Origin of the sequence: Halomonas sp. 11-S5 (assembly GCF_029889825.1) — a bacterium.
Taxonomy (GTDB): domain Bacteria; phylum Pseudomonadota; class Gammaproteobacteria; order Pseudomonadales; family Halomonadaceae; genus Halomonas.
Genome location: NZ_JARANW010000015.1, coordinates 1 through 53,226 on the forward strand (window position 1 = coordinate 1; position 53,226 = coordinate 53,226).

63 protein-coding genes, 1 tRNA gene and 1 pseudogene (1 of these 65 only partly in view) are annotated in these 53,226 nt (G+C 66.1%); 15 read left to right on the forward strand and 50 right to left on the reverse strand.

All coding sequences use genetic code 11. The features are described from left to right. Positions 1-194: 194 nt before the first annotated feature. From OP497_RS11155 to rplU, 22 genes and pseudogenes are all read right to left on the reverse strand, one after another. The gene (locus tag OP497_RS11155; protein WP_280548353.1) at positions 195-1,304 is read right to left on the reverse strand and encodes a PilX N-terminal domain-containing pilus assembly protein; all 1,110 of its coding nucleotides are present in this window, start codon (positions 1,302-1,304) and stop codon (positions 195-197) included. Between the two features lie 47 nt (positions 1,305-1,351). Beyond that, complete coding sequence (locus OP497_RS11160; protein ID WP_280548354.1) at positions 1,352-1,915, reverse strand: prepilin-type N-terminal cleavage/methylation domain-containing protein; 564 nt, start codon at positions 1,913-1,915, stop codon at positions 1,352-1,354. Between the two features lie 2 nt (positions 1,916-1,917). Beyond that, on the reverse strand, positions 1,918-2,358 hold the full coding sequence (gene pilV, locus OP497_RS11165; protein ID WP_280548355.1) for a type IV pilus modification protein PilV: 441 nt from the start codon (positions 2,356-2,358) through the stop codon (positions 1,918-1,920). Then, entirely contained in the window at positions 2,358-2,849 is a 492-nt protein-coding gene (locus tag OP497_RS11170) for a GspH/FimT family pseudopilin (protein WP_280548356.1), read from the reverse strand. The genes pilV and OP497_RS11170 overlap by 1 nt, the downstream gene beginning before the upstream one ends. Next, on the reverse strand, positions 2,836-3,261 hold the full coding sequence (locus OP497_RS11175) for a type IV pilin protein (RefSeq protein ID WP_280548358.1): 426 nt from the start codon (positions 3,259-3,261) through the stop codon (positions 2,836-2,838). Before OP497_RS11175 ends, OP497_RS11170 begins: the two co-directional genes overlap by 14 nt. A 339-nt stretch (positions 3,262-3,600) precedes the next feature. Continuing rightward, positions 3,601-3,750, reverse strand: a pseudogene (gene ispH / locus OP497_RS11180) (4-hydroxy-3-methylbut-2-enyl diphosphate reductase); the annotation flags it as partial. Positions 3,751-3,841: 91 nt separating this feature from the next. Then, positions 3,842-4,132, reverse strand: a complete 291-nt coding sequence (locus OP497_RS11185) for a BrnA antitoxin family protein (protein ID WP_280548360.1) — start codon at positions 4,130-4,132, stop codon at positions 3,842-3,844. A 27-nt stretch (positions 4,133-4,159) separates the two neighbouring features. Next, on the reverse strand, positions 4,160-5,113 hold the full coding sequence (gene ispH, locus OP497_RS11190) for a 4-hydroxy-3-methylbut-2-enyl diphosphate reductase (protein ID WP_280548361.1): 954 nt from the start codon (positions 5,111-5,113) through the stop codon (positions 4,160-4,162). 50 nt (positions 5,114-5,163) lie between these two features. Continuing rightward, a complete protein-coding gene (locus OP497_RS11195) occupies positions 5,164-5,676 on the reverse strand; it encodes a DUF4351 domain-containing protein (RefSeq protein ID WP_280548363.1) in 513 nt (170 codons plus the stop codon). A gap of 32 nt (positions 5,677-5,708) precedes the next feature. Then, positions 5,709-5,831 (reverse strand): hypothetical protein, encoded by a 123-nt coding sequence (locus OP497_RS11200; RefSeq protein WP_280548365.1) that lies wholly within the window; start codon positions 5,829-5,831, stop codon positions 5,709-5,711. Between the two features lie 9 nt (positions 5,832-5,840). Next, positions 5,841-6,302, reverse strand: a complete 462-nt coding sequence (fkpB, locus tag OP497_RS11205; protein WP_280548367.1) for an FKBP-type peptidyl-prolyl cis-trans isomerase — start codon at positions 6,300-6,302, stop codon at positions 5,841-5,843. A gap of 124 nt (positions 6,303-6,426) precedes the next feature. After that, the gene (gene lspA, locus OP497_RS11210) at positions 6,427-6,915 is read right to left on the reverse strand and encodes a signal peptidase II (RefSeq protein WP_280548370.1); all 489 of its coding nucleotides are present in this window, start codon (positions 6,913-6,915) and stop codon (positions 6,427-6,429) included. 58 nt (positions 6,916-6,973) lie between these two features. Then, a complete protein-coding gene (gene ileS / locus OP497_RS11215; protein WP_280548372.1) occupies positions 6,974-9,808 on the reverse strand; it encodes an isoleucine--tRNA ligase in 2,835 nt (944 codons plus the stop codon). A gap of 10 nt (positions 9,809-9,818) precedes the next feature. Beyond that, entirely contained in the window at positions 9,819-10,994 is a 1,176-nt protein-coding gene (gene ribF / locus OP497_RS11220) for a bifunctional riboflavin kinase/FAD synthetase (RefSeq protein WP_280548374.1), read from the reverse strand. Positions 10,995-11,306: 312 nt separating this feature from the next. Next, entirely contained in the window at positions 11,307-12,830 is a 1,524-nt protein-coding gene (gene murJ, locus OP497_RS11225) for a murein biosynthesis integral membrane protein MurJ (RefSeq protein WP_280548526.1), read from the reverse strand. A 312-nt stretch (positions 12,831-13,142) separates the two neighbouring features. Further along, positions 13,143-13,409 carry a 30S ribosomal protein S20 gene (gene rpsT / locus OP497_RS11230; RefSeq protein WP_280548376.1) on the reverse strand — a complete coding sequence of 89 codons (267 nt, stop codon included), beginning with the start codon at positions 13,407-13,409 and terminating at the stop codon, positions 13,143-13,145. A 205-nt stretch (positions 13,410-13,614) separates the two neighbouring features. Beyond that, positions 13,615-14,754, reverse strand: coding sequence for a glutamate 5-kinase (gene proB, locus OP497_RS11235; RefSeq protein ID WP_280548378.1), 1,140 nt, complete (start codon positions 14,752-14,754; stop codon positions 13,615-13,617). A 28-nt stretch (positions 14,755-14,782) separates the two neighbouring features. Further along, positions 14,783-15,124, reverse strand: a complete 342-nt coding sequence (locus tag OP497_RS11240; protein ID WP_280548380.1) for a DUF5615 family PIN-like protein — start codon at positions 15,122-15,124, stop codon at positions 14,783-14,785. Continuing rightward, a complete protein-coding gene (locus OP497_RS11245) occupies positions 15,121-15,345 on the reverse strand; it encodes a DUF433 domain-containing protein (RefSeq protein ID WP_280548382.1) in 225 nt (74 codons plus the stop codon). The genes OP497_RS11240 and OP497_RS11245 overlap by 4 nt, the downstream gene beginning before the upstream one ends. Before the next feature lie 45 nt (positions 15,346-15,390). After that, positions 15,391-16,578 carry an Obg family GTPase CgtA gene (gene cgtA, locus OP497_RS11250; RefSeq protein WP_280548384.1) on the reverse strand — a complete coding sequence of 396 codons (1,188 nt, stop codon included), beginning with the start codon at positions 16,576-16,578 and terminating at the stop codon, positions 15,391-15,393. A gap of 85 nt (positions 16,579-16,663) precedes the next feature. Continuing rightward, positions 16,664-16,921 carry a 50S ribosomal protein L27 gene (gene rpmA / locus OP497_RS11255; protein ID WP_280548386.1) on the reverse strand — a complete coding sequence of 86 codons (258 nt, stop codon included), beginning with the start codon at positions 16,919-16,921 and terminating at the stop codon, positions 16,664-16,666. Between the two features lie 58 nt (positions 16,922-16,979). After that, positions 16,980-17,291: a 50S ribosomal protein L21 gene (rplU, locus tag OP497_RS11260; RefSeq protein WP_280548388.1), complete on the reverse strand. Its 312-nt coding sequence runs from the start codon at positions 17,289-17,291 to the stop codon at positions 16,980-16,982. Positions 17,292-17,584: 293 nt separating this feature from the next. On the opposite strand from rplU, the gene ispB reads away from it, so the two are divergent. Continuing rightward, the gene (ispB, locus tag OP497_RS11265) at positions 17,585-18,592 is read left to right on the forward strand and encodes an octaprenyl diphosphate synthase (protein WP_280548390.1); all 1,008 of its coding nucleotides are present in this window, start codon (positions 17,585-17,587) and stop codon (positions 18,590-18,592) included. Between the two features lie 92 nt (positions 18,593-18,684). Continuing rightward, positions 18,685-18,761 (forward strand) — tRNA-Pro (locus OP497_RS11270). Positions 18,762-18,858: 97 nt separating this feature from the next. Here OP497_RS11270 and OP497_RS11275 read toward each other — a convergent pair. The 3 genes from OP497_RS11275 to OP497_RS11285 all read right to left on the reverse strand — a co-directional run bounded on the left by OP497_RS11275 (position 18,859) and on the right by OP497_RS11285 (position 20,748). After that, positions 18,859-19,788, reverse strand: a complete 930-nt coding sequence (locus tag OP497_RS11275; RefSeq protein ID WP_280548392.1) for a DUF808 domain-containing protein — start codon at positions 19,786-19,788, stop codon at positions 18,859-18,861. A gap of 56 nt (positions 19,789-19,844) precedes the next feature. After that, entirely contained in the window at positions 19,845-20,297 is a 453-nt protein-coding gene (locus OP497_RS11280; RefSeq protein ID WP_280548394.1) for a universal stress protein, read from the reverse strand. 208 nt (positions 20,298-20,505) lie between these two features. Beyond that, a complete protein-coding gene (locus OP497_RS11285; RefSeq protein WP_280548396.1) occupies positions 20,506-20,748 on the reverse strand; it encodes a hypothetical protein in 243 nt (80 codons plus the stop codon). Between the two features lie 116 nt (positions 20,749-20,864). Here OP497_RS11285 and OP497_RS11290 point away from each other — a divergent pair, with 116 nt between their 5' ends. Continuing rightward, positions 20,865-21,665 (forward strand): TlpA disulfide reductase family protein, encoded by an 801-nt coding sequence (locus tag OP497_RS11290; protein WP_280548397.1) that lies wholly within the window; start codon positions 20,865-20,867, stop codon positions 21,663-21,665. Positions 21,666-21,779: 114 nt separating this feature from the next. After that, the gene (rapA, locus tag OP497_RS11295; RefSeq protein WP_280548399.1) at positions 21,780-24,743 is read left to right on the forward strand and encodes an RNA polymerase-associated protein RapA; all 2,964 of its coding nucleotides are present in this window, start codon (positions 21,780-21,782) and stop codon (positions 24,741-24,743) included. Here the strand turns inward: rapA and OP497_RS11300 are convergent. Further along, the gene (locus OP497_RS11300) at positions 24,740-25,645 is read right to left on the reverse strand and encodes a TIGR01777 family oxidoreductase (RefSeq protein WP_280548401.1); all 906 of its coding nucleotides are present in this window, start codon (positions 25,643-25,645) and stop codon (positions 24,740-24,742) included. The genes rapA and OP497_RS11300 overlap by 4 nt on opposite strands. Positions 25,646-25,862: 217 nt before the next feature. Between OP497_RS11300 and OP497_RS11305 the strand changes: the two genes are divergently transcribed. The 8 genes from OP497_RS11305 to OP497_RS11340 all read left to right on the forward strand — a co-directional run bounded on the left by OP497_RS11305 (position 25,863) and on the right by OP497_RS11340 (position 33,285). After that, positions 25,863-26,243: a CbiX/SirB N-terminal domain-containing protein gene (locus OP497_RS11305; protein WP_280548403.1), complete on the forward strand. Its 381-nt coding sequence runs from the start codon at positions 25,863-25,865 to the stop codon at positions 26,241-26,243. Beyond that, positions 26,240-27,154, forward strand: a complete 915-nt coding sequence (locus OP497_RS11310; RefSeq protein ID WP_280548405.1) for a MerR family transcriptional regulator — start codon at positions 26,240-26,242, stop codon at positions 27,152-27,154. Before OP497_RS11305 ends, OP497_RS11310 begins: the two co-directional genes overlap by 4 nt. Positions 27,155-27,167: 13 nt before the next feature. After that, positions 27,168-28,586 (forward strand): deoxyribodipyrimidine photo-lyase, encoded by a 1,419-nt coding sequence (phrB, locus tag OP497_RS11315; protein WP_280548407.1) that lies wholly within the window; start codon positions 27,168-27,170, stop codon positions 28,584-28,586. A 27-nt stretch (positions 28,587-28,613) separates the two neighbouring features. Next, positions 28,614-29,048, forward strand: a complete 435-nt coding sequence (locus OP497_RS11320; protein ID WP_280548408.1) for a nuclear transport factor 2 family protein — start codon at positions 28,614-28,616, stop codon at positions 29,046-29,048. 25 nt (positions 29,049-29,073) lie between these two features. Beyond that, a complete protein-coding gene (locus OP497_RS11325) occupies positions 29,074-29,868 on the forward strand; it encodes an SDR family NAD(P)-dependent oxidoreductase (RefSeq protein WP_280548410.1) in 795 nt (264 codons plus the stop codon). Then, a complete protein-coding gene (locus tag OP497_RS11330) occupies positions 29,865-31,244 on the forward strand; it encodes an FAD-dependent oxidoreductase (RefSeq protein WP_280548412.1) in 1,380 nt (459 codons plus the stop codon). Before OP497_RS11325 ends, OP497_RS11330 begins: the two co-directional genes overlap by 4 nt. Then, positions 31,241-32,020: a DUF1365 domain-containing protein gene (locus tag OP497_RS11335; protein WP_280548414.1), complete on the forward strand. Its 780-nt coding sequence runs from the start codon at positions 31,241-31,243 to the stop codon at positions 32,018-32,020. Before OP497_RS11330 ends, OP497_RS11335 begins: the two co-directional genes overlap by 4 nt. Positions 32,021-32,097: 77 nt before the next feature. Beyond that, positions 32,098-33,285: a cyclopropane-fatty-acyl-phospholipid synthase family protein gene (locus OP497_RS11340; RefSeq protein ID WP_280548528.1), complete on the forward strand. Its 1,188-nt coding sequence runs from the start codon at positions 32,098-32,100 to the stop codon at positions 33,283-33,285. A 16-nt stretch (positions 33,286-33,301) separates the two neighbouring features. Here the strand turns inward: OP497_RS11340 and OP497_RS11345 are convergent, their stop codons facing one another. Then, entirely contained in the window at positions 33,302-35,170 is a 1,869-nt protein-coding gene (locus tag OP497_RS11345) for a GGDEF domain-containing phosphodiesterase (RefSeq protein WP_280548416.1), read from the reverse strand. Between the two features lie 243 nt (positions 35,171-35,413). On the opposite strand from OP497_RS11345, the gene fabA reads away from it, so the two are divergent. Further along, positions 35,414-35,929 (forward strand): 3-hydroxyacyl-[acyl-carrier-protein] dehydratase FabA, encoded by a 516-nt coding sequence (fabA, locus tag OP497_RS11350; protein WP_280548417.1) that lies wholly within the window; start codon positions 35,414-35,416, stop codon positions 35,927-35,929. Positions 35,930-35,942: 13 nt separating this feature from the next. After that, entirely contained in the window at positions 35,943-37,160 is a 1,218-nt protein-coding gene (gene fabB, locus OP497_RS11355) for a beta-ketoacyl-ACP synthase I (RefSeq protein WP_280548419.1), read from the forward strand. 72 nt (positions 37,161-37,232) lie between these two features. On the opposite strand, the gene OP497_RS11360 is transcribed toward fabB, so the two are convergent. The 4 genes from OP497_RS11360 to OP497_RS11375 are packed head-to-tail and all read right to left on the reverse strand — an operon-like array spanning position 37,233 to position 40,975. Continuing rightward, complete coding sequence (locus OP497_RS11360) at positions 37,233-37,994, reverse strand: lysophospholipid acyltransferase family protein (protein WP_280548421.1); 762 nt, start codon at positions 37,992-37,994, stop codon at positions 37,233-37,235. After that, positions 37,991-38,881, reverse strand: coding sequence for a sugar nucleotide-binding protein (locus OP497_RS11365; RefSeq protein ID WP_280548423.1), 891 nt, complete (start codon positions 38,879-38,881; stop codon positions 37,991-37,993). The genes OP497_RS11360 and OP497_RS11365 overlap by 4 nt, the downstream gene beginning before the upstream one ends. A 24-nt stretch (positions 38,882-38,905) precedes the next feature. Beyond that, positions 38,906-39,532: a single-stranded DNA-binding protein gene (ssb, locus tag OP497_RS11370; protein WP_280548425.1), complete on the reverse strand. Its 627-nt coding sequence runs from the start codon at positions 39,530-39,532 to the stop codon at positions 38,906-38,908. Positions 39,533-39,580: 48 nt separating this feature from the next. Beyond that, positions 39,581-40,975, reverse strand: coding sequence for an MFS transporter (locus OP497_RS11375; RefSeq protein WP_280548427.1), 1,395 nt, complete (start codon positions 40,973-40,975; stop codon positions 39,581-39,583). Positions 40,976-41,135: 160 nt separating this feature from the next. Between OP497_RS11375 and uvrA the strand changes: the two genes are divergently transcribed. Continuing rightward, on the forward strand, positions 41,136-43,997 hold the full coding sequence (uvrA, locus tag OP497_RS11380; RefSeq protein ID WP_280548429.1) for an excinuclease ABC subunit UvrA: 2,862 nt from the start codon (positions 41,136-41,138) through the stop codon (positions 43,995-43,997). Positions 43,998-44,244: 247 nt separating this feature from the next. On the opposite strand, the gene rplQ is transcribed toward uvrA, so the two are convergent. From rplQ to rpmC, 19 genes are all read right to left on the reverse strand, one after another. Next, a complete protein-coding gene (gene rplQ, locus OP497_RS11385; protein WP_030074204.1) occupies positions 44,245-44,631 on the reverse strand; it encodes a 50S ribosomal protein L17 in 387 nt (128 codons plus the stop codon). 39 nt (positions 44,632-44,670) lie between these two features. After that, complete coding sequence (rpoA, locus tag OP497_RS11390) at positions 44,671-45,669, reverse strand: DNA-directed RNA polymerase subunit alpha (RefSeq protein WP_280548430.1); 999 nt, start codon at positions 45,667-45,669, stop codon at positions 44,671-44,673. Between the two features lie 85 nt (positions 45,670-45,754). Next, the gene (gene rpsD, locus OP497_RS11395) at positions 45,755-46,375 is read right to left on the reverse strand and encodes a 30S ribosomal protein S4 (protein ID WP_280548431.1); all 621 of its coding nucleotides are present in this window, start codon (positions 46,373-46,375) and stop codon (positions 45,755-45,757) included. A gap of 12 nt (positions 46,376-46,387) precedes the next feature. Further along, positions 46,388-46,774 carry a 30S ribosomal protein S11 gene (rpsK, locus tag OP497_RS11400; RefSeq protein ID WP_040183105.1) on the reverse strand — a complete coding sequence of 129 codons (387 nt, stop codon included), beginning with the start codon at positions 46,772-46,774 and terminating at the stop codon, positions 46,388-46,390. A gap of 39 nt (positions 46,775-46,813) precedes the next feature. Next, positions 46,814-47,170, reverse strand: coding sequence for a 30S ribosomal protein S13 (gene rpsM / locus OP497_RS11405; protein ID WP_280548435.1), 357 nt, complete (start codon positions 47,168-47,170; stop codon positions 46,814-46,816). 123 nt (positions 47,171-47,293) lie between these two features. Next, complete coding sequence (gene rpmJ / locus OP497_RS11410) at positions 47,294-47,407, reverse strand: 50S ribosomal protein L36 (RefSeq protein WP_009099023.1); 114 nt, start codon at positions 47,405-47,407, stop codon at positions 47,294-47,296. 74 nt (positions 47,408-47,481) lie between these two features. Continuing rightward, on the reverse strand, positions 47,482-48,813 hold the full coding sequence (gene secY / locus OP497_RS11415; protein WP_280548438.1) for a preprotein translocase subunit SecY: 1,332 nt from the start codon (positions 48,811-48,813) through the stop codon (positions 47,482-47,484). Further along, positions 48,814-49,248 carry a 50S ribosomal protein L15 gene (gene rplO, locus OP497_RS11420; RefSeq protein WP_280548440.1) on the reverse strand — a complete coding sequence of 145 codons (435 nt, stop codon included), beginning with the start codon at positions 49,246-49,248 and terminating at the stop codon, positions 48,814-48,816. Positions 49,249-49,251: 3 nt separating this feature from the next. Next, positions 49,252-49,434: a 50S ribosomal protein L30 gene (rpmD, locus tag OP497_RS11425; protein ID WP_280548441.1), complete on the reverse strand. Its 183-nt coding sequence runs from the start codon at positions 49,432-49,434 to the stop codon at positions 49,252-49,254. A gap of 5 nt (positions 49,435-49,439) precedes the next feature. Continuing rightward, positions 49,440-49,940 carry a 30S ribosomal protein S5 gene (rpsE, locus tag OP497_RS11430; RefSeq protein WP_280548442.1) on the reverse strand — a complete coding sequence of 167 codons (501 nt, stop codon included), beginning with the start codon at positions 49,938-49,940 and terminating at the stop codon, positions 49,440-49,442. Between the two features lie 11 nt (positions 49,941-49,951). Continuing rightward, positions 49,952-50,302, reverse strand: coding sequence for a 50S ribosomal protein L18 (gene rplR, locus OP497_RS11435; RefSeq protein WP_280548443.1), 351 nt, complete (start codon positions 50,300-50,302; stop codon positions 49,952-49,954). Between the two features lie 9 nt (positions 50,303-50,311). Continuing rightward, the gene (gene rplF, locus OP497_RS11440; protein WP_280548444.1) at positions 50,312-50,842 is read right to left on the reverse strand and encodes a 50S ribosomal protein L6; all 531 of its coding nucleotides are present in this window, start codon (positions 50,840-50,842) and stop codon (positions 50,312-50,314) included. 9 nt (positions 50,843-50,851) lie between these two features. Next, positions 50,852-51,244, reverse strand: coding sequence for a 30S ribosomal protein S8 (gene rpsH, locus OP497_RS11445; protein ID WP_151442454.1), 393 nt, complete (start codon positions 51,242-51,244; stop codon positions 50,852-50,854). A 32-nt stretch (positions 51,245-51,276) separates the two neighbouring features. Continuing rightward, on the reverse strand, positions 51,277-51,582 hold the full coding sequence (gene rpsN / locus OP497_RS11450) for a 30S ribosomal protein S14 (protein ID WP_280548451.1): 306 nt from the start codon (positions 51,580-51,582) through the stop codon (positions 51,277-51,279). 10 nt (positions 51,583-51,592) lie between these two features. Beyond that, entirely contained in the window at positions 51,593-52,132 is a 540-nt protein-coding gene (rplE, locus tag OP497_RS11455) for a 50S ribosomal protein L5 (protein ID WP_280548452.1), read from the reverse strand. A gap of 18 nt (positions 52,133-52,150) precedes the next feature. Beyond that, complete coding sequence (rplX, locus tag OP497_RS11460) at positions 52,151-52,465, reverse strand: 50S ribosomal protein L24 (protein WP_280548453.1); 315 nt, start codon at positions 52,463-52,465, stop codon at positions 52,151-52,153. A gap of 14 nt (positions 52,466-52,479) precedes the next feature. Continuing rightward, the gene (gene rplN / locus OP497_RS11465; RefSeq protein ID WP_040183127.1) at positions 52,480-52,851 is read right to left on the reverse strand and encodes a 50S ribosomal protein L14; all 372 of its coding nucleotides are present in this window, start codon (positions 52,849-52,851) and stop codon (positions 52,480-52,482) included. A gap of 52 nt (positions 52,852-52,903) precedes the next feature. Continuing rightward, entirely contained in the window at positions 52,904-53,164 is a 261-nt protein-coding gene (rpsQ, locus tag OP497_RS11470) for a 30S ribosomal protein S17 (protein WP_280548455.1), read from the reverse strand. 1 nt (position 53,165) lies between these two features. Then, positions 53,166-53,226, reverse strand: partial view of a 50S ribosomal protein L29 gene (rpmC, locus tag OP497_RS11475; protein ID WP_040183129.1) — the 3' end only. Its footprint extends 131 nt past the window's final position; 61 of the gene's 192 nt are visible here — the last part of the coding sequence; its start codon lies off the right edge, out of view; its stop codon occupies positions 53,166-53,168.

The window sequence follows — 53,226 nt, forward strand, 5'->3', positions numbered from 1 at the left end:
CGGCGCCGTGCCCTGGCCCTCCTGGAAAATTCTCCGAGAGAACCTTCGTGAGGAAGTCAGGGAGCAAGCGTTATGCGCCGAATAGCACAGAATTCGTGGGGATCCTTCAGGGTCTGTCCCTTATTTTATTTCGTTCTTATTTCCGGTCTAACTCAGGCCGCAACAGGTGGGGTTGGTGGAGCGCTTACTTTAATTCAGAACCAGCCATCTATACCTGCCACCCCACTAAACAAATTATCCTCTACTGAAATTCCATAAAAATCGTCTAGCGTCAAGCCGAACTCTTCAAGTGCATTTGACACATTAGTACTATTAAACCACACAGTACCATCACCCCCTCCACCATTTAGTTTGACAAAGGTGGCTGGAGAAAGCTCCCAACTGTCCGCATCGATATCATTTACATTCAGAACAATCAAGGCACCATCCAAATGTGAATTACCACCTATTTGAACGGAACCATTAAGAACAATATGCAGGCCACTCAAAGAGTTATTTCCAGTAAAATCCATTTGCTCATCACCTGTATAAAAATGAACACCTGAATAGCCTGAACCACCAGCATATTCATCATACATCTTTTTAATCACGGAAACAAAACCAGTGGGCTCTTGATCCAACCCTAGGACAGTATCACTATTAAGATCAGCTTTATCTTCATAAGCACTTTCAATATTTAAAAGCCCATCACCCTGAAGAATTGACATGGCGGCCACATCTATTTGATTGCCATCAGAATCTTCAAATCCATCACCACCGGATATCTTGCTCTTAGCCGATTTTGGCCACTGCAAGGCATCGTTTGAAATATCTTCGTCAATCCCACCGGGCAAAGTGACAGCAGAAGGAGGGCCAAATCCATTCCATTCATCAACATCCAAATACACATAAACAGGACTACTAAGCGCATTATTATTATCAATCTTTGCCATGGAGATTATATAATAATCTGTGCTATGCTTGACAAACCTATAATAACATTGAACAGACTCGCAATCATACTCTACCCAACTGTCGCCAGCAAAGTTTGAGTCTGCAGCGAACTCATCCCAAGCAATCTCAAAGAAATTACTTGAAAAAGATGGCGCGCTAAAAGTAAAGCCTGAATTTGACCCACTTTGTAGCGTTTCAAACCCTGCAGAAGCTGCTTCTTCTGCACCCATCTGCACTTTTGACTGAGACCGATAATTCCCCGCCAGCCGCTCGTCCAACTGCGATGACTGCATACCGGAGAGGCCCAAAATCAAGGCCACTGTGAGCAGCGAAAGAACCACTATCAGCGCCGCACCCTTCTGGTTACTCATGTTCATACTCCAGGAAGCCGCACCGGCTTCGCCTATACTTTGATGTATCAGTTTACCGCAGCCGTGCGATTGACAGCATGAAAAACTAGCTCGTCAGGATCGGAATCAGACCCTGCCGCCGACAATAGCTGAAAGGTAATGGTGTAGATTCCATCAACTTCAAGAGTGTCATCTACGATAAAGCCGTCCTCAACGAAGGCGCTGGCAATGTCAGGCTGATCGCCGCTGGGATAAACCGGTGGATCCGAGCAATCCTGTCCAACCTCGAGCGCCCACCCCTCTCTTTCACTCAACGCCGAAGCACTCAGCTTGTACACCTTGGCAACATCATGGCCGGCTGAACAGGAGGAAGTGGCAATATCACCATGATTGGGAACCAGCAACCTCAACTCGCTTGGGTCGCTTGCATCAATATCATCAGCACGCCGGATATCTCGGAGCAAGGTTTCCACGGCAAAGCTCACGGCCGCCTGCTTCTCGCTCAGCGTTTCCACCTGGCGGTTTGTTTGAAACATGGTGAGGTAGAGCTGGCCGGCGCCAAGAATGATGATCAGCCCGATCACCAGCGCCACCATCAACTCGACCAGTGAGAAGCCGCTATTCCTTTTCATCTTCAGCTCCCCGGCAACCGAACGGTGTAACCAAACACGGGGGAATCTTCACCAACGAACCTGTTTTCAGACCACTTCACTGATATAGAAAATTCGCAATCTGGAGCAGGTACTCCTGACGGGGGATCCACCGACTCTTCTACTAGACCTGGCAAACGCTCTTTCCATGTATCGTACCAACTTGTATCCCCTAAATCTTTGGCATCAGCCCATGAGGGACACGCCAAGTCTCCATTTTCCGACATCTGTGCCCACAACCTCTCTTGGGCATCCTGTGCCGCCAAGGAGGCAACGGAACGCTGATAGGCGGCATGGGCGCCTTGCAGCGCCTTGAGTTGCATGGCGGCTACGCCCAACATGCCAACGGTCAATACCAGCAAGGCAATCATCGCCTCGATCAAGGTAAAGCCGGCCTGGAAATGCCTTCGTCCTGTCGTTTTCATCAAGGACACTCTTTTCGGCCTATGCGGCCGTATAAACTGACATCGATGATGCCGCAATGGTTTGCGGTTCCCTGAACCGTGACTTCACACCCATCACTGCAATCACCACTTGATGCCACCTTGCCCAGCGAATCAAAGGTCACAGTGAAGGATGTCACCGCCGAGCCGTCCGCACTCAGGCGTATACTTGAACGCGCTGATTCCGCTCTGCGAAGGACGACGTTATCGATATCACTGACCGCATACTCCCAGGGTGAGCTGCTGCTCTGCTGTAAGACAAGGCTCACCGGTTCGCGACGTTTGACTGCCTCGCTGCGGGCCAGCGCCAAGCCGGAAAGAAGCGCGTTATAATCCGATGCGTATCGGCTGCTGGCCATGAAACTCTGGAAACTTGGCGCCGCGATGGTGGCAAGGATGATGGCTACTGCCAGCGTGACAAGCAGCTCGATCAACGTAAAGCCACGGAACGCGGGCATCTTACCAGCAAGCATCGGGGGTTTTCACTCCTTGATGGTCCAGGGTTAAATCTCCGCTGCAACCATCAGAGCCACTCTTCAACTTTGCCGAGACAGTATAACTGGATCCGCTTGCAGCGATAAAAATCGTATAATAATCTTCTGGTGAAGGCAGTGTATTTCCGTCTTCCAAGGAACAATTGCTATCATTATAACTGTTATAGACGGTGTAGCACCGCTCGAGCACCCCCGCCGCATTCTGCAATCCGGCGTATGCATCCGTGCGTTTGGAGCGCTCCACATAACGCGTATAGCTCGGGTAGGCGATGGAGGCCAGGATCGCGACGATAGCTACCACAATCATCAGTTCGATGAGCGTGAAGCCGGCGCTTCGCCGGGCGCTGCCTGAGGGGCCCTGGGGCCTGAATCGTATGCTCGTGGGCGTCACGCGGTGCGTCTCCCTGCGGGTCGAGGCATTTGTTTCAGTATGTATCAAGATGTGGCGTTTCGATAGGGTGAGGGAGCAAAAATGCCATGCCTGCCGGGTGAGCGGCTGCTTACGCGTCGGTCGGGGGGCCTGTCGGCTGTGTAGGTCCGGAGCGGGCCAGCGCCATCGCTACGCGATGGATCGCGCTGCAGGCCGGGGCGCCGGGCCGAGCCTCCCACCAGATCAACTGTTGCCATCCTTACGCCCGGTGCGCTGGCGCTTACCGGGCCTACGGCCTCTCTGGAAATACGCCGCCGTCATGGCCATGGCGGCGGCGTTCTCGTCTCGGCGCTGGGCTAGCTATTCGCTGGCGATCACCCGCTCGCGCAGTTCGCGGGGCATGGAGAAGGTGATGGTCTCCTCGCGGCCGGCGAGTTCCTCGGGGGCCGTGGCCCCCAGGGCCTGCAGCCGCTCGATCACGCCCTTGACCAGCACCTCGGGGGCGCTGGCGCTTACCGGGCCTACGGCCTCACTGAAAATGCGCCACTATCATGCCAGTAGTGGGCGGCCTTCTCGTCTGGCCATGGCACCGGAGCACTAATCATCCGCCGCCATGCTCCCTGATGTACTGCTTCAGAGCCTGATCGATGCGGCGCTGCCAGCCTTCTCCTTCCGCCTTGAAGTGGTCGATCACCTCCTGGGAAAGTCGAATCGACGTCTTCACCTTCGTCGGCGAGCGCTGCTTGCCTCGCTGGCCAATGGTGCGCTGCAGGTTGGCAGGCAGGGCCTTCGACATCGGTCGCATCCGCTTCACGTCGTCATCGGTAAGCTCGCGAACCTCCCCGTCCTTATCCGTGAGTCGCGTTTTCATAGCGGTGATGCCCTCATGCATTGGGTCCCCAGGCGGCTGAAAGCAGGCTCAGTCGCTGGCGATCACCCGCTCGCGCAGCTCGCGCGGCATCGAGAAGGTGATGGTCTCCTCGCGGCCGGCGAGTTCCTCGGGGGCCGTGGCCCCCAGGGCCTGCAGCCGATCGATCACGCCCTTGACCAGCACCTCGGGGGCGCTGGCGCCGGCGGTGACGCCGATCACCCCGACCCCGTCGAGCCACGCCGGGTCGACCTGCTCGGCGCTGTCGATCAGGTAGGCCGGGGTGCCGACCCGCTCGGAGAGCTCGCGCAGGCGGTTGGAGTTGGAGCTATTGGGGCTGCCTACCACCAGCACCAGCTCACAGCCGTCGGCCAGCTCGCGCACGGCGTCCTGGCGGTTCTGGGTGGCATAGCAGATGTCGTCCTTGCGCGGCCCCTGGATCTCCGGGAACTTCGCGCGCAGGGCGTCGATCACCCGGGCGGTGTCATCCATGGAGAGGGTAGTCTGGGTCACGAAGGCCAGCTTGCTCGGGTCCTTGACCTCGAGGTTGGCCACGTCGGCCTCGTCCTCGACCAGATAGATGGCGCCACCGTGGGCGGTGTCGTAGCGCCCCATGGTGCCCTCCACTTCGGGGTGGCCCTCGTGGCCGATCAGGATGCACTCCTGGCCGTTGCGGGCGTAACGCAGCACCTCCAGGTGCACCTTGGTGACCAGCGGGCAGGTGGCGTCGAACACCTTGAGGCCGCGCTGATCGGCCTCCTCCTGCACGGCGCGGGAGACCCCGTGGGCCGAGAAGATCACGATGACGTCGTCGGGTACCTCGTGGAGCTCCTCGACGAACACCGCTCCCCGCTCGCGCAGGCTGTCGACCACGAAGCGGTTGTGGACCACCTCGTGGCGCACGTAGATCGGCGGGCCGAACGCGTCCAGGGCGCCGTTGACGATCTCGATGGCGCGGTCGACGCCGGCGCAGAAGCCGCGGGGGTTGGCCAGCTTGATTTGCATGGGTTCAGTCTGAAGTGTGTCAGGTTGCATGGGGGCCTTGCCTTGATGCGTCACGCAAAAATTTCGTCCAGGGTGCCGGCCGTCAGGACTCGCTCGGCCCACAGCTCCAGCTCCTCGGAACTTGCCTGGTTCACCCTCGACTCGACCTCGCGAGGAAGCTCGCCGAATTTCAAGGCCAGCAGCTTCAGCAACAGCTCGGCACGCCCACTCTGCATGCCCTGCTGCATGCCCTGCTGCATGCCCTGCTGCATGCCACGCTTCTCAGCGATACGTTCGAACGATGTGACATACGACATCTGAATTTCCTCCTCGAAGCGGGCCATCTGGGCCTCAAGCTCCTCTTCCAGAGCCGGCGGCAGTGCCAGCATCCAGTCGATCAGGCGTAACAGCTCCAGTACCTCGGAACGTTTGAAGCCGCGCCGATACAGCCTCTTCATCAGGCTAAACTTGGTCACTAGGCGAGCATTGTCATTGCCCTGGGTCCGGTGTGCCTCAAGCTGAGCATGCACTATGACAGCAAAAGGGTTGGTACTGTTCTCAAGTGCGTGGCGATCATCACGCATATGTTGAAGGTTCACCACCGGAAAACTGAACACTAGCCTTCGATATCCCGATACATCTCAGGCATCAGCAACTCGAGAAACTGCGGAAAATAGTGCTCCAGCGCCTCCTTCCAGGGGGAGTCGAAATCGCTACTACCGGCTGCTGTTTCGTTCATGCTGCCACCTCAGTGGGTGGTAGCGGGCTTTACGTCCAGCACTTCCACCTCGAAGGTCAGGGTACGCCCCGCCAGCGGATGGTTGAAGTCCACTTCCACCTGCTCGCCCTCGATGTGCCTGATCACCCCGGGCAGCTCGCCGCCGGCGGCATCGGCGAAGGACATCACCATGCCCACTTCCGGCTCGTCGCTCTCGAAGTCGTCGCGCTTGAGCAGCTGGATGTTCTGGGGATTGTGCTGGCCGAAGGCGTGCTCGGGGGTGATCTCGAAGCTGCCGGTGTCACCGCTCGCCAGCCCCTTGAGGGGATGCTCGAAGCCCGGCGGCAGGTTGCCATCCCCCACCTGGAAGGTGGCGGGTGCCTTGTCCCGGGTAGAATCCACCACGGTGCCGTCTTCCAGGCTGAGGGTGAAGTGCAGGGTCACTTCCATGCCCTCGTCGATGCGGTGTTGGGGGCTGTTCTGGTCGCTCATGACAGTCTCGGACTCGGTAAAGGTGGTAAGGTTCGGAGGCCTTATCGGGCGCCTGACGGCGCCATTCGTCGAGGCGTCGAACCGGCAATGAATTGCGCTCCCACAGGAGCGGCGAGCGGGTTCCTCAACCACGCCGGCGAGCCCGGCGCCGCTCGGCGAACAGCGACTCCCAGATCAGGCCGATGGCCCCCAGGGTGATGCCGATGTCCGCCACGTTGAAGGCCGGGTAGTACCAGCCGGCCACATGGAAGGAGAGGAAGTCCACCACGTAGCCGTGAACCAGCCGGTCGTAGAGGTTGCCGAGCGCCCCACCGATGATCAGCGCCAGCGACACGGCCAGCAGCGTCTCGTCGCATTTGAGGCGGCGCATCCACACCGTCAGGCCGATGCTCGCCCCCACCGCGATGGCGGCGAAGAGCCAGCGCTGCCAGCCGGGATGGCCGGCCAGGAAGCTGAAGGCCGCGCCGGTGTTGTGCAGCAGCGTGAGATCGAAGAACGGCAGCACCGCCACCGGCCGGGCGTAGTCGAGCAGCCCGCCGGCCAGATACTTGGTGGCCAGGTCCAGCACGACCACCGCCAGCGCCAGCCACAGCCAGCGCAGGGGTCTGCGCATGGGCGGCACCACGACGGCGCCGCCTGCATCCGCCTGCTTGCTGGATGACGCTTGGCGATCAGGCATAGTGACGCGTCTCTCCAGGGCCATCCGGCAGGTTGCCGATGCAGCGCCCGCACAGGTCGGGATGGTCGACATGCTGACCGACGTCCTCGCGGTGGTGCCAGCAGCGCTCGCACTTCTGGTTGGGGCTCTCGGCCACGGCCACCTTCAGCCCTTCGAGCTCGGTGGCCTCGGCCTCCTTGGCCTCGCCGAGCGGCGCCAGGCGCACCTCGCTGGTGAGCATCACGAAGCGCAGCTCGTCGCCCAGCTTGGCGAGCGTGGCCTGCAGGACGTCATCCACGTAGAGCGTGACCTCGGCGGCCAGGCTGCCCTTGATGGCCTTGGCGTTGCGGGCGTCCTCCAGGCACTTGTTGACCGCCTGCTTGACCTCGAGCACCTGCTCCCAGAAGTCGCGGCCCATGGCGGCGTCATCGGCGAGCGTCTCGAGCCCGGTAGTGTACTCGGCCAGCAGCACGCTATCGCCGCGCTTGCCCGGGATGTTCTCGAAGATCTCCTCGGCGGTGAACGAGAGGATCGGCGCCACCCAGCGGGCAAGCGCCTCGACCACCTGATAGAGCGCGGTCTGGGCGCTGCGGCGCGCCACGGAGTCGGCCTGGGTGGTGTACTGGCGATCCTTGATCACGTCCAGGTAGAAGCCGCCGAGCTCCCGGGCACAGAAGCCGTGCACCTGCTGGTAGACGTCGAGGAAGCGGTACTCTTCATAGGCCGTCTCGATGCGCGCCTGCAGCTGGGCGGCGCGGTCGACCACCCACTGGTCCAGGGCCAGCATGTCATCGAAGGCCACTTGGTCGCGGTTCGGGTCGAAGCCACTCAGGTTGGCGAGCAGGAAGCGCGAGGTGTTGCGGATGCGCCGGTAGACATCGGCGGTGCGCTTGAGGATCTCATCAGACACCGCCATCTCGCCGCCGTAGTCGGTGGAGGCCACCCACAGGCGCAGGATGTCGGCGCCGAGCTTGTCCATCACCTCCTGAGGTGCCACCACGTTGCCTACCGACTTGGACATCTTGTGGCCCTGGGCATCCACGGTGAAGCCATGAGTCAGCAGGCCGCGGTACGGCGGGTGGCCGTCGATGGCGCAGCCGGTGAGCAGCGAGGAGTGGAACCAGCCGCGGTGCTGGTCGGAGCCCTCCAGGTACAGATCGGCGACCGGCCCCTGCTCGTGGCCGTGGGGGTGCGAGCCGCGCAGCACGTGGCGATGGGTGGTGCCGGAGTCGAACCAGACGTCCAGGGTATCGGTGACCTTCTCGTAGTCGGCGGCCTCCTCGCCCAGCAGCTCGGCGGGGTCGAGGCGGAACCAGGCGTCGATGCCCTCGACCTCGACGCGCTTGGCGGCCTCTTCCATCAATTCGAGGGTACGCGGGTGAAGCTCGCCGGTGGCCTTGTGCAGGAAGAAGGGGATCGGCACGCCCCAGTTGCGCTGGCGGGAGATACACCAGTCCGGGCGGTTGGCGATCATGCTGTGCAGGCGCGCCTGGCCCCAGGCCGGGGTGAAGGTGGTCGCCTCGATGCCCTCGAGGGCCCGCTCACGCAGGGTCTTGCCATGACGGCCCTGCACGTCCATGCCCACGAACCACTGGGCGGTGGCGCGGTAGATCACCGGGCTCTTGTGGCGCCAGCAGTGCATGTAGCTGTGGGTGATGGTCTGGTGGGCCAACAGCGCGCCCACCTCGTCGAGCTTGGCGACGATCTGCAGGTTGGCCTTCCAGATCATCTGGCCGCCGAAGAACGGCAGATCATCGACATAGACGCCGTTGCCCTGCACCGGGCTCTCGATCTCGTCGAAGGTCATGCCGTGGGCGCGGCAGGTCACGAAGTCATCGACGCCATAGGCCGGGGCCGAGTGGACGATGCCGGTGCTGCCCACCTCGATCTCCACATAGTCGGCCAGGTACACCGGCGACAGGCGATCGTAGAAGGGGTGGCGAAAGCGCACGCCGTCCAGCCGCTCGCCGGTGGCGGTGGCGATGATCTCGCCCTCCAGCCCGAAACGCTCCAGGCACGATTCCACCAACTCCTCGGCCAGCACCAGCAGGCGCTCGCCGGTATCCACCAGGGCATAGGTGAACTCGGGATGCACGTTGAGCGCCTGATTGGCGGGAATGGTCCAGGGGGTGGTGGTCCAGATCACCGCGGCGGCTGGCTTGGCAAGCGCCTCCAGGCCGAAGGCCGCGGCCAGGCGGTCGGCATCCGCCACCGGGAAGGCCACGTCGATGGCATCGGACTTCTTGTCGGCGTACTCCACCTCGGCCTCGGCCAGCGCCGAGCCACAGTCGAAGCACCAGTTGACGGGTTTCAATCCCTTGAAGACATAGCCCGCCTCGACCATCTCGGCCAGCGCGCGGATCTCGCCGGCCTCGTTGGCGTAGTCCATGGAGCGATAGGGGTTGTCCCAGTCGCCGATCACCCCCAGGCGCACGAAGTCGGCGAGCTGGCCCTGGATCTGCTCGGCGGCGTACTCGCGGCACAGCGCGCGGGCACGCGCCGGTTCAAGGTGCTTGCCGTGGGTGGTCTCCACCTTGTGCTCGATAGGCAGGCCGTGGCAGTCCCAACCGGGCACGTAGGGGGCATCGAAGCCGGCCAGGTTCTTCGACTTGACGATGATATCCTTGAGGATCTTGTTGACGGCGTGACCGATGTGGATGCTGCCGTTGGCGTAGGGAGGGCCGTCGTGCAGCACGAAGAGCTCCCTGCCCCGGCGCTCCTCGCGCAGGCGGTGGTACAGATTCATCGCCTTCCATTGCGCCACCCGGGCGGGCTCCTTCTTGGGCAGCATGCCGCGCATGGGGAAATCGGTTTCTGGCAGGTTCAGCGTGTGCTTGTAGTCGCTCATATCCTGGGGATCAGCCGTCGTCGTGGTCGGCGGGTGCACCCGCCGAGGAATCGGAAGTCACGGCCTCGCGCGCCAGCGGCGCCGATGCCAGAGGAAGAGAATCGTCGCTGCCGTCGCCCGTGGGAACCGCCGTGACGGGGTGTGCCGCGACATTGGCACCGGCAGCGGGGTGCTCTAGAAAATCGGCACCGGCAGCGGGGTGCTGTAGAAAACCGGCACCGGCAGCGGGGTGCTCTAGAAAATAGGCACCGGCAGCGGGGTGCTCTAGAAAGTAGGCCCGGGCGCGCGCCTGGTCGGCGCTTATCTGGCGCTTGAGCGCCTGGAAATCGTCGAACTTCACCTCGCCGCGCAGCTTGGCGCAGGGCAGCACCGTCAGGCGCCGGCCGTAGAGGTCGCCGTCGAAGTCGAAGAGGTGCACCTCGAGCACCGGCCGCTCGCTACCCACCGTGGGGCGCCAGCCGATGTTGGCCACGCCGGGCAGGCAGCGCCCGTCGGGGAGCTCGGTGACCACCGCATAGACGCCCTGCAGGGCCAGCGACAGGGCCGGCTGCGGCAGGTTGGCGGTGGGCACGCCGATGGTGCGGCCCAGTTGGCGGTCGGGCACCACCCGGCCGCCCAGCCGGTAGGGACGGCCCAGCAGGCGCGCCGCGGCGGCGAAGTTGCCGCTGGCCAGCAGGGTACGCACCCGGCTGCTGGAGACCCGCTCGTCGTCGATGGTGAAGGTGCGAGTGTGCTCGACGCCGAAGCCGCTAGACACCCCCACCTCGGTGAGCAGGTGGAAGTCGCCGCGCCGGTCACAGCCGAAACGGAAGTCGTCGCCCACCACCAGGTGGCGCACGCCCAGGCCGTCTACCAGCACCCGCTCGATGAACGCCAGGGCGGTCAGGCTGCGCAGGGCGTCGTTGAAGGGCAAGCAGAGGATGCGGTCGACCCCGCACTCGCCGAGCAGCGCCACCTTGTCGCGCAGCCGGGTCAGCCGCGGCGGGGCCTGGTCGCCGGCGAAGAACTCCCGCGGCTGGGGCTCGAAGACCACTACGGTCACCGGCAGCCCGAGCCGGGCGGCCTGCTCGCGGCACTGGTCGAGAATCGCCCGATGCCCGCAGTGCACGCCATCGAAGTTGCCGATGGTGGCCACGCAGCCGCGATCCTCGTCACGCAGGTTGTGCAGTCCTCGAATCACTCGCATGGGCGTCATCACGCTGGGAAATAAAGTCCACGATTATAACGGACCGGGGGGCCCTTGACAGCCGGCGCGGCTTGGTCTTTCCCTGCCGCCTCTTATGGAGGCAGGTGATCAGCTGCTTCTTGTGGGAGCTGACGGTTCGACTTGCACGGCGATTGGCTGCTCATACCCACTGACAGAGCTCTCCGCCTTTCGCGGTGCAAGTCGAAGCGTCGAACCGTCCGCTCCCACATGTCCCCCCAGCCACCGGCCATGAATTGTGGGAGCAACGCTTGCGTCGCGATCCGCCGCGGAGCGGCGTTTGGTTGGCATCCTTCAGCCCCTCATCCGAAAATGGCGAAGGCGCACCCCGAAGGCCGCCAGCCACGCGAAGTAGACCACCACCCCGCCCGTCACCAGCACCGCCAGCCAGCCGGCGCGGGTCCAGACGCTCCACTCGAGCCAGGCCTGCCACTCGGGGGCCAGCCAGGCCAGCCCCACGCCCATCACCGTGCAGCCACCGAGCAGCTGCACCGCATAGCGCCCCCAGCCGGGCTGGAAGACCAGCACGCCCTGCTTTCTCAGCAGCCAGCCCAGCAGGCCGGCGTTGAGGAAGGCCGAGAGCGCCGTGGCCAGCGCCAGGCCGGCATGGGCCAGAGGCCAGATCAGGACCAGGTTGAAGACCATGTTGGCGACCATGGCGATGATGCCCACCTTCACCGGCGTGGCGGTGTCCTGGCGGGCGAAGAAGCCCGGTGCCAGCACCTTGATCAGCATGAAGGCGACTAGTCCGAACGCATACGCCCTGAGGCTCATCGCCGCCATGGCGATGTCGCGCTCGGTCATGGCGCCGTAGTGGAACAGCGCGATCAGCAGCGGCTCGGCGAGCACCGCCAGGGCCAGGGCCGCGGGCAGGCCGAGCAGCAGTACGGCGCGGATCGCCCAGTCGAGCATGGCGGCGAAGTGCTCGCCGGACTGCTCGGCATGGCGCCGGGAGAGCGCCGGCAGGATCACCGTGCCGATGGCGATGCCGAACACCCCCAGCGGCAGCTCCACCAGGCGGTCCGAGTAGTAGAGCCAGGAGACGCTGCCCGCCGCCAGCAGCGAGGCCAGCACGGTGTCGAGCAGCAGGTTGATCTGCGACACCGAGACACCGAACAGCGCCGGCGCCATCAGCCGCAGGATGCGCCGCACGCCGCTGTGGGCAAAGTCGGGCCAGGGCCGCGGCAGCAGCCCCAGCCGCGCCAGGAAGGGAACCTGGAAGGCCAGCTGGGCGCCACCGGCGATCAGCACGCCCCAGGCCAGCGCCATGACCGGCTCCTCGAACAGCGGCGTGAGAAGGACCGCCGCACCGATCAGCGAGAGGTTGAGCAGCACCGGGGTGAAGGCCGGCACGGCGAAGCGGTTCCAGGTGTTGAGCGTGCTGCCGGCGAAGGCCGTGAGCGAGATCAGCAGCAGGTAGGGGAAGGTCAGCCGCAGCATGTCGGCGGTCAGCGCCAGCTTCTCCGGGTCGCGGCCGAAACCGGGCGCGAAGGCCCACACCAGCCAGGGCGCGGCCAGCATGGCCAGCGCGGTGATCAGCGCCAGCACCGCCGTGAGGCTGCCGGCCACCGCATCGAGCAGTTCCCTCACCTCGCGCTTGCTGCCGCGGGTGGCATATTCCGAGAGCACCGGCACGAAGGCTTGGTTGAAGGCCCCCTCGGCGAACAGGCGGCGCAGAAAGTTGGGAATCTTGAAAGCGACGAAGAAGGCGTCCGCCCCGTCGCCGGCGCCGAACAGGGTGGCGATCACCACGTCGCGCGCCAGCCCCATCACCCGCGAGAGCAGGGTCATCACGCTGACCACCAGGCCGGAACGCATCAGGCCGCCCGCCTTGGGCGCCACCGCCTTGTCATTCTCGTCCAACGGGTCCTGTGGCGACTGCTCGCGATCCGTCACGTCTACCTCCTCACCTGAGCCGTGCCCCGTGGGAGCGACGATTCGGCGCTCCGACTTCAGATCGCTAAGGGGGTCGAACGCCTCCCCGGCGCCATTCGTCGAAGCGTCGAACCGGCAATGAATTGCGCTCCCACAGGTGGGAGTGTCGGGATCTTAACGAATAAAAAACCGGCCGAAGCCGGTTTTTCGTCGGTGCGCCCGCACGCGGCGGACACCCTGAGGCGTTCGGCGTGCTTACGCGGCCAGCGCCTTGATGCGCTTGTTCAGGCGGCTCTTCAGGCGCGCGGCCTTCCTCTTGGAGAGCACGTCCTTGTCGGCAATGCGGTCGATGACCGGCTGCGCCTGCTTGAAAGCGTCCATCGCCTGGGCGTGGTCACCGCCATGGATGGCATGGATGACACGCTTGATGTAGGTACGGACCATGCTGCGCTGGCTCGCCTTCAGGACACGACGGCCTTCTGCCTGACGGGCACGCTTACGGGCTTGCTTACTGTTCGCCACTGACTGTCTCCTTGGAGAAAGTTGTGGTCGCCATCTGCGGGCGACACTTGATAACTGTATGATCCAACAGGGAAATAAAAAATCCCCGCCGGCCTGGCCATGTTGCCGGCTGCGCCATTGAACGCAGTCGCTTAGGGGCCGTGTCTGAGAGGATGGCGTATCCTATCATGCCAGCCCCGTGCTTGCCATCGTTCCTGCGAGAGCGCTAGAGCACCACCAGGTTGTCGCGGTGGATCAGCTCCGGCGCCTCCATGTAGCCGAGGATGGCCTCGATCTGGTGGCTGGGCTTGCCGACCAGCAGACGGGCCTCGTCGGCGCCGTAGTTGACCAGCCCCTTGGCCACGCGATGCCCCTGGTCGTCGACGCAGAGCACCATGTCACCGCGGCGGAACTGGCCGCTGACCGCGGTCACCCCCACCGCCAGCAGGCTGGAGCCGCTGCCCTTGAGCACCTTCACCGCGCCGGTATCCAGGGTCAGGCTGCCGCATACCTGCAGCTGCCCCGCCAGCCAGCGCTTGCGCGCCGCCATGGGCGCCTGCTCGGGCAGCAGCAAGGTACCCAGCCGCTCGCCTTCGGCCAGGCGGCCGAGCACCGCCGGCTGACGACCGCTAGCGATCACCGTGACCGCGCCGGAGCGGGCCGCCAGCTGGGCCGCGCGCACCTTGGTGGCCATGCCGCCGCGACCGAGCACCCCGCCGCCGCCAGCCACCGCGGCCAGGCTCGGGTCGTCGGCGCGCCCCTCGGCGATCAGCCGCGCCTGGGGATTGCTGCGCGGGTCGGCATCGAACAGCCCCTCCTGGTCGGTGAGGATCACCAATGCGTCGGCCTCCAGCAGGTTGGCCACCAGGGCCCCCAGGGTGTCGTTGTCGCCGAAACGGATCTCGTCGGTGACCACGGTGTCGTTCTCGTTGACCACCGGCACCACCCCCAACGCGACCAGAGTGCGCAGCGCCGACCGGGCGTTGAGGTAGCGCTTGCGGTTGGAGAGGTCGTCGTGAGTGAGCAGCACCTGGGCGGAGAGCAGGCCATGGCGGGCGAAGTGGCCCTCGTAGCACTCGGTGAGGCCATTCTGGCCCACCGCCGCCGCGGCCTGCAGTTCGTGGACCGCCGAGGGACGCACCTGCCAGCCCAGCCGCACCATGCCGGCGGCCACCGCGCCGGAGGAGACCAGCACCACCTCGATGCCGCGACGGTGCAGCTCGGCAACCTGGTCGACCCAGCCACCGATGGCCGCCTCGTCGAGGCCGCGACCGTCATTGGTCAGCAGCGCACTGCCGATCTTCACCACCACCCGGCGGGCGCCCACCAGCGACTCGCGGCCAGGATTCGCAACCCCTTCCGTCATCTTGATTCCTGATGTTGTCTTTGCAGGGTTAAGGACGATCACTCAGCTCGACCAAGGGCTCACCCTGCGATAACAGCTCGAGCGCGGCCGGCAACAGCCTCTGCAGCACGTCCCGCATACGCGCATTCGTAGTGTTCCCCATGGTGATCCAGATGACACGCGGCGGCGGGCCGTGACGCTCTAGAAGATCAGGAAAATCTCGATCCTTGGTCAACACGACAATCTCCGCCTTGCTTGCTGCGGAAAATATCTCCTCATCCGACGCATCACGATAGCCAAGCCAGCGGGCAGAATAGGCCTCGATACCCAGAGTTTCGGTTATCCAGGGCGCCAGGTGGGGAGACAGTTGAGCATCAACCCAGAGGATCATGCCGCAAGGACGGGGTGGCCGAGACGGCGCGCGGCGAACTGCAGACACGCCAGGACATCCTCCTGCTCCAGATCCGGCAGCTCTTCGAGCACCTCCTGCGCGGTCAACCCTTGCCCCAGCAAGTCGAGCACATCCACCACCCGGATACGCATGCCGCGGACACAGGGCCTGCCCCCGCACTGCGAGGGGTCGATCGTGATACGACGCAACAAGTCACTCATCCGGCACCTCCTCTCGTATCGCCCACCTGGCCTCAGTCTACTTCATCACGGCGCGTATTCGACCTCGACGTCGTAATCATCATCATCGAAATCGTCGTCATCGTCCTCGTCACGCTTGCGCTTGCGACCCAGGCGGGCCTCGGTGCGAGCCACCGCCTCGTCTTCCATGCGCGCGCGCATCTCGCGGGCACGCTCGGCGGCCTCCTCGTCCTCGTTCTCGAGGCGGCGCTGCTCGGTGAGCCAGCGGTAGGCGGCCTGGACCAGGGCATCGGTGCCGTCGCTGGAAATCGCCGAGATGCGAAACACCGGCCCCTCCCAGCCGAGCCGGCGGACGATCTCATCGGCCACCGCCTCGCGCTCCTCGGCCGGCAGCAGGTCGAGCTTGTTGAGCACCAGCCAGCGCGGCAACTCGGCCAGCGCCGGCGAGAACTCGCCCAGCTCGTGGATGATCGCCTCGGCGGCCGCCACCGGGTCGGACTCGTCGAAGGGCGCCACGTCGACCACATGGAACAGCAACCGGGTGCGGGTCAGGTGCTTGAGGAAGCGCAGCCCCAGGCCCGCACCGTCGGAGGCACCCTCGATCAGGCCGGGCACGTCGGCCATCACGAAGTGCTCATGCAGGCCGAGCTTCACCACGCCCAGGTTGGGCACCAGAGTGGTGAACGGATAATTGGCGACCTTGGGCTTGGCCGCAGAGACGGAACGGATCAATGTCGACTTGCCGGCATTGGGCAGGCCCAGCAGGCCCACGTCGGCCATCACCTTCATCTCGAAGCGCAGGTTACGACGCTCGCCCTCGGTGCCCGGCGTGGTACGCCGCGGCGCCCGGTTGGTGGAGGACTTGAAGTGGATGTTGCCAAGCCCCCGGCGGCCGCCCTGGGCGACCGGCACCACCTGGCCGATCTCGGTGACGTCGGCGATCACCTCGAGGGTATCCTCGTCGATTACCGTGGTGCCCACCGGCACCTTGACGTGCAGGTCATCGCCGGCGCGCCCGCTCATCTGCCGCCCCATGCCGGGCTGGCCATTCTGCGCCTTGTAGAAGCGCTGGTACTTGAAGTCGATGAGGGTATTGAGGGCATCGTCACCGATCAGGTAGACGCTGCCGCCATGACCCCCATCGCCGCCGTCGGGGCCACCCTTGGGCACGTACTTCTCGCGGCGGAAGCTCAGGCAGCCATTGCCGCCATTGCCGGCTTCCACGATGATCGAGGCTTCGTCGACGAACTGCATCTCTCACTCTCCTGACGGCCTGTGCCGCCATGATACAAGAAGGCCCCGCCTGGGCGGGGCCTTCTCGCTGCAAGCGTCAGGGGTCTCAGGCGGAGACGATACTGACGAACTTGCGGTTCTTCGGACCCTTGATCTCGAACTTGACCACGCCCTCGTCCAGCGCGAACAGCGTGTGGTCCTTGCCGATACCGACGCCGGTACCGGCGTGGAACTTGGTGCCACGCTGGCGCACGATGATGTTGCCCGGGTTGACGACCTGGCCGCCGAACAGCTTGACGCCGAGGCGTTTGGATTCGCTGTCGCGACCGTTACGGGTGGAACCCGCTGCCTTCTTGTGAGCCATTGCAAAATCCTCGCTCGTTCAGGGGAGTCTCTCGAAAAGCGTTCCGCTGGCGCGGCGCTTACGCAGAGATCCCGGTGATCTTGACTTCAGTGAACCACTGGCGGTGGCCCTGACGCTTCATGCTGTGCTTGCGACGACGGAACTTGATGATGGTGACCTTGTCACCACGGCCGTGGGAGACGACCTCGGCCGCCACCTTGGCACCGTCGATCAGCGGGGCGCCGATCGTGACGTCCTCGTCGTTGCCGACCAGCAGGACCTCGTCGAATTCGATCGTGTCGCCGGTCGGCACTTCCAGCTTCTCGAGCTTGAGAGTCTGGCCTTCCTGAACGCGGTACTGCTTGCCACCGCTCTTGATAACTGCGTACATGCTTTTTTCTCCAGGACTCATCGGGTGTTGGCTCTTCATCGACCTGCTGCGAGTGGCGCCCCTTCCGGCAGCCATCTGACAGGGAGCATGATGAGTGGGTCGCGGATTATAACCGCGGGCGAACGACCGCACAACCCGTGAGGCAGGCTCCCGGGGGCGAGGTCGGCGACCCTGCCGAGGGCCCGCCAGCACCGGCTTGACGCCCCCATGGGGGCCCCATAGCATGGCCGGCAACCCGATGCCCGAAGAGGCGCCCGTCGCCCCGGCCCCACCTACCCGTCGAAACCGCCTCCATGCCAGCCAACCCCTCACCGCCCCAGTCACCCAGCACCGCTCCCGCATCGCCCCTGCATGCCGCGGTCGCCGATGACTTCCTCGCCGTGGACCGCACGATCATGGACCAGCTCGCCTCGCGCGTCCCGCTGGTGGAGACCATCGGTCAGTACATCATCGAGAGCGGCGGCAAGCGGTTGCGCCCGCTGCTGGTGCTGCTGGCGGCGCGCTCACTGGGCTACGCGGGCGACCGGCACATCACCCTGGCCACCCTGGTCGAGTTCATGCACACCTCGACGCTGCTGCATGACGACGTGGTCGACGAGTCCCACCTGCGCCGCGGCAAGGCCACGGCCAACGATGCCTGGGGCAACGCCCCCTCGGTGCTGGTGGGCGACTTCCTCTACTCCCGCTCCTTCCAGATGATGGTGGAAGTGGGGTCCATGCGCATCATGAACGTGCTCTCGCGGGCCACCTGCACCATTGCCGAGGGCGAGGTGCAGCAGCTCACCAACGTGGGCAACCCCGACACCGACGAGGCGACCTACTTCGAGACCATCCAGGGCAAGACCGCCATGCTCTTCGAGGCGGCCTCCCACAGCGGCGCCATCCTCGCCGACGCCACCCCGGAACAGGAAGTGGCGCTGCAATACTACGGCCGCTACCTGGGCCTGGCCTTCCAGCTGATCGACGACCTGCTCGACTACCAGGGCGACGCCGAGGCGATGGGCAAGAACGTGGGCGATGACCTGGCCGAGGGCAAGCCGACCCTGCCGCTGATCAAGGCCATGGTCGCCGGCACCCCCGCGCAGCGAGACCTGGTGCGCCAGGCCATCCGCGAGGGCGGCCTCGAGCACCTGGACGAGGTACTGGCCATCGTCCGCGACACCGGCGCCCTGGACTACACCCGGGCCCGCGCCGAGGAGATGGCCGACAAGGCCCTGGCACAGCTCGACGCGCTGCCCGAGAGCCCCTTCCGCGACAGCATGGCCCAGCTCGCCCGCCTGGCCGTTGACCGGCAGAACTGAGCGCCGCAAAGCCGCTCAGGGGGCTTGCATGCCGGCACGGCTTGCGTATAATGCGCTCCGTCGGTCAGCACAGCCCCGACGCTTAAAAAATTCGGAGTATAGCTCAGCTTGGTAGAGCGCTGCCTTCGGGAGGCAGAGGTCGTAGGTTCGAATCCTGCTACTCCGACCAAGAATTTAGTAAAAACGGCCACTTAGCTCACATGAGCGGTGGCCGTTTTTCGTTTCGCCCAATCAAGTGACGCCCTAGACGCACGTGCGTTCGCCCCTCACGCCCCTCTTCCGCCCCACAGCCGCTGCCCCAGGGTCACCGCGGCCAGCACGGCCGCGCCCACCACCAGGCCGAAGAGCATATTGAGCAGCGACGGGCCCAGGCCATGGACCACGGCACCGAGTCCCGGGATGTCGAATTGCGCCTCGGCCACGCCCTGGATCAGATGGTGGACCACGGGGATGCCATGGGTGAGGATGCCGCCGCCGACCAGGAACATCGCCAGGGTACCGACCACCGACAGCCCCCTCATCAGGTAGGGCGCCCCCGCCAGCAGGCCACGCCCCAGCCCACTGAGCAGGCCGTTGCGTCGGCTCAGGTACAGTCCCAGATCGTCGATCTTGACGATGCCGGCCACCAGGCCATAGACCCCCAGGGTCATCAGCAGGCCGATCCCCACCAGCACCGCGACCTGCTGTGTCAGGGCGACACCCGCCACCGTGCCCAGGGTGATGACGATGATCTCGGCAGAGAGGATGAAGTCGGTGCGAACCGCCCCCCGAATCTTGTCCTTCTCGAAGGCCCGCATGTCGACCTGCTCGTCGGCCATCGCCGCGAGCCGCCGACGATGCGCCTCATCTTCCTCGCCGCCGTGCAGGAACTTGTGCGCCAGCTTCTCGACCCCCTCGTAGCAGAGGTAGGCCCCGCCGAACATCAGCAGCAGGGTGACTGCCCAAGGCAGCAGGGCACTGACCAGCAGCGCCGCCGGAATCAGGATCAGCTTGTTGACCAGCGAGCCCCGGGCCACCGCCCAGACCACCGACAGTTCCCGGTCGGCGTCGACGCCAGTGACCTGCTGGGCGTTGAGGGCCAGGTCGTCCCCCAGCACGCCAGCAGTCTTCTTGGCCGCCACCTTGGTCATCAACGAGACATCGTCGAGGATGGTGGCGATGTCGTCGATCAGGGTGAGAAGACTGCTGCCGGCCACGGTAGGGGCTCCTTGTCACTGGGCAGTCCCGCATGTCCGGCGGGCACCAGCGCGCCTCAGGTCACGGTAATGACGGTGCAGCCGGCGGTGTGACTGACCTTGTGGGAGACGCTGCCGAACACCATACCACGCACGTCGCTGACACCGCGGCTGCCCATGACGATGGCATCGACGCCGAGCGCCTCGGCCTCGCCGACGATCAGCTCCGCCTGACGGCCCTGGCGGATCACCTCCTTGACCTCGATGCCGGAGAGATCGACGGTGGCGCGAGCCTTGTCGATCACCTTGTGGGCCTCCTCCTTCATCCCGGCCGCCAGCTTCTCCCGGTCTTCCTCGGAGAAGGGTTCGGCGGTGCCGCCGGTGAACAGACCGAGGTTGTCCGGCGGGAACTCGGCCACGGTCATCAGGTGCAGGACGGCGGAGGTCCCCTTCGCCAGCTGGGCGGCCACCTGGAGCGCCTTCTCGGCATGGCTGGAGCCGTCGAGGGGTACGAGGATTGACTGGTACATGATTTCTTCCCTTCAGAGACATACCGGGGTGCCGCGCGGCACCCCACCTGAATCCTAGCCTAGTCGCTGACAACAATCCGGCAATGTCCTAGGTCAAGCGCGTGAGCCGAAACCCATCAGCGGCCGGGCAAGGCGTATCGCCGCGGTGGCTTTTGCACCAGCGGCTGCATTGGTGTCGGCAGGCGAGGCGCCTGGCCGCCGGGCCCGCTCAGTCCGCATCGCCGTCATCATCGGCCAGGCGCCTGGCCATGGCCTTGCGCGCCTTGTTGCGGTGGTAGAGACGGACCAGGGCGATCCACAGGGCGGCCACCACCATGGCCGCCAGGGTCCAGCCCTGCCAGGGACGCGCAGCATCCCCCATCAGGGTCTCCAGGGTGATGATCAGGACAAAGCCCGTCGCCTGGCTGGCGATCGCCAGGGCGCGCAGGGTATCGAAGGCCGGTCGTGCCATGAGTGCTCCCGCTGGATGACAGCCCTGCCCGCCGGCAGTAGGCTTGGCGAAACGAATGCGCCCAGTGTAACCGCTGCGGTGCCCGCCGCCGACCTCTCGGGAGTCACCGCCACGCCATGGATGCCATCGCCCTGGGGCCCGTCCTGATCGCGCTGCCGCGTCTCTATGCCTTCCTCGCCGCCCTGATCCTGCTGGGCGCCAGCGCCTTTCTGCTCGGCCTGCCCCGGGGCCGCCATGCCCGCTGGTTCAACGGCCTGCTGCTGGTCTGGCTGGTCGGCGCCCGCCTGGGGCATGGGCTGATGAACCTGGCCGCCTATGCCGAGGCGCCACTGGACATCCTCAAGCTCTGGCAGCCCGGCTACCATGGCCTCTGGGGCCTGCTGGCCGCGCTGGGCTGGACTGCCTGGACGCTGCGCGACCGGCTGGGGGCGATGCTGGGCGGCATGGGCCTGGCGCTGGGCGCCTCGCTGCTGTGGCTAACGCTGGTCACCCTGGCCCCGCTCGGCGGCGGCATGGCCCTGCGCGAGCTGCCCGACCTCGCCCTGGAGAACCTCGACGGCGAGCAGGTAAACTTGGCCTCGCTGTCCGGCGAGCGGGTGGTGGTCAACCTCTGGGCCACCTGGTGCCCACCCTGCCGTCGCGAGATGCCAATATTAGCCGAGGCCGACGCTCGCGAGGGCGTCACCGTGGTGATCGTCAACCAGGGCGAGGATCTGCTGCAGGTGGTGCGCTATCTCGATGACCAGGGCCTCGACTTCCGCCATGCCCTGCTCGACCCGCGCCAGCGGCTGATGGTCCTGTCCGAGTCCCCGGGCCTGCCCACCACCCTGCTGTTCGACGGCGAGGGCCGCGCCCTGGATCAGCACGTGGGGGAACTCACCCGCGCCCGGCTGTCGACATGGCTGGAGGAGCGCTGATCGAAGCGAGTGCTTAAGCCGCGCCGGGCTTTGCTGTACGATACCGCGCCCTGTCGCCGCCGGGCCGGGTGTGGCCAGCGGCACCGAACCGATCCCAAGCATCCCCGAGGCACCATGAGCGACTTCTCTCCCGGCCAGCGCTGGATCAGTGACGGCGAGGCCGAACTCGGCCTAGGCACCATCCTCAACGTCGACGCCCGCAGCGTCACCGTGCTCTTCGGCGCCAGTCAGGAAACCCGCACCTACAGCAGCCGCAACGCCCCCCTGACCCGGGTGGCCTTCGGCAGCGGCGACCGCATCCAGTCCGCCGAGGGCTGGCAGATGACCGTCGACGACAGCAAGGAGTTCGGCGGGCTGATCGTCTACATCGGCGAGGACGACGCCGGCGAGCTCACCGAGCTGCCCGAGTCGCGGCTTGCCGACAGCATGCAATTCGACCAGGCCCGCGACCGCCTGCTCACCGGCCAGGTCGACCGCAACGACTGGTTCGACCTGCGCTTTCGCACCCTGCACCACTTCCACCGCATCGAGCAGAACCCGGCACTCGGCCTGGCCGGCCCGCGCATCGACCTGATCCCCCACCAGCTCTATATCGCCGACGAGGTGGCCCGTCGCCACGCGCCGCGGGTGCTGTTGGCCGACGAGGTGGGGCTGGGCAAGACCATCGAGGCCGGGCTGATCCTGCATCGCCTGCTGCTCACCGGCCGCGCCGAGCGGGCGCTGATCCTGGTGCCGGCGAGCCTGACCCACCAGTGGCTGGTGGAGCTGCTGCGCCGCTTCGCCCTCGAGGTCACCCTGCTCGACGAGCAGCAGAGCGAGGCCCATGGCGACGCCAACCCCTTCGAGGCCGGCCAGCTGGTGCTGGCCAGCCAGGACTGGCTGTTCGCCACCCCCCATCGCCAGCAGCAGGCGCTGGCCTGCGACTGGGACCTGCTGATCGTCGACGAGGCCCACCACCTGGACTGGAGCCCGGAGCAGAGCGGCCCCGGCTATGCCTGCGTGGGCCGCCTGGCCGCCCAGGTGCCCGGCATGCTGCTGCTCACCGCCACCCCGGAGCAGATGGGCCTCACCAGCCACTTCGCCCGGCTGCGCCTGCTCGATCCGGACCGCTATCACAGCCTCGCGGCCTTCCGCGAGGAGGAGCAGCACTACGTGGAGGTCGCCGAGGCGATCGACGCCCTGGAGTGCCTGCCGGGCGAGGACGCCGACCGCTCGAAGGTCGCCGCGGTGATCGCCGAACCCGACAGCCTGGCCCTGCTCGACACCCTGGCCGACCCCGAGCGCGGCGACGACCAGCGCGCCGCCGCCCGCGACCAGCTGCGCGACCAGCTGCTGGACCGCCACGGCACCGGCCGGGTGATGTTCCGCAACAGCCGCCGCCATGTGGGTGGCTTCCCGGAGCGCCGCCTGCACATCACAGAGCTCGAGGCGCCCTCGGCCTACCGCCGGGTGCTGCGCCGCCTGGCGCGCGATGAGGACTACCTCGACGAGCTGCTGATCGAGACCGGCCTCGACCATCCCGAGGTGCTGATCTACCCCGACGCCATGTACCGGGCGCTGACCGACGACCTGCCGGGCGGCGATCCGCTCAATACCGAGCCCTGGTGGCAGTTCGACCCACGCGTGACCTGGCTGCTGGAGCGCCTCGCCGACGACGGCGAGGCCGGCTTCGCCGATGACAAGGTGCTGGTGATCGCCCATGACCGCGAGACCGCCCAGGGCCTGGCCGAAGGCCTGCGGGTACTCGGCGGCTACCAGGCCCCGGTATTCCACGAGGGGCTCTCGCTGGTGGAGCGCGACCGCGCCGCCGCGGCCTTCGCCGACCCCGAAGAGGGCTGCCAGGTGCTGGTCTGCTCGGAGATCGGCTCCGAGGGGCGCAACTTCCAGTTCTGCCGCCACCTGGTGATGTTCGACCTGCCGCTGCAGCCCGACCAGCTGGAACAGCGCATCGGCCGGCTCGACCGCATCGGCCAGCGCTACGCCATCGAGCTGCATGTGCCGGTGTTCGCCGGCAGCCCCGGCGAGAAGCTGCTGCGCTGGTACCACCAGGGCATGGACGCTTTCAGTGCACCCCATGGCCTGGGCAGCGAGATCCATGCCGCCTTCGGCGACACCCTGGCCGACAGCCTGCTCGACGACGAGAGCCTCGAGGAGGTGATCGCGGAGACCCGGGCGCTGTTCGAGGCGCGACTGGCCGAGCGCGACGCCGGCCGCAACCGCCTGCTGGAGCTCAACGCCTGTCGACACGAGCGCGCCGATGCGGTCATCGAGGCGATCCGCGAGCTCGACGCCGACAAGGCCCTGACCCGCTACCTGGATCAGGCGCTGGACATCTTCGGCGTCGACAGCCAGGAGCTGGGCGGCGACATCCTGCACCTGCAGCCGAGCCCGCAGATGCTCGAGGGCCTGCCGGGGCTGGTGAAAGGCGAAGAGGGCTTCTCGGCCACCTTCTCCCGCTCGCGGGCCCTGGCCCGGGACGACGTCCAGCGCCTCTCCTGGGAGCATCCGCTGTTGCGCGAGATGATGGGGCGGATCCTCGACGGCCCCATGGGCAATACCGCCCTCGCCCTGCTCAAGCACCCGGCGATTCCCGCCGGTCGCCTGATGGTCGAGCTGGTCTTCCGCACCCATTGTCCCGCGCCGAAACGCCTGCACCTCAACCGCTTCCTGCCACCCACCGCGGTGCGTGTTCTGCTCGATGAATCCGGCGCCAACCTGACCGCCAGGATCTCCTTCACCGGCCTCTCCCGGGCGGTGCAGAAGGTCAAGAAGGCGGTGGCCCGGGACCTGATCAAGAGCCGCCAAGACCAACTGCGCGAGCTGCTCGACGGGGCCGAGGCGGAGGCCGAGCGGGAGCTGCCGAGCATCGTCGAGGCCGCCCAGGGGCGCATGCGCGCCGAGCTGGACGCCGAGCTCAGCCGCCTCGAGGCGCTCTCGCGGCTCAACCCGGCGGTGCGCGCCGACGAACTCGAGGCGCTGCGCGCCGAGCGCGCCGCCCTGGACGCGGCGATCGAGGGCACCCGGCTGCGCCTGGACGCCGTGCGGGTGATCGTCACCGTGGGGGAAGAAACGCGCTAGCCGAGGATATCGGCCAGGGCCTTCTCCAGGGTCTCGAACTTGAACTCGAAGCCCGCCTCGAGCAGCCGGGCCGGGCGCATGTCGGCGCCGGTCAGCAGCAGCCGTGACATCTCGCCGAAGGCGGTCTCCAGGGCAATGGCCGGCACCGGCATCAGGGCGGGACGCCCCAGCTGCCTGGCCAGGGTGCGGGTGAACTCGGCGTTGGTGACGGGATGGGGCGCGCTGCCGTTGAAGGGGCCCTCCAGGTCGTCGCGCTCGAGCAGGAAGAGGATCGCGCCGACCAGGTCCTCGCGGTGGATCCAGGGCATGAACTGCTTGCCGTCGCCGAAGCGACCACCCAGCCCCAGCTTGAAGGGCGGCAGCATCTTCTGCAGGCTCCCGCCGCCGGCATCGAGCACCAGGCCGATGCGCAGCAGGGCCACGCGGACGCCGAAGTCCGCCGCCTCCCGGGCGGTGTCCTCCCAGCGCTTGCAGAGGCGGTGGGCGAACTCGTCGTGGGGCGGGGTCTGTTCGGTGACCTCGCGATCGCCCTGGTCGCCGTAGTAGCCCATCGCCGAGGCCGAGACCATCAGCCGCGGCATCCGGCCCTGGCTGGCCTGGAGCTGCTCGCAGAGCATCACCAGGTCCCCAGTGATGTTGACCCGGGAATCGATCAGGCGCTTCTTCTGGTCATCGCTCCAGCGGCGGGCGGCGATCGATTCGCCGGCCAGGTTGACGATGGCGTCCGGCGGCGTGTCGACGAAATCCAGCACCGAACGGCGGATATCGCTGCCCTCCGGCAGGCGGTCGCGCACCTGCTCCGGCTCGCGTGACACCACCAGCAGGCGATGCCCGGCCTCCTTCAATCGCCGGCACAGCCGCTGCCCGACGAAACCACTGCCGCCCGTGATCAGCACTCGCATCCGGAATCCCTCCCCATGCCATTAAGACAAGCCACCGTGAGTTATACAGCCGTTGTACACTTCTGCTAGTCTAGCGATGAACGCCGTTGACTGCACGAGATGACCATGCCCCAGCCTCCCGTTTCCACCGCCATCATCGGCGCCGGCATCGCCGGCCTCGCCTGCGGGCAGGCCCTGGCGGCCGACGCCCCATGACCCATCGCGACTGGAGACTTCCATGTCCTATGCCCTGATCCTGCTCGCCCACGGCTCCAGCGACCCGCACTGGCGAGCCCCCTTCGAACACTTCGCCGAGGCCCTCACCGGCCGCCTTGAGACCCCGCTGCGCCTGGCCTACATGGAGCTCAGCGAGCCGTCGCTCGAGTCCACCGTGGCCGAGCTCGCCGAGGCGGGCGTCGAACGCGCCGAGATCCTGCCGCTGTTCTTCGCCGCCGGCCGCCACCTGCGCCGCGACGTGCCCGGCCAAGTCGAGGCCCTGACCGCCACCCACCCGGCCATCGAGCTGACGCTTCTGCCCCCGGTGGGCGAGCATCCCGCCTTCGTCGAAGCCCTGGCGGCGGTGGTCGCCGAGCAGGCAGGGGAGTCGGCACGCTCATGACTGACCCGGCAAGGAGCCCGGCCGACACGCCGCTCTACCCGATCCGCGAGGTCTCCCGGCTGACCGGGGTGAACTCCGTCACCCTGCGCGCCTGGGAGCGTCGCTACGGCCTGATCAAGCCGCAACGGACCCCCAAGGGTCACCGCCTCTATGCCCGCGAGGACATCGAGCGCGTCGAGCGCATCCTGCAGTGGCTGAATCGCGGGGTGCCAGTCAGCCAGGTCCGCGAGCTGCTCGACCAGCCGGAAACCGCGGAGACCCCGGCGCCGGCGGCCGGCGACTGGCCCGGCCAGCGTCGCCTGCTGGTCAGCGCCGTGCAGGCCCTGGACCTGACGCGCCTGGAGGAGCTGTTCAACCAGTCGCTGGCGCTCTATCCGGTGCCGACCTGCCTGGCCGAGCTCTGGCAGCCGGTGGTCCGCCAGCTCGAGGAGGGCTGGGGCGAGCAGCTCGGCGATACGCTGCAGCGCCGTACCCTCGAGACCTTCCTGCGCACCCGCATCGGCACCCGGCTGCTGCATGCCAACCGGCTGGGCAAGGGCCCGACGCTGCTGGTCGCGCCCCTGCCCGATGACCCCGCCCCGCTGTGGGTGCTGCTCACGGCCCTGGCCGCCAGCGACCGCGGCTATCGGGTGCACCTCTTCGATGCCCCGCTGCCCTGCAGCGAACTGCCGCTGGCGGTGGAACGCTTCCAGGCGGCGGCCCTGCTGCTGGCCAGCGGCAAGGCCGAGAAGGCCGAGCTGGTGAGGCGCCAGCTGCCGCGCCTGGCCGAGCAGCTCGAGGTGCCGCTGATGGCCTGTGGCCCCATGGCCCGCATCCGCGAGGCCGACCTGGAGGAGACCCGGGTGGAGCTGCTGGGCGATGACCTCGGCGAGGCCATGGAGCGCCTCCAGGCCCGCCTTCCCATCCGCTGAACCGGAGCCATCCATGACCCGCCCCGTGATCGTCTGGTTTCGCAGCGACCTGCGCATCCAGGACAACACCGCCCTGGCCGCGGCCGCCCGCCAGGGCCCCGTGATCGCCGTCTTCCTGCGCAGCCTCCCCCAGTGGCAACGCCACGGCCACGGCGCCAACAAGCTCGACTTCTGGGGCCGCGGCGTGGCCGCCCTGGGCGATAGCCTGGGCGGCCTCGGCATCCCACTGCTGCACCGCGACATCGACGACTTCGGCCAGGCCCCGGCGACCCTGCTGGCCATTGCCCGGGAGACCGGCGCCGCCGCCCTGCACTTCAACCGCGAATACCCGGTAGATGAGCTCACCCGCGACGCCGCGGTGATCGATGCCTTCGACGAGGCGGGTCTCACCGCCACCGGCCACCACGACGCCGTGGCCTTCGCCCCGGGGGAGCTGCTCACCGGCAAGGGCGACTATTACGGCGTCTTCACCCCCTTCGCCAAGGCCTGGCACCGTCAGCTGACGCCGCAACGCATCGCCCTGCACGACACCCCGCCGCCCCAGGCGCGGCTCGACATCGCCTCCGATCCGCTGCCCGAGCTCCCCGAGCTTGCCGACACGCCCATCGACGGCCGCCAGTGGCCCGCCGGCGAGGAGCCCGCCGCCGACCGCCTGGAGCGCTTCCTGCGCTTCCGGGGGCGCCACTACGGCGCACAGCGTGACTTCCCGGCGATCCGCGGCACCAGCGAGCTCTCGCCCTACCTGGCGCTGGGCATGATCTCCCACCGCCAGTGCCTGCAGGCGGTGCTCGCCGAGAACGACGGCGCCCTGGCCGAGGGCGATGCCGGGCTCACGGCCTGGGTCAACGAGCTGGTATGGCGGGAGTTCTACCGCCACGTGGCCGTGGGCTTCCCGCGGGTCTGCCGCCATCGCGCCTTCCAGGTGCATACCGAGGCGATCGCCTGGCGCGACGACGAGGCCGGCTTCGCCGCCTGGTGCGAGGGGCGCACCGGCTACCCGATCGTCGATGCCGCCATGCGCCAGCTGGTGGCCACCGGCTGGATGCACAACCGGCTGCGCATGGTCACCGCCATGTTTCTCGCCAAGCACCTGCTGATCGACTGGCGCCGCGGCGAGGCCTTCTTCCTGCGCCACCTGGTGGACGGCGAGTTCTGCGCCAACAACGGCGGCTGGCAGTGGGCGGCCTCCACCGGCACGGATGCCGCCCCCTACTTCCGCATCTTCAATCCCACGACCCAGTCGACGCGCTTCGATCCCGACGGCACCTTCCTCGCCGAGTGGCTGCCGGCGCTCGCCGAGCTGCCAAAGAAGGCGCGCCACGCGCCCGCAAGCGACCTGCTCGGCGGGGTCGACTATCCGCCCCCCATCGTCGACCACCGGGCCGCTCGGGCCCGCGCCCTCGAGGCCTTCAAGGCCCTGAACGCGGCATAACGCCCACCTGCCACCGGAGCCCCTTTCATGCGCCAGGCACCTGACCTGGAGGCCTTCTGCGCCTTCTTCAATAAACTAGACAAGACCTGTACAGAAAAGCTATACGAGGTATACACTGACGACGTCGACTTCATCGACCCGCTGCACCACATCAGGGGCCGCGAGGCGCTGGAGGCCTACTTCTGCACCCTGTACGACAACGTGACATCGTGCCGCTTCACCTTCCACGCGACCCTGCAACGGCACAACACGGGGTTCGTCACCTGGACGATGCACCTGGTGCATCCCCGCCTCGACGGCGGGCGCGGGGTGGAGGTCGAGGGCTGCTCGCACCTGCGCTTCGCACAGGACGGCCGGGTGGCCCGGCACCGCGACTACTTCGACGCCGGCGCCCTGCTCTACGAGCGACTGCCCCTGCTGGGGGGCGCGATACGTCTGGTGAAGCGACAAATGGCCCGCTGAGGGCCACCGAGAACGGGGAGAGACCATGACCACAGCGAGCGACAGGCAGCGCATCTGGCTGACCGGGGCCACCTCGGGCATCGGCCGCGCCCTGGCCGAGCGCCTGCTCGAGCAGGGGCACCGGGTGGCGCTGAGCGCGCGCAGCGAATCGGCCCTGGCCGAGCTCTGCGACGGCCATGACAATGCCCTGCCGCTGCCCCTGGACGTGGCGGACCGCCAGGCCGTCGAGCGGGCCGGCGAGCGCCTGGCCGAGGCATTCGGCGGCCTGGACCTGGCGATCCTCAACGCCGGCACCTGCGAATACCTGGACGCGCGCGACTTCGAGGTCGACCTCGTCGAACGCGTCTTCGCTCCCAATTTCTTCGGCGCCGTCTACGGCATCGAGGCGGCGCTGCCGCTGCTGCGCCGGGCCCGCGAGGCGGGTGGCCATCCGCTGCTGGCCGCCACCTCCAGCGCCGCCGCCTACCTGCCGCTGCCCCGGGCCGAGGCCTACGGCGCCTCCAAGGCGGCGCTGAGCCACTTCATGGAGTCGTTGCGCCTGGACCTGGCCGGCGAGGGCATCGGGGTCAGCCTGATCCACCCGGGCTTCGTGAAGACCCCGCTCACCGACCGCAACGACTTCGACATGCCCATGCGCGTCTCCACCGACGCCGCCGCCGAGGCGATCCTCGAAGGCCTCGCGCGGCGCCGCCTGGACATTCACTTCCCGCGCCGCTTCACGCTGCTGGTCCGGCTGATGGGCATCCTGCCCCCGAGCCTGCGCTATCGCCTGGGCCGGCGCATGACCCGCCAGGATTCGCCCGTGGAGACTCGCCGATGAACGCGCCGATTCGCCCCCCGCATGACACGGCCCGACGGGACGCCGCCCGACGGAATGCCGCCCAACGCATTGCCGTGATCGGCAGCGGCATCGGCGGCATGGCCGCCGCCTGGTACCTGTCGAGCCGCCACGAGGTGACGCTCTTCGAGGCCGACGACCGCCTCGGCGGCCACACCGCGACCATCGACGTTTCGCTCGAGGGACGGGACTACGCCATCGACACCGGCTTCATCGTCTTCAACGACTGGACCTACCCGCACTTCCAGCGCCTCCTGGGGCGCCTCGGGGTCACCGCCCAGCCCACCGAGATGAGCTTCTCGGTGCACGAGACGGCCCGCGACTTCGAGTACAACGGCCACACTCTGGCGAGCCTCTTCGCCCAGCGGGGCAACCTGCTGCGCCCCCGCTTCTACCGGCTGCTGCGCAACATCCTGCGCTTCAACCGCGAGGCGACCCGGGCACTGGAGAGCGGCCGGCTCGACCCGGCCATGACCCTCGGCGCCTGGCTCGATGCCGGCGGCTACGACGCCGACTTCCAGCAGCGCTACCTGCTGCCGATGGGCGCCGCCATCTGGTCGGCCAGCATCCGCGACCTGCGCGACTTCCCGCTGCTGTTCTTCGTGCGCTTCTTCCGCCATCACGGCCTGCTGTCGGTCAACGACCGCCCCCAGTGGTACACCCTGGTCGGCGGCTCGCGCGCTTACATCCCGGCCCTGACCGCGCCCTACGCCGAGCGCATCCGGCTCTCGACCCCGGTGCGCGGCCTTCGCCGCCACGCCGACCGGGTCGAGGTGCGATGCGACGGCGGCGTGGAGGCCTTCGATCAGGTGGTGCTAGCCTGCCACGCCGACCAGGCGCTGGCGATGCTGGAGGATCCGAGCGACGCCGAGCGCGAGATCCTCGGCGCCCTGCCCTACGCCGACAACGAGGTGGTGCTGCACACCGACACCCGGCTGCTGCCGCGCCGCCGGCGCGCCTGGGCGAGCTGGAACTACCGGCTCGACGGCCGCGGCGACGCGGCGCGCGTCTCGGTCACCTACGACATGAACATCCTGCAGCGCATGACGGCCCCGCACACCTTCTGCGTGACCCTCAACGACAGCGCCGCCATCGACCCCGCCAGGGTGCTGGGCCGCTTCACCTACGCCCACCCGCAGTTCACCCTGGCCGGCCAGGCCGCCCAGGCCCGCCACGACGAGATCTCGGGGCCATCGCGGCGCACCCACTACTGCGGCGCCTACTGGCGCAACGGCTTCCACGAGGACGGCGTCTGGAGCGCCCTGCGGGTTGCCCGGGACCTGGGCTGCGACGAGCAGGGCCCGGGCGCCGAGGCTCCCGCCACCCGGTCGCCGGCGATCGAGGAGAGCCTGGCATGAGGCGAACGCCGCGCTCGCGGATCTACCGGGGCAGCCTGCGCCACCGCCGCTTCCTGCCCCGTCCCCACGCCTTCACCTACGGCCTGTGGATGGCCTGGCTCGACCTGGACGAGCTGCCCGAGCTGTTCGACGGCGTACCCGGCTTCAGCGCGCGGCGACCGGCCCTGGCACGCTTTCGCCGCCGGGACTACCTGGCCCCCCACGACCGCCCCCTCAAGCAGGCCGTGCGCGAGGAGCTCGAGCGCCAGCTCGGCAGCGCCCCGGACGGTCGCATCTGCGTGCTGACCCAGCTGCGCACCCTGGGGCTCGGTTTCAACCCGGTCTCGCTCTACTACGCCTTCGATGCCCGCGGCGAGCTGCGCGCCCTGCTCGGCGAGGTGAGCAACACCCCCTGGGGCGAGCGCACGCACTACGCCTGCTCCGTGGAGCCCCGGCGCCATGGCCACACCGCCGAGTTCGACAAGGCCATGCACGTCTCGCCCTTCAACCCCATGGACATGACCTATCGCTGGCGCTTCGACACGCCCGGCGAATCGCTGTCCATGCACATGGAGAACTGGAAGGAGGGCCAGCGCCACTTCGACGCCACCCTGACCCTCGAGGGTCGCCCGGCGACCCGCGGCGTGCTGCTCGCCACCCTGGCGCGCCAGCCGTGGATGAGCCTGAAGACGCTGGCCGGCATCCACCTCGAGGCGCTGCGGCTGTGGCTCAAGCGCCTCCCGGTCCATGACCACCCCGGACAAGACCCCCCTTCCCGTGAGGAGAGCTCGTCGTGAACACGCTTCGCTCCGCCACCGCCCGCCCCCTGGCCGCCGAGGGCGATCGCCTGACTCGCTGGCTCAAGCCGCGGGTGATGGCCCAGCTCGACCGCCTGGAGGGCGGCACCATCATCCTGACCGACGGCCATCAGCGCCATCGCCTGGGCCAGGGCGGCGCGCTGCGCGTGACGCTGGTGGTGCGCCACCACCGCGCCTGGAAGCGCCTGGCCCTGGGCGGCACCGTGGGGGCCGCCGAGGCCTACATGGACGGCGACTGGGACGCCGACGACCCGGTGGCCCTGGTGCGGCTGTTCGCCGCCAACCTGGAGCGGGTCAACGGCGAGATCGAGAATGGCCCGGCGCGCCTCGGCCGCTGGCTGCTGGGCGGCCTCTACCGCCTGCAGCGCAACAGCCTGAGCGGCTCGAAGCGCAACATCGCCGCCCACTACGACATCGGCAACGCGCTCTTCTCCACCTTCCTCGACCGCGAGCACCGCATGTACTCGAGCGCGGTCTTCCCCCACGCCGAGGCGAGCCTCGAGGAGGCCTCGTCCCACAAGCTCGACCTGATGCTCGAGAAGCTCGACGTCCAGGCCCACCACCACCTGCTGGAAATCGGCACCGGCTGGGGCGGGCTGGCCATCCACGCGGCGAAGACCCGCGGCTGTCGCGTCACCACCACCACCATCTCCGCGGAGCAGCACGCCTTCACGGCACAGCGCATCGAGGAGGAGGGGCTGGGCGAGCGCATCACCCTGCTGCAGCAGGACTATCGCCAGCTGGAGGGGCGCTTCGACCGGCTGATCTCGGTGGAGATGATCGAGGCGGTGGGTCACCAGTACCTCGGCACTTACCTGGCGACGCTGGACCGGCTGCTGACCGATGACGGCCAGGCCATGCTGCAGGCGATCACCATTCGTGACCAGCGCTACGAGGCGGCCAAGCGCGAGATGGACTTCATCAAGCGTCATATCTTCCCGGGGGGCTTCCTGCCCTCGCACCACGCTATCCTCGATGGCCTGACGCACCATACCTCGCTCAACGTCATCGACCTGGACGAGATCGGCCTGCACTACGCCCGCACCCTGCGCGAGTGGCGCCACCGCTTCGAGGCGAGCCTGGAGACCGTACGCCGGCTCGGCTACGACGAGCGCTTCATCCGCATGTGGCGCTACTACCTGTGCTACTGCGAGGGCGGTTTCCTGGAGCGCACCATCGGCACCTGCCAGCTGCTGCTGGCCAAGCCCGGCGCCCGGCCGGCCCCGCTCACCGGCGCGGCGTGATCCGCTCTGCCTGGTGCTAAGCGGACGCCTCGGCAAGGCGCCGGCCCTGAGCAGACCGGCTCCCTGAGGCCTGCTCCCGCCACTGGGCCTCCAGGCGCGCCGCCGGCAGGGGCCTGGCATAGAAGAACCCCTGGACCTGGGCACAGCCCTGGGCGAAGAGGAAGTCACGCTGCGCCTCGGTCTCGACGCCTTCCGCGATCACCTCCAGCTCGAGCCCCCGGGCCATGGCTAGGACGGCACAGACGATGGACGCGTCGGCGCGGTCATCGGGCAGCGCCTGGATAAACGCACGGTCGAGCTTGAGCTTGTCCAGCGGCAAGTGCTTGAGGTACCCCAGGGAAGAATAGCCGGTGCCGAAATCGTCGATGGCGACCTGATGCCCCTGCCGTCGCAGCCGTTCCAGCCGCGGGGCGATATCGCCGGCACGCTCGTCGAGCAGGACCGATTCGGTCAGCTCCAGGCCCAGCAGCCGGGCCGGCACCCGATGGCGGGCCAGCCCGGTGGCGAGCGCGGTCTCCAGATCCCCCTGGAAGAGCTGCATGGCCGAGATGTTGATCCATACCATCGCCTCGGGCATCCCCGTCTTCTGCCAGTGAGCGAGCTGAGCGAGGGCCTGGTCGATTACCCAGTCGCCCAGCGTCGACATCAGGCCGTGGCGCTCGGCCAGCGGGATGAAGTCGCCGGGGGAGATCATGCCGTCCCGGGGGTGCCGCCAGCGCAGCAGCGCCTCCAGCCCGGCCAGGCTGTCATCTTCCAGTCGATACTGCGGCTGGAAGTGCAGTTCGAGCTGGCCGCCGATGGCTAGGGCGTTGCGGAGGTCATTGAGCAGGCCGAGCTGCGGGCTATCCTGGACATCCAGGGCGGGGCGGAAACGCAGGCTGTGATTGCGACCGTTGCGCTTGGCACCGAAGAGGGCCGACTCCAGCCGCTGGAAGAGCACATCGGCCTCGCGGCCATCCTCGGGGGAGCGGCAGCTGCCTATCGTCAGCCCCAGCCGGAGGCTGTGCCGGTCGATTTCGAAGGGTTGACCCAGATGGTGCTGGAGCCCCTTGATCCAGGTGTCATGATCGCTCTGCGTCGTGGTGCGGATCACCATGAACTCGTCGCCCCCCAACCGACCGACCACGCCGCCGGCCGCGTGCCTGGCCAGCCGCTGCCCGAAGTGCGATAGCAGCCGGTCGCCGAGCTCGACGCCGATGCCGTCGTTGATCTCCTTGAAGCCATCGATGTCGATCAGCGCCATGTCCAGGCTCTCGCCCGCCCGCAGGTGACGGAGACGGGAGGCCAGCAGGTCATGCAGTCGCCGGCGGTTGGGCAGGCCGGTGAGCGGGTCCTCGAAGCCGATCCGCTGAAGATCCCTCTCCCGGGCCTTGTGGACAGAGATATCGGTAAACAGGCAGACATGGTGGGTGATGCGACCTGCCTCGTCATGGACGGCTCGGACGCGCAGCCATTCGGGATACTCGTCGCCCTGCTTGCGCCGGCTCCAGATCTCCCCCTGCCAGCCGCCAGTGGTCCACAGGGCCTGCCAATAGCGCTCGAAGAATGCCTTGTCATGACGCGGTGCCGCCAGGGAGCTGGCAGAAATGCCGCGGACCTCGTCCAGGGTGTAGCCGGTGATGCGGGTGAAGGCCGGGTTGACGGCCTCGATGCGGTTGGCGGCATCGGTGATGATGACGCCCTCCTCCGAGAGGGAGAGGGCCTCCTCGCCGAGGCGAGCCCTTTGGTGCACCAGGCGCACCTGGCGCCAGGCATCCAGCAGGCCGAGGACGACCAGGACGGCCGCGGCCAGGCGCAGCGGAATGCCGGGCAGCCAGAGACTGGCCGAGAAGGCCGAGAGCGCCACCCAGGGCATGGGACGATTGAGGGAGAAGGCTGGCCACATGGAGGGCTGACGCTCACTTGGTGGATGGAATCATGTCCCGGCATGACCAGGAGCATGCATGACCTATCGGCTGCCACGCGAAAATCTGAACCCCTTGCCGCGTCATGGCGATCGGGTCGCAGGGGATTCCCCTCGAATCCGTTCGGCGTGCATTCATCGAGTGTGGACAGTAGACTAGGCACAGCCGCCCGGCGGCCCAGGCCGCTTTCGGCACACATCAATCTCGACTCTCGGAACGATTCAGTGACCAAGCAACACTCCTTTGATCACGAAGAACTGCTGGCCTGCTCACGCGGCGAGCTGTTCGGTCCGGGCAATGCCCAGTTGCCGGCCCCCAACATGCTGATGCTCGATCGCATCATGCACATCCACGAGGAAGGCGGGGATCACGGCAAGGGCGAGCTGATCGCCGAGTTGGATATCCACCCCGACCTGTGGTTCTTCGGCTGTCACTTCCCCGGCGATCCGGTGATGCCCGGCTGCCTGGGCCTGGACGCCATGTGGCAACTGGTGGGCTTCTACCTGGGCTGGCTCGGCCACCCCGGCCGCGGCCGCGCCCTGGGCTGCGGCGATGTCAAGTTCAGTGGCCAGATCCTGCCCGAGGCCCGCAAGGTCACCTACCGCATCAACATCAAGCGCATCATCACCCGGCGCCTGATCCTGGGCATGGCAGACGGCACCGTATCCGTCGACGGCCGCGACATCTACCAGGCCAACGACCTGCGCGTCGGCCTGTTCACCTCCACCGCGAATTTCTGAACAGGAGGCTCCCATGCGACGAGTGGTAGTCACCGGCCTGGGCATCGTGTCCTGCCTGGGCAATGACGCACAACAGGTTCTGGACGCGCTCAGGAACGGGCGCTCGGGTATTCGCTTCAAGGAAGACTACGCCGAGCGGGGCTTCCGCAGCCAGGTGGCCGGCAGCGTCGACATCGACCTGGACGTCCTGATCGACCGCAAGCTGCGTCGCTTCATGGGCGACGCCGCGGCCTTCGCCTATGTCTCCATGGCCCAGGCCATCGAGGACTCGGGGTTAGCCCCGGAGCAGGTCTCCAGCGAACGTACCGGGCTGATCGCCGGCTCCGGCGGCGCCTCCAGCGCCAACCAGGTGGAGGCCGCCGACCTGTTGCGCGAGAAGGGGCTGCGCCGCGTGGGTCCCTACCGGGTCACCCGCACCATGGGCAGCACCGTCTCGGCCTGCCTGGCAACCCCGTTCCGGATCAAGGGCGTCAACTACTCCATCTCCTCGGCCTGCGCCACCTCGGCCCACTGCATCGGCAGTGCCATGGAGCAGATCCAGATGGGCAAGCAGGACGTAGTCTTCGCCGGCGGCGGCGAAGAGGAGCACTGGACCCTCTCCTGCCTGTTCGATGCCATGGGAGCGCTCTCGACCCACTACAACAACACCCCCGACAAGGCCTCCCGGCCCTATGACCAGGCCCGCGACGGCTTCGTCATCGCCGGCGGCGGCGGCATGCTGGTACTCGAGGAGCTGGAGCACGCCCGCGCCCGCGGCGCGAAGATCTATGCCGAGGTGACCGGCTACGGCGCCACCTCCGATGGCTACGACATGGTCGCTCCCTCCGGCGAGGGCGCGATGCGCTGTATGCGCCAGGCCATGGCCGGCGTCGATGGCAAGATCGACTACATCAACACCCACGGAACCTCGACGCCAGTGGGCGATGTGGCCGAGCTCAAGGCGATCCGCGAGGTCTTCGGCGACACTACGCCGGCGATGAGCTCCACCAAGTCGTTGACCGGCCACTCCCTGGGCGCCACCGGCGTGCAGGAAGCGATCTACTCGCTGCTGATGATGGAGCACGACTTCATCGCCGCCTCCGCCAACATCGAGTCCCTCGACGAACAGGCCGACGGCTTCGATATCGTCACCCAGCGCCGCGACGGCGTGAAGGTCGAGCGCGTACTCTCCAACAGCTTCGGCTTCGGCGGTACCAACGCCTGCCTGGTGCTGGAGAAGGTCCGCGACTGATCCGTCGCGCTCCGCACGCAACGCAAGAGGCGCCCCTTAGGGGCGCCTCTTGCGTTGCGTGGCCGGTCAGCGTCAGGCCAGGGGCTTCTCGGTGGCCGCCGGTTCGGCCGTGGCCGGGCGCGGCACCTCGGAGATCTCGGCCAGCCGGGCCTCGATCCACGCCTCCACCTCGACCAGCACCTCCTCAGAGGTACGGCCGGCGGTCTCGATGGGCTCGCCCACCTCCAGCGACAGGCGCCCCGGGCGCTTGACCCAGTGACGTCCCGGCCAGCGCTCCCCGGCGTTGTGGGCCACCGGCACCACCGGCACCCCGGCGCGACAGGCGATCACCACACCACTCTTGCTGTAGCGACGCCGGCTTCCCGGTGCCACCCGGGTCCCCTCGGGGAAGATCAGCACCGAGAGCCCCTCGTCGAGCCGGGACTTGCCCTGGGTGAGCACCTGCTTCATGGCCCGGGCGGGCTTGCTGCGGTCCAGGGCGATGGGATGCAACAGCTGCAGCCCCCAGCCGAAGATCGGGATGTTCAGCAGCTCCCGCTTGAGCACCGTGCAGACCGGCGGATGCAGCAGCTGCAGGTAGACGGTCTCCCACTCGGATTGGTGGTTGGCGAGGATGACGCAGGGGCCGTCGGGTAATCGCTCATGGCCGCGGAAGTCGTAGCGCACCCCGCAGGCCAGGCGAAACCAGGCGATGATGAAGTGATTGTAGAGGTTGAGCAAGCGATAGCGGGAGCGCAGCGGCAGGAAGGGCGCCGGCGGCAGGAAGAGCACGCCACTGACCAGCATGGCCAGGAAGTAGCCGGCATAGAAGACCAGGCTGCGGATCACATTCATCGTGGCATCGACTCCTCTGCCGCCTTGACGTCGTCCCTGGCCAGGCACCAGGTATCCAGCATGCGCCCGACCTCCAGGCGCCAGGGCTTCTGGTGGACGCCGAACACGTCCAGCACCCGCCGGCAGTTGAGCACCCGACGCAGCGGCTGGTCATGGTGGTGGTTCAGCGCCTTGACGCCGCCCAGCGCAACCCGTTCACCACGCCCCTCGAGCCGCGTGGTGAGCTGGGTGCGCACCATGGAGACGAAGGTGTAGGCACTCACCGGCTCGGTACCGGCCAGGTGGTAGCTGCCCCAGGCCTCGGCCCCGCAGTGCTGCTGCTGGAGCATGCCGATCAGCGCCATGGCCACGGCATCCGCCGATGTCGGGCAGAAGATCACATCGGACTCGGCACGCACCTCGCCGCCATCCACCAGGGTGTCGAGCAGCTCGCTGAGCCAGGCCTGGCTGCCCTCCAGGGCGAACAGCGGCCCCAGGCGCACGATCAGGTGTCGAGGGTATTCGGCACGGATCCGGTCGCCAGTGCGTATCAGTCGCCGCAGGCTGTCGTCGCGGGGCTCGGGGATCACGTGCTCGTCGATGGGAACATCGAGGCCATCCTCGTAGAGCTGGTCGGAGACGCACCATACCAGCGGGGTGTCCGCCTCGCGGCAGGCCTCCATGCAGGCCTCGACCGCCTCGGCATGGGCCGTGACGGCCGCCGGCTCGGCGGTGATCGGCCGCGACAGCGGCGGGATCACCAGCGCATCCGGGCGCAGCTCCTCGAGCAGCTGGGGCGTGGGCGCAAGACCCGGCTCGATGGTGAGCTCGGTGTCGCTGCGCCGGTTGGCCTCGCGGGCCAGCGCCAGGCTCAGGCAGTGCCCGGCCTCCAGAATCAGCAGCTTCACGGCACCTCCTCGGCTGGCCCCTGGTTAGAACGGGATCTCATCATCGAAATCGTCGAAGCTGCCCGGGTCCGGGGCACCGTAGTTGCCGCCCTGCTGCTGGCCGCCACCCTGCTGCGGGGGAGCGGGCTGCGGAGCAGGACGCTGGGGTTGGTCACCAGCGACGTTGCCACCCTGCTGCGGGGCGTTGCCGTAGCCACCCTGCTGGGGCTGACCACCGCCGAAGTTGCCTCCCTGCTGCTGACCACCCTGCTGGGGCTGACCGCCATACTGGCGGCCGCCCTGCTGACCTCCGTACTGACCACCACCGTCACCGCCGCGGGAGTCCAGCATCTGCATATCGTTGGCGACGATCTCGGTGCTGTACTTGTCCTGGCCGTTCTGGTCCTGCCACTTGCGGGTCTGCAGGCGGCCCTCGATATAGACCTTGCTGCCCTTCTTGAGGTACTGCTGGGCGATCTCGGCGGTCTTGTTGAACAGCACGATCCGGTGCCATTCGGTGCGCTCCTGGCGCTGGCCGCTCTGCTTGTCCATCCAGGTATCGGTGGTGGCCAGGTTGAGATTGGCAACGGCGGTGCCGGAGGGTGTGAAACGCACCTCCGGATCCTGGCCCAGGTTGCCGATCAGGATGACTTTGTTGATGCCACGGGCCATGAGGGACTCCTTGCTGTCATGAGATACGTTGTAAGGATCATACGCGGCTCAGGCGCCGCTGTGGTGATTCCCGGAACCGGTGAGGCGTGCCAGGGCCTGCTCGTCGAGACGCTGGCGATCCACCTTGAGGTAGGCCAGGCGCTCCTCGGGGACGACCAGCACGTCTTCCACCCCGGCCACCTCGGCGAAACGCGCCATCAGGGTGTCCAGGGCATCTTGCTGCTCGTTGTCGTCGAGCGCCACCACCTCGCTGGTCAGGTGGCGGGGGGGCGCCATGCCGGCCATCGCCGCCAGCCAGGCCAGGCCCACCAGGCCGCAGCCGACGAACACCGCGGAAAGCCCCCACTGCTGCACCAGGGCGCCCCCCAGCACCCCGCCCAGGAAGGCCCCGAGGAACTGGCTGGTGGAGTAGATGCCCATGGCGGTGCCCTTGGCGCCGGCCGGCGCCAGCTTGCTGAGCATCGACGGCAGGGTGGCCTCGAGCAGGTTGAAGGCGATGAAAAACAGCAGCAGCCAGCCGAACAGCGCCGGGAACCCGTCGCCCAGGCCGGCTAGCCCGAACAGGCTCAGGGTGATGCCGGCGATCGCCAACAGGCACATGGCCTTCATGCGCCGCCACTTCTCGGCGATGATCACCAGCGGCACCATGGCCACGAAGGCCAGCAGCATGATGCCCAGGTAAGTGAGGCCATGGCGCTCGACGGCGATGCCTGCCTCGACCAGCCGGAAGGGCACGGCGACGAAGATCGCCATCAGCACCAGGTGCAAAGCGAAGATCGAGATATCCATGCGCCACAGGTCACCGTGCGTGAAGATGCCACGCAGCTGGCCGCGGTCCATGCCCACGTCGCGGTGGCGCACCCGACGCGGCGCCGGCGGCACCAGCTTCCACAGTACCACCAGGCCCAGGGCCGCCAGCGCCGCGGTGGACCAGAAGACCCCCGCCAGGCCGAAGCCCGCGGCGAGCCAGGGGCCGAGTACCATGGCCACGGCGAAGGCCACGCCGATGGAGAGCCCGATGGTGGCCATGGCGGCGGTGCGCACCTGCTCGCGGGTCTGGTCGGCGAGCAGCGCCATGATGGCCGCGGCCACGGCGCCGCTACCCTGCAGGCAGCGCCCCAGGATCACCCCGCCGATGGAGTCGGCGCCGGCGGCCACCATGCTGCCGAGCAGGAACAGCACCAGACCGGCGGCGATCACCGGCTTGCGCCCCAGGCGGTCGGAGAGCAGGCCAAAGGGGATCTGCAGCACTGCCTGGGTGAGGCCGTAGATCCCCAGCGCCAGGCCGACCAGCAGCGGCGTCGCCCCCCGCAGGTCATCGGCATACAGGGCCAGCACCGGCAGCACCATGAACAGGCCCAGCATGCGCGTGGCATAGAGCCCCGCCAACCCGATAATGGCGCGGCGCTCGGTGGCTAACAACAGTCCTGAGACCTTTCGCATGGCGGTTCGAACTTCCGTGGACGGCCCCTCGGGCCCGGACGTGGACCGCATATTCTAGCGGCTCGCCGGCCTGCAGGGAAAGCCGATGGCGACCCGCGCTTTGCCGCCGGTGCGGCCCGCCCCGTATAATCGAGCTTTTGCCGCGTCCGGCGAGGTGGGAATGGACACAATTCTGGTCAGGGGTGCCCGCACCCACAACCTGAAGAACATCGACGTCGATCTGCCACGCGACAAGCTGATCGTGGTCACCGGGCTCTCCGGCTCGGGCAAGTCGTCGCTGGCCTTCGATACCCTCTATGCCGAGGGCCAGCGCCGCTACGTGGAATCGCTCTCCACCTACGCGCGCCAATTCCTGTCGATGATGGAGAAGCCCGACGTCGACCATATCGAGGGGCTCTCTCCGGCGATCTCCATCGAGCAGAAGTCCACCTCCCACAACCCGCGCTCCACCGTGGGCACCATCACCGAGATCTACGACTACCTGCGCCTGCTGTTCGCCCGCGCCGGTACCCCGCGCTGCCCGGAGCACGGCGAGGACCTCGAGGCCCAGACCGTCTCGCAGATGGTCGACCAGGTGCTGGCCCTGCCCGAGGGCAGCAAACTGATGCTGCTGGCCCCGGTGATCAAGGGGCGCAAGGGCGAGCACCTGCAGCTGCTCGCCGAACTGCGCGCCCAGGGCTTCGTGCGCGCCATGGTCGACGGCCAGGTGCTGGAGCTCGACGACATCGCCCCGCTCGACAAGAACAAGAAGCACGACATCAACGTGGTGGTCGATCGCCTCAAGGTGCGTGACGGCCTGCAACAGCGCCTGGCGGAGTCCTTCGAGACGGCCCTCAACCTGGCCGACGGCGTGGCCACGGTCCACTTCATGGACGGCGAGCACGAGGACATCGCCTTCTCGGCACGCTTCGCCTGCCCGGTGTGCGGCTACTCGATCGCCGAGCTCGAGCCGCGCATGTTCTCCTTCAACAACCCGGCGGGCGCCTGCCCGACCTGCGACGGCCTGGGCGTGCAGCAGGTCTTCGACCCCGACAAGCTGATCAGCCACCCGGAGCTGTCGCTGGCCGAGGGGGTGATCAAGGGCTGGGACCGTCGCAGCGTCTACTACTTCAACCAGCTGCAGGCCGTGGCCGACCATTACCGCTTCACCCTGGAGACTCCCTGGCAGGACCTGGCGCGCCACGAGCGCGAGGTGATCCTGCATGGCAGCGGCAGCGACGATATCGCCTTCAGCTACGTCAACGACCGCGGCCGCAAGGTCACCCGCGAGCACCCCTTCGAGGGCGTGCTGCCCAACATGCAGCGCCGCTATCGCGAGACCGAGTCGAGCATGGTGCGCGAGGACCTGGCGCGCCACATCGCCGTGCAGCCCTGCCCCACCTGCCACGGCTCGCGGCTGCGTCGCGAGGCACGCCACGTCTTCATCGACGACCGCACCCTGCCCCAGCTGGTCCACCTGCCCATCGGCGAGGCCCTGAGCTACTTCGGCGCGCTCAGCCTGCCCGGCCGCAAGGGCGAGATCGCCGTCAAGATCGTCAACGAGATCCACGCCCGCCTGGAGTTCCTGGTCAACGTGGGGCTCGACTACCTGAACCTGGAGCGCAGCGCCGAGACCCTCTCCGGCGGCGAGGCGCAGCGCATCCGCCTGGCCAGCCAGATCGGCGCCGGCCTGGTGGGGGTGATGTACATCCTCGACGAGCCCTCCATCGGCCTGCACCAGCGCGACAATGACCGCCTGCTGCAGACCCTGGAGCGCCTGCGCGACCTGGGCAACACCGTGATCGTGGTCGAGCACGACGAGGAGGCCATCCGCGCCGCCGACCACGTGCTCGATATCGGCCCCGGCGCCGGCGTCCATGGCGGGCGCATCGTCGCCCAGGGTACCCCGCAGGAGATCATCGCCAACCCCGAGTCGCTGACCGGCCAGTACCTCGCCGGCACCCGGCGCATCGAGATCCCGCCCTGGCGCATTCCCGGCAACCCGGAGAAAGTGGTGCGCCTGACCGGCGCCCGCGGCAACAACCTCCAGGACGTCACCCTCACGCTCCCGCTGGGGCTGTTCGTGTGCATCACCGGCGTCTCCGGCTCCGGCAAGTCGACACTGATCAACGCCACCCTGATGCCCATCGCCGCCCGCGAGCTCAACCGCGCCACCAGCCTGACGCCGGAGGTCCATGAGCGTATCGAGGGCCTCGATCACCTCGACAAGGTGATCGATATCGACCAGAGCCCCATCGGCCGCACCCCGCGCTCCAATCCGGCGACCTACACCGGCATTTTCACGCCCATCCGCGAGCTGTTCGCCGGCACCCAGGAGGCGCGCTCGCGGGGCTACAAGCCGGGACGCTTCTCCTTCAACGTCAAGGGCGGGCGCTGTGAGGCGTGCCAGGGCGAAGGCATGATCAAGGTGGAGATGCACTTCCTGCCCGACATCTATGTGCCCTGCGACGTCTGCAAGGGCAAGCGCTACAACCGCGAGACCCTGGAGATCGCCTACAAGGGCAAGAGCATCCACGAGGTCCTCGCGATGACCGTCGAGGAAGCGCTGGCGTTCTTCTCGCCGGTACCCGCCATCGCCCGACGGCTGCAGACCCTGCTCGACGTGGGGCTCTCCTACATCCGCCTGGGGCAGAGCGCCACGACGCTATCCGGTGGCGAGGCCCAGCGGGTCAAGCTGGCCCGGGAGCTGGCCAAGCGCGATACCGGCAAGACCCTCTACATCCTCGACGAGCCGACCACCGGCCTGCACTTCGAGGACATCCGCCAGTTGCTCACGGTGCTGCACCGCCTGCGCGACCACGGCAACACCATCGTGGTGATCGAGCACAACCTGGACGTGATCAAGACCGCCGACTGGCTGATCGACCTCGGCCCCGAGGGCGGCTCCGGCGGCGGGCGCATCATCGCCGAGGGCACCCCCGAGCAGGTGGCGCGCATGGAAGCGTCGCACACCGGCCGCTTCCTCAAGCCGCTGCTGGAGCGCGCCAAGGCCAGCAAGGCGGAGCCGGAGACCACCGCCTGACAGCGAGCCGAAAGCTTTAAGCTTGAAGCCGTCAAGATGGCGAGCAGCGCCGGGGACAGGTCGGAGCGGGGGTCCTATGCCAGGGATGGCATCGGTAGCGCCCAGGGAAGGGTTCACAGCGCCCCCGCGCAGACCTGGCGCCGGGGAAGCTGCGATTCAGGTCAACGAGGCAGACCCATACGACGAAAAAACCGGCTCCCCTTGAGGAGCCGGTTTGGCGTGCCACTGGCGGAAGGCCGGTCGAGGATCACTCCTCGGCGGCGGCTTCCTCGACGACCGGACGGTCAACCAGTTCGACGAAGGCCATGGGGGCGTTATCGCCGGTGCGGAAGCCGCACTTGAGAATACGGATGTAGCCACCCGGACGCTCGGCGTAACGCGGACCCAGCTCGTTGAAGAGCTTGCCGACCGCTTCCTTCGAGCGGGTGCGGCTGAAGGCCAGACGACGATTGGCAACGCTGTCCTGCTTGGCCAGGGTGATCAGCGGCTCGATGACGCGACGCAGTTCCTTGGCCTTGGGCAGGGTTGTCTTGATCACTTCGTGCTCGACCAGCGAGACGGACATGTTCTTGAACATGGCCTGGCGGTGCGAGCTGGTGCGATTCAGGTGACGACCACTCTTACGATGACGCATGGTTGTGATTCCTTACCAAACTGGGACTCGAGTCGAGGCTCACGCGGAGGCCTTGTCGTCCTTCAGGCTTGCCGGCGGCCAGTTCTCCAGCCGCATGCCCAGGGAAAGCCCGCGGGCGGCCAACACGTCCTTGATCTCATTCAGGGACTTCTTGCCGAGATTGGGGGTCTTCAGCAGCTCCACCTCGGTGCGCTGGATCAGATCTCCGATATAGTAGATGTTCTCGGCCTTCAGGCAGTTGGCGCTGCGAACGGTCAACTCGAGATCGTCTACGGGGCGCAGCAGGATCGGATCGATATGATCCTCTTCCTCCACCACTTCCTGTTCCTTGTCGGCTTCCAGGTCGACGAACGCGGCCAGCTGCTCTTGCAGGATGGTCGCGCTGCGACGGATCGCCTCTTCCGGATCCAGGGTGCCGTCGGTTTCCAGGTTGATGATCAGCTTGTCGAGGTCGGTGCGCTGTTCGACACGCGCGGCCTCGACGCTGTAGGAAACCCGGCGCACGGGGCTGAAGGTAGCATCCAGCTGCAGGCGACCGATGGCGCGCGACTCGTCGTCGGCATCGCCACGCACGTCCGCCGGCTCGTAGCCGCGGCCGCGAGCGACCTTGAGCTGCATCTTCAGCTCGGACCCCTCGTTGACGTGGGCGATGACATGCTCGGGGTTGACGATCTCGACATCATGGTCGAGGGCGATGTCCCCTGCCGTCACGACGGCGGGCCCCTGCTTGTTCAGCGAGAGCACTGCCTCGTCGCGGCTGTGCATCCGGAGCGCCACGTCCTTGAGGTTCAGGAGGATTTCGATGACATCTTCCTGGACGCCCTCGATCGCGCTGTACTCGTGTTCGACACCGGCGATCTCGACCTCCACCACGGCAGAGCCGGGCATGGACGAGAGCAGGATGCGACGCAGGGCATTCCCCAGCGTGTGGCCGAAGCCCCGCTCGAAGGGCTCGAGCACGATCTTGGCGTGGTGTGCGCTGATCTCTTCGACCTTGATGTCGCGAGGACGGAGAAACTCTGTCACTGAACGCTGCATATGAACACCTTTCAGGCTGCCAAACGGATTGTCGGTACTCTGGGCCGCCCCCCGCGGACGGGGAGCGGCACGACGCGGGCGCCGCTTACTTGGAGTACAGCTCGACGATCAGGTTTTCGTTGATGTCGGCAGACAGGTCACCGCGTTCGGGCAGGGCCTTGAAAGTGCCTTCCATCTTCTTGGCATCGGTCTCGACCCACACCACGTCGCCGCGGTTGGCGGCGATGGCCAGGGAAGTCTGGATGCGCGCCTGGTTCTTCGCCTTCTCGCGCACGGCGACCACGTCACCGGCCTTGACCTGGTAGGAGGCCACGTTGACGGTCTTGCCGTTGACGGCGATCGCCTTGTGGCTGACCAGCTGACGTGCCTCGGAACGCGTGGAGCCGAAGCCCATGCGGTAGACGACGTTGTCCAGTCGGGATTCGAGAAGCTGCAGCAACAACTCGCCGGTCGCGCCCTTCAGGCGGGCCGCTTCCTTGTAGTAGTTGCGGAACTGCTTCTCGAGTACGCCGTACATGCGACGTACTTTCTGCTTCTCGCGAAGCTGCAAGCCGTAGTCGGAAAGACGCTGACGGCGCTGGCCGTGCACACCCGGAATCTGCTCGGATTTGCACTTCTTCTCGAAGGGAGTGATACCGCTCTTGAGGAAGAGGTCGGTCCCCTCACGACGAGACAGTTTGCACTTCGGTCCAATGTAACGAGCCATGAATCTGTCTCCTTAAACGCGGCGTTTCTTCGGCGGACGGCAGCCATTGTGGGGAATGGGCGTCGCGTCGGTGATGCTTTGCACGCGGAAGCCGGCGGCATTGAGCGCGCGCACGGCGGATTCACGGCCAGGACCGGGGCCCTTGACCAGCACGTCGACGTTTTTCACACCATACTCGGCTGCAGCGGTCGCTGCACGCTCGCTTGCCACTTGAGCAGCGAACGGGGTGCTCTTGCGAGAACCACGAAAACCCGAACCACCGGCAGTCGCCCAGGAAAGGGCGTTGCCCTGGCGGTCTGTGATCGTAATGATCGTGTTGTTAAAAGAGGCGTGGATATGCGCGATGGCATCCACTACCTGCTTTTTAACCTTTTTACGGTTGCTACGCGGGTTAGCCATGTTGATGTCTATTCCTGTCTTTACGCCAGAACGTGCGTGTTATTTGCGGATCGGCTTGCGCGGGCCCTTGCGGGTACGCGCATTGGTCTTGGTACGCTGACCACGCAGCGGAAGACCACGACGATGACGCAGACCACGATAGCAACCCAGGTCCATGAGACGCTTGATGTTAAGCGTGACATCACGACGCAGGTCACCTTCCACGGTGTACTTGCCGACTTCGGACCGCAGGGTATCCAGATCTTCACTGGACAGCTCCTGGATCTTGGTGGTCGGCGCGATGCCGGTCGCGGCACAGATGCCCTGAGCGCGCGTACGGCCAATCCCGAAGATATAGGTCAGCGAGATCGCCGCATGCTTGTTGTCCGGGATATTGACGCCTGCAATACGGGCCATCAGCTTACTCCGAAATTTGAGCGGCTTGCTCGATTAATCATCTACAAAAGGCGCAACAGCATACCCCTTTCCTCGCTCGAGGACAAGAGGCATGCCGGCACCCGGTTCAGTGCAGCCTCAGGATCAACCCTGACGCTGCTTGTGCCGCGGTTCGATGCAGATGACGCGCACGGCGCCATTGCGACGAATGATCTTGCAGTTGCGGCACATTTTCTTCACGGAAGCTCGAACTTTCATCGTTCCATCTCCAAAGTTGGCTCGCGCCGCGAGCCGAAACCCAGCTCGCGGCGCACCAAATCGCCAGCGGCGCCTCAGCGCATGATGCCGCCGCTACCGTAGCCTTTCAGGTTAGACTTCTTCATCACCGACTCGTACTGGTTCGACATGAGGTGCGATTGCACCTGGGCCATGAAATCCATGATGACCACTACCACGATCAACAGTGAGGTACCGCCGAAGAAGAACGGCACGTTCCAGGCCACGATCAGGAACTGAGGCATCAGGGAAACCGCAGTGATGTAGAGGGCACCGAACAAGGTCAGACGGGTCATGACCTTGTCGATGTAGCGAGCGGTCTGCTCACCAGGGCGAATACCCGGCAGGAAGGCCCCTGACTTCTTGAGGTTGTCAGCGACATCCTTGGGGTTGAAGACCAGCGCTGTGTAAAAGAAGCAGAAGAATACCACCGCCGCACCGAAAAGCAAGATGTACAGTGGCTGCCCCGGACCCAAGGCCTGGGACGCACGCTGCAGCCATTCCATGCCTTCGCCGGCACCGACCCACTGTCCGAGTGAAGCCGGGAACAGCAGGATACTCGAGGCAAAGATCGCCGGAATCACGCCCGCCATGTTGACCTTGAGTGGCAGGTAGCTGCTCTGACCGGCATACATCTTGTTGCCGACCTGGCGACGTGGATAGTTCACGGTGAGGCGGCGCTGGCCACGCTCGATGAAGACCACGAAGGCCACGGTGGCCACGCCCAGCACGGTGAGGGCCAGTAGCGGCAGCACGTTCCAGGCACCCTCGTTGCGGGCCAGCTCGAAGGCCTGCCCCACGGCACCCGGCAGACCGGCGACGATACCGGAGAAGATAAGCAGCGATATGCCGTTGCCGATGCCCTTCTCGGTGATCTGTTCGCCCAGCCACATCAGGAACACCGCCCCGGTGACGAAGGTCACGATGGCAGTGAAGTAGAAGCTGAAGTCGGCCGTGTAGGCGATACCCTGGCTGGCCAGGCCCACCGACATGCCGGTGGCCTGGACCAGGGCCAGCAGCACGGTGCCGTAGCGCGTGTACTGGCTAATCTTGCGGCGGCCGGCCTCACCTTCCTTCTTCAGCTGCTCGAGCTGCGGCGAGACAGCGGTCATCAACTGCATGATGATCGACGCTGAGATGTAGGGCATGATGCCCAGCGCCATGATACTCATGCGCTCCAGGGCGCCCCCCGAGAACATGTTGAACATGCCCAGGATGGTACCCTGCTGCTCCCTGAACAAGGCAGCAAGCTGGTCAGGATTGATACCGGGAACGGGGATGTGGGCACCGATACGGTAGACCACGATGGCGAGAAGCACGAAGCGCAGACGCGCCCAGAGTTCACCCAGACCGCTGCCCATCGCCGGCATGTTTCCTGACTTGGCCATTTAGTCCTCTACCTTGCCGCCGGCGGCTTCGATCGCGGCACGGGCACCCTTGGTGACCTTGATGCCGCGGACCGTGACCGCCTTGTTCAGTTCGCCGGACAGGATCACCTTGGCATGCTTGGTGGCATCCTTCAGCACGTTGGCTTCCTTGAGGGTGTCCAGGGTGACGTCGTCACCGGCGACCCGACCCAACTCGGCCAGGCGGACTTCCTGGGAAACCAGCGACTTCGCGGACGTGAAGCCGAACTTGGGCAGGCGCCGCTGCAGCGGCATCTGACCGCCCTCGAAACCGGGCTTCACGCTGCCGCCGCTGCGCGACTTGAGGCCCTTGTGGCCACGGCCGCCGGTCTTGCCCAGACCGGAGCCGATACCACGGCCGACGCGCTTCTCGGCGTGCTTGGAGCCCGGTGCCGGGCTCAGACTATTGAGTTTCATGGATTACTCTCCCTCAACTCGCACAAGGTAGTTGACCTTGTGGATCATGCCGCGGACGGCAGGGGTGTCTTCCAGTTCAACCGTGTGACCGATGCGACGCAGGCCGAGGCCCTTCATGGTGGCCTTGTGCTTGGCCAGTACGCCGATGGTGCTGCGGGTCTGGGTAACCTTGATCGCTGCTGACATGGTGCTTATCCCGTGATCGCTTCGACAGGCAGACCGCGCTTGGCGGCCACGTCTTCCGGCGACTGCAGGGAGGCCAGACCATTGACGGTCGCCCGCACCACGTTCACCGGGTTGGTGGAGCCGTAGCACTTGGCCAGGACGTTGTGCACGCCGGCCAATTCGAGCACGGAGCGCATGGCACCGCCGGCGATGATCCCGGTACCCTCGGAGGCGGGCTGCATGTACACCTTGGAGGCGCCGTGACGGGCCTTGACCGGGTACTGCAGAGTGCCACTGGTGAGGTTCACCTTGACCATGTTGCGACGCGCCTGGTCCATGGCCTTCTGGATCGCTACCGGCACTTCACGCGCCTTGCCGCGACCGAAACCCACACGACCGTTACCGTCACCCACGACGGTCAGGGCGGTAAAACCGAAGATTCGGCCACCCTTGACCACCTTGGCGACACGGTTGATCTGCACGAGCTTTTCCTGCAGATCGCCGCTTTGCTGTTCGTTCTTCGCCATCGTAAAACCCTTTAGAATTCCAGGCCGCCTTCACGAGCGGCGTCGGCCAAGGCCTTCACACGACCGTGGTACTTGAAGCCGGCACGATCGAAGGCCACCTGGGTGATGCCAGCCTGCTTGGCGCGTTCGGCAATCATTGCGCCCACCTTGGCGGCGGCGTCGGCATTGCCGGTCGCCCCCTCACGCAGGACCTTGTCCAGCGTGGAAGCGCTGGCGAGGACCTTACCACCATCCGGCGAGATGATCTGCGCATAGATGTGGCGGGGGGTACGATTGACGCACAGGCGATGCACGCCCAGCTCGCGGATCTTGGCGCGAGCACGGCGGGCACGACGGAGACGAGATTCTTTCTTCGCGTTCATAACCCTGCCTTACTTCTTCTTGGCTTCTTTGCGACGCACCTGCTCGTCGGCGTACCGGACACCCTTGCCCTTGTAGGGCTCGGGCGGACGGAAGGCGCGGATTTCCGCAGCACACTGGCCGAGCTGCTGCTTGTCCGCGCTTTTCAGCACGATAACGGTGTTCTTGGGCGTTTCCGCCGTGACACCTTCAGGCAGCGTGTAGTCGACCGGGTGCGAGAAGCCCAGTGTAAGATTGAGCGTCTGGCCCTTGGCCTGGGCACGATACCCGACGCCGATGATTTCGAGGCTCTTGGTGAAGCCCTCGCTGACACCGGTGACCAGGTTCTGGACCAGGGCACGGGTGGTACCGACCATTGCCCAGCTCTTCGCGGACTCGCTCGGCTGGAAGGTCAGCTGCCCCTCTTCCTGGCCGATCACCACATCAGGGTGAACGGTCTGGGAAAGAGAGCCCTGGCTGCCCTTGACGGACAGCTGGTCACCGTCGAGCTTGACCTCGACGCCTGCGGGCAATTTGACCGGATATTTGGCTACGCGGGACATTCCAAACTCCTAGAATACGGTGCAGATGACTTCACCACCAACACCCGCCTGACGCGCCGCACGATCGGTCATCACCCCATTGGAGGTAGTGACGATGGCAACGCCCAGACCTTCGGCGACCTTCGGCAGCGCATCCTTGCCCTTGTACTGGCGCAGGGACGGCTTGGAAACTCGCTGCAGGTGCTCGATGACCGGCTTGCCCTCGAAGTACTTGAGGGTCACGGTCAACTCGGGCTTGGCGGTTTCGCTGACGGCGAAGTCGCTGATGTAGCCCTCTTCCTTCAGCACGCGGGCCACCTCGACCTTGAGCTTGGAGGACGGCATGGAAACCGTCTCCTTGGTGGCCATCTGCGCATTGCGGATACGAGTGAACATATCCGCCAGAGTGTCTTGCATGCTCATTTACGTTGCGCTCCTGATGATTCTACGTGGCGTTACCAGCTGGACTTCTTGAGTCCGGGCACATCGCCACGCATGGCGGCTTCACGCAGCTTGTTGCGGCCGAGGCCGAACTTGTTGTAGTAGCCGTGCGGACGACCCGTGATGCGGCAGCGGTTGCGCTGACGTACCGGGCTGGAGTTGCGCGGCAACTGCTGCAGCTTGAGCTGCGCGTCGAAGCGCTCTTCGTCAGAAGCGTTGACGTCCTGGATGACCGCCTTGAGCTCGGCGCGCTTGGCGGCATACTTCGCCACCAGCTTGGTGCGCTTGAGCTCGCGCTCTACCATGCTTTTCTTTGCCATGATCCCACCCTTATTTCTTGAACGGGAAGTTCAACGCGCCGAGCAGCGCGCGACCTTCATCATCGGTTTTGGCGGTGGTAGTGATGGTGACATCCAGACCACGGACTCGGTCGATCTTATCATACTCGATCTCCGGGAAGATGATCTGCTCACGCACCCCCATGGAGTAGTTGCCACGACCGTCGAAGGACTTCGGGTTGAGACCACGGAAGTCACGAACGCGGGGGATCGCGATATTCACCAGGCGATCGAGGAAGTCCCACATGCGCTCGGAGCGCAGGGTCACCTTGATCCCGATCGGCCAGCCTTCACGCACCTTGAAGCCCGCGATGGACTTGCGTGCCTTGGTCACCAGCGGCTTCTGACCGGAGAGCTTCTCCAGGTCGCTGATGGCGTTGTCGATCAGCTTCTTGTCGCTGGTCGCTTCGCCGATACCCATGTTCAGGGTCACCTTGGTGACCCGCGGTACCTGCATCACGTTGGCGTAGCTGAACTGCTCGTGGAGTTGAGCCACCACCTCGTTTTGATAACGTTCTTTCAAGTTCGCCATTTTGCTATCCGACTCGCGTTAGGCGTCGATCTGCGACTGCGTCGACTTGTAGATACGTACCTTGGTACCGTCTTCCTGAACCTGGAAGCCGACGCGATCCGCCTTGCCGGTCTCCTGGTTGAAGATGGCCACGTTGGACGCGTGAATCGGTGCCTCGCGCTCGACGATACCGCCTTGGTTGCCCGCCATCGGGTTGGGCTTGGTGTGACGCTTGATCATGTTCACACCGGACACCACGAAGCGGTTTTCGAGAACCCGCTTGATGGTACCGCGCTTGCCCTTGTCCTTGCCGGCGATGACGATCACTTCATCGTCACGTTTGATTTTTTGCATATCCGCCTCGCTCCTTACAGCACTTCAGGCGCCAAGGAAATGATCTTCATGAACTTTTCGTTGCGAAGCTCACGCGTCACCGGCCCGAAGATACGGGTACCGATCGGCTGATCGTTGGTGTTGTTCAACAGCACAGCCGCATTTCCATCGAAGCGGATCAGCGAACCGTCGTTACGACGGACGCCACTACGGGTGCGAACCACCACCGCCTTGAGGACCTGGCCTTTCTTGACCTTGCCACGCGGAATGGCTTCCTTCACCGTGACCTTGATGATGTCACCGACGCGGGCGTAGCGGCGGTGGGAACCGCCCAGCACCTTGATGCACTGCACCCGGCGCGCTCCGCTGTTGTCAGCGACATCCAGCATTGTCTGAGTCTGAATCATCGGTTTTCTCCAAACCTAATCTGACTGCACTGGCTTGACCGGCGTGGGCCGATCAACCCTTGGCCTGTTCGACGACTTCGACCAGGGCCCAGGCCTTTTTCTTCGACAGCGGACGGCATTCCTGGAGGGACACCGTGTCGCCGGCCTTGGCCTGATTCGCCTCGTCGTGGGCGTGCAGCTTGGTGGAGCGCTTGACGTATTTGCCGTAGATCGGGTGGCGCTCACGACGCTCGATCATCACAACGATGGACTTATCCATCTTGTCGCTCACCACCTTGCCGGTGAGCGTACGGGCTTTTTTCTCTTCGGCCATCTCAGTCACCTGCCTTCTCGTTGAGCACAGTCTTCACGCGGGCAATGTCCCGACGAACCTGC

What these genes read in the sequence shown, in the direction of transcription:
- rplR (WP_280548443.1), bottom strand. Translation starts at nt 50,302, where the DNA reads ATGAACGCGAAGAAAGAATCTCGTCTCCGTCGTGCCCGCCGTGCTCGC.
- OP497_RS11310 (WP_280548405.1), top strand. Translation starts at nt 26,240, where the DNA reads ATGACTGACCCGGCAAGGAGCCCGGCCGACACGCCGCTCTACCCGATC.
- rpsD (WP_280548431.1), bottom strand. Translation starts at nt 46,375, where the DNA reads ATGGCTCGTTACATTGGACCGAAGTGCAAACTGTCTCGTCGTGAGGGG.
- OP497_RS11280 (WP_280548394.1), bottom strand. Translation starts at nt 20,297, where the DNA reads ATGTACCAGTCAATCCTCGTACCCCTCGACGGCTCCAGCCATGCCGAG.
- OP497_RS11330 (WP_280548412.1), top strand. Translation starts at nt 29,865, where the DNA reads ATGAACGCGCCGATTCGCCCCCCGCATGACACGGCCCGACGGGACGCC.
- OP497_RS11360 (WP_280548421.1), bottom strand. Translation starts at nt 37,994, where the DNA reads ATGAATGTGATCCGCAGCCTGGTCTTCTATGCCGGCTACTTCCTGGCC.
- rpmJ (WP_009099023.1), bottom strand. Translation starts at nt 47,407, where the DNA reads ATGAAAGTTCGAGCTTCCGTGAAGAAAATGTGCCGCAACTGCAAGATC.
- OP497_RS11160 (WP_280548354.1), bottom strand. Translation starts at nt 1,915, where the DNA reads ATGAAAAGGAATAGCGGCTTCTCACTGGTCGAGTTGATGGTGGCGCTG.
- pilV (WP_280548355.1), bottom strand. Translation starts at nt 2,358, where the DNA reads ATGAAAACGACAGGACGAAGGCATTTCCAGGCCGGCTTTACCTTGATC.
- rplQ (WP_030074204.1), bottom strand. Translation starts at nt 44,631, where the DNA reads ATGCGTCATCGTAAGAGTGGTCGTCACCTGAATCGCACCAGCTCGCAC.
- OP497_RS11375 (WP_280548427.1), bottom strand. Translation starts at nt 40,975, where the DNA reads ATGCGAAAGGTCTCAGGACTGTTGTTAGCCACCGAGCGCCGCGCCATT.
- rpmD (WP_280548441.1), bottom strand. Translation starts at nt 49,434, where the DNA reads ATGTCAGCAGCGATCAAGGTTACCCAGACCCGCAGCACCATCGGCGTA.
- ispB (WP_280548390.1), top strand. Translation starts at nt 17,585, where the DNA reads ATGCCAGCCAACCCCTCACCGCCCCAGTCACCCAGCACCGCTCCCGCA.
- rpsE (WP_280548442.1), bottom strand. Translation starts at nt 49,940, where the DNA reads ATGGCGAAGAACGAACAGCAAAGCGGCGATCTGCAGGAAAAGCTCGTG.
- OP497_RS11155 (WP_280548353.1), bottom strand. Translation starts at nt 1,304, where the DNA reads ATGAGTAACCAGAAGGGTGCGGCGCTGATAGTGGTTCTTTCGCTGCTC.
- OP497_RS11195 (WP_280548363.1), bottom strand. Translation starts at nt 5,676, where the DNA reads ATGCGTGATGATCGCCACGCACTTGAGAACAGTACCAACCCTTTTGCT.
- rplX (WP_280548453.1), bottom strand. Translation starts at nt 52,465, where the DNA reads ATGCAAAAAATCAAACGTGACGATGAAGTGATCGTCATCGCCGGCAAG.
- secY (WP_280548438.1), bottom strand. Translation starts at nt 48,813, where the DNA reads ATGGCCAAGTCAGGAAACATGCCGGCGATGGGCAGCGGTCTGGGTGAA.
- OP497_RS11345 (WP_280548416.1), bottom strand. Translation starts at nt 35,170, where the DNA reads ATGTGGCCAGCCTTCTCCCTCAATCGTCCCATGCCCTGGGTGGCGCTC.
- rpsK (WP_040183105.1), bottom strand. Translation starts at nt 46,774, where the DNA reads ATGGCTAACCCGCGTAGCAACCGTAAAAAGGTTAAAAAGCAGGTAGTG.
- rpsQ (WP_280548455.1), bottom strand. Translation starts at nt 53,164, where the DNA reads ATGGCCGAAGAGAAAAAAGCCCGTACGCTCACCGGCAAGGTGGTGAGC.
- rpsM (WP_280548435.1), bottom strand. Translation starts at nt 47,170, where the DNA reads ATGGCCCGTATTGCAGGCGTCAATATCCCGGACAACAAGCATGCGGCG.
- ispH (WP_280548361.1), bottom strand. Translation starts at nt 5,113, where the DNA reads ATGCAAATCAAGCTGGCCAACCCCCGCGGCTTCTGCGCCGGCGTCGAC.
- OP497_RS11340 (WP_280548528.1), top strand. Translation starts at nt 32,098, where the DNA reads ATGGCCCAGCTCGACCGCCTGGAGGGCGGCACCATCATCCTGACCGAC.
- OP497_RS11245 (WP_280548382.1), bottom strand. Translation starts at nt 15,345, where the DNA reads ATGAGTGACTTGTTGCGTCGTATCACGATCGACCCCTCGCAGTGCGGG.
- rplF (WP_280548444.1), bottom strand. Translation starts at nt 50,842, where the DNA reads ATGTCCCGCGTAGCCAAATATCCGGTCAAATTGCCCGCAGGCGTCGAG.
- rpoA (WP_280548430.1), bottom strand. Translation starts at nt 45,669, where the DNA reads ATGCAGCGTTCAGTGACAGAGTTTCTCCGTCCTCGCGACATCAAGGTC.
- proB (WP_280548378.1), bottom strand. Translation starts at nt 14,754, where the DNA reads ATGACGGAAGGGGTTGCGAATCCTGGCCGCGAGTCGCTGGTGGGCGCC.
- OP497_RS11300 (WP_280548401.1), bottom strand. Translation starts at nt 25,645, where the DNA reads ATGCGAGTGCTGATCACGGGCGGCAGTGGTTTCGTCGGGCAGCGGCTG.
- cgtA (WP_280548384.1), bottom strand. Translation starts at nt 16,578, where the DNA reads ATGCAGTTCGTCGACGAAGCCTCGATCATCGTGGAAGCCGGCAATGGC.
- OP497_RS11320 (WP_280548408.1), top strand. Translation starts at nt 28,614, where the DNA reads ATGCGCCAGGCACCTGACCTGGAGGCCTTCTGCGCCTTCTTCAATAAA.
- ileS (WP_280548372.1), bottom strand. Translation starts at nt 9,808, where the DNA reads ATGAGCGACTACAAGCACACGCTGAACCTGCCAGAAACCGATTTCCCC.
- OP497_RS11170 (WP_280548356.1), bottom strand. Translation starts at nt 2,849, where the DNA reads ATGCTTGCTGGTAAGATGCCCGCGTTCCGTGGCTTTACGTTGATCGAG.
- rapA (WP_280548399.1), top strand. Translation starts at nt 21,780, where the DNA reads ATGAGCGACTTCTCTCCCGGCCAGCGCTGGATCAGTGACGGCGAGGCC.
- OP497_RS11285 (WP_280548396.1), bottom strand. Translation starts at nt 20,748, where the DNA reads ATGGCACGACCGGCCTTCGATACCCTGCGCGCCCTGGCGATCGCCAGC.
- phrB (WP_280548407.1), top strand. Translation starts at nt 27,168, where the DNA reads ATGACCCGCCCCGTGATCGTCTGGTTTCGCAGCGACCTGCGCATCCAG.
- fabB (WP_280548419.1), top strand. Translation starts at nt 35,943, where the DNA reads ATGCGACGAGTGGTAGTCACCGGCCTGGGCATCGTGTCCTGCCTGGGC.
- OP497_RS11200 (WP_280548365.1), bottom strand. Translation starts at nt 5,831, where the DNA reads ATGAACGAAACAGCAGCCGGTAGTAGCGATTTCGACTCCCCCTGGAAG.
- rplU (WP_280548388.1), bottom strand. Translation starts at nt 17,291, where the DNA reads ATGTACGCAGTTATCAAGAGCGGTGGCAAGCAGTACCGCGTTCAGGAA.
- OP497_RS11335 (WP_280548414.1), top strand. Translation starts at nt 31,241, where the DNA reads ATGAGGCGAACGCCGCGCTCGCGGATCTACCGGGGCAGCCTGCGCCAC.
- fkpB (WP_280548367.1), bottom strand. Translation starts at nt 6,302, where the DNA reads ATGAGCGACCAGAACAGCCCCCAACACCGCATCGACGAGGGCATGGAA.
- rpsN (WP_280548451.1), bottom strand. Translation starts at nt 51,582, where the DNA reads ATGGCAAAGAAAAGCATGGTAGAGCGCGAGCTCAAGCGCACCAAGCTG.
- uvrA (WP_280548429.1), top strand. Translation starts at nt 41,136, where the DNA reads ATGGACACAATTCTGGTCAGGGGTGCCCGCACCCACAACCTGAAGAAC.
- ssb (WP_280548425.1), bottom strand. Translation starts at nt 39,532, where the DNA reads ATGGCCCGTGGCATCAACAAAGTCATCCTGATCGGCAACCTGGGCCAG.
- rpsH (WP_151442454.1), bottom strand. Translation starts at nt 51,244, where the DNA reads ATGAGCATGCAAGACACTCTGGCGGATATGTTCACTCGTATCCGCAAT.
- ribF (WP_280548374.1), bottom strand. Translation starts at nt 10,994, where the DNA reads ATGCGAGTGATTCGAGGACTGCACAACCTGCGTGACGAGGATCGCGGC.
- rplE (WP_280548452.1), bottom strand. Translation starts at nt 52,132, where the DNA reads ATGGCGAACTTGAAAGAACGTTATCAAAACGAGGTGGTGGCTCAACTC.
- OP497_RS11290 (WP_280548397.1), top strand. Translation starts at nt 20,865, where the DNA reads ATGGATGCCATCGCCCTGGGGCCCGTCCTGATCGCGCTGCCGCGTCTC.
- OP497_RS11305 (WP_280548403.1), top strand. Translation starts at nt 25,863, where the DNA reads ATGTCCTATGCCCTGATCCTGCTCGCCCACGGCTCCAGCGACCCGCAC.
- rpmA (WP_280548386.1), bottom strand. Translation starts at nt 16,921, where the DNA reads ATGGCTCACAAGAAGGCAGCGGGTTCCACCCGTAACGGTCGCGACAGC.
- OP497_RS11325 (WP_280548410.1), top strand. Translation starts at nt 29,074, where the DNA reads ATGACCACAGCGAGCGACAGGCAGCGCATCTGGCTGACCGGGGCCACC.
- rplO (WP_280548440.1), bottom strand. Translation starts at nt 49,248, where the DNA reads ATGAAACTCAATAGTCTGAGCCCGGCACCGGGCTCCAAGCACGCCGAG.
- OP497_RS11185 (WP_280548360.1), bottom strand. Translation starts at nt 4,132, where the DNA reads ATGCATGAGGGCATCACCGCTATGAAAACGCGACTCACGGATAAGGAC.
- rplN (WP_040183127.1), bottom strand. Translation starts at nt 52,851, where the DNA reads ATGATTCAGACTCAGACAATGCTGGATGTCGCTGACAACAGCGGAGCG.
- lspA (WP_280548370.1), bottom strand. Translation starts at nt 6,915, where the DNA reads ATGCGCAGACCCCTGCGCTGGCTGTGGCTGGCGCTGGCGGTGGTCGTG.
- OP497_RS11240 (WP_280548380.1), bottom strand. Translation starts at nt 15,124, where the DNA reads ATGATCCTCTGGGTTGATGCTCAACTGTCTCCCCACCTGGCGCCCTGG.
- murJ (WP_280548526.1), bottom strand. Translation starts at nt 12,830, where the DNA reads ATGCGTTCCGGCCTGGTGGTCAGCGTGATGACCCTGCTCTCGCGGGTG.